Source organism: Paracoccus sp. J56 (genome assembly GCF_019633685.1).
Lineage (GTDB): Bacteria > Pseudomonadota > Alphaproteobacteria > Rhodobacterales > Rhodobacteraceae > Paracoccus > Paracoccus kondratievae.
Genome location: NZ_JAFL01000003.1, coordinates 168479 through 217182, shown reverse-complemented (window position 1 = coordinate 217182; position 48704 = coordinate 168479). Strand labels below are relative to the sequence as shown.

General features: G+C 64.8%; 55 protein-coding genes and 2 riboswitches (1 of these 57 cut by a window edge). Of the genes, 14 read left to right on the top strand and 41 right to left on the bottom strand.

Translation table 11 applies throughout. From position 1 onward, the window contains the following. The 4 genes from M511_RS03830 to M511_RS03815 form a co-directional block, all read right to left on the bottom strand. On the bottom strand, nt 1-376 hold a 376-nt coding region (locus M511_RS03830), incomplete at its 3' end, for an electron transfer flavoprotein subunit beta/FixA family protein (RefSeq protein ID WP_441339017.1). Between the two features lie 120 nt (nt 377-496). Continuing rightward, nucleotides 497-1069 carry a cob(I)yrinic acid a,c-diamide adenosyltransferase gene (locus M511_RS03825; RefSeq protein WP_085501403.1) on the bottom strand — a complete coding sequence of 191 codons (573 nt, stop codon included), beginning with the start codon at nt 1067-1069 and terminating at the stop codon, nt 497-499. Continuing rightward, on the bottom strand, nt 1069-1269 hold the full coding sequence (locus M511_RS03820; protein WP_029371488.1) for a twin transmembrane helix small protein: 201 nt from the start codon (nt 1267-1269) through the stop codon (nt 1069-1071). The genes M511_RS03825 and M511_RS03820 overlap by 1 nt, the downstream gene beginning before the upstream one ends. A gap of 23 nt (nt 1270-1292) precedes the next feature. Then, complete coding sequence (locus M511_RS03815; RefSeq protein ID WP_085501402.1) at nt 1293-2111, bottom strand: SDR family NAD(P)-dependent oxidoreductase; 819 nt, start codon at nt 2109-2111, stop codon at nt 1293-1295. A 101-nt stretch (nt 2112-2212) separates the two neighbouring features. Here M511_RS03815 and parC point away from each other — a divergent pair, with 101 nt between their 5' ends. After that, on the top strand, nt 2213-4441 hold the full coding sequence (parC, locus tag M511_RS03810; protein ID WP_085501411.1) for a DNA topoisomerase IV subunit A: 2229 nt from the start codon (nt 2213-2215) through the stop codon (nt 4439-4441). A 31-nt stretch (nt 4442-4472) separates the two neighbouring features. Here parC and M511_RS03805 read toward each other — a convergent pair whose 3' ends face one another. The 9 genes from M511_RS03805 to cbiE all read right to left on the bottom strand — a co-directional run bounded on the left by M511_RS03805 (nt 4473) and on the right by cbiE (nt 10761). Then, nucleotides 4473-4622, bottom strand: coding sequence for a hypothetical protein (locus M511_RS03805; protein ID WP_010393451.1), 150 nt, complete (start codon nt 4620-4622; stop codon nt 4473-4475). A 98-nt stretch (nt 4623-4720) separates the two neighbouring features. Next, entirely contained in the window at nt 4721-5308 is a 588-nt protein-coding gene (locus M511_RS03800; protein ID WP_010393450.1) for a cytochrome b/b6 domain-containing protein, read from the bottom strand. Then, a complete protein-coding gene (locus M511_RS03795) occupies nt 5308-5763 on the bottom strand; it encodes a c-type cytochrome (protein WP_085501401.1) in 456 nt (151 codons plus the stop codon). The genes M511_RS03800 and M511_RS03795 overlap by 1 nt, the downstream gene beginning before the upstream one ends. 383 nt (nt 5764-6146) lie before the next feature. Then, entirely contained in the window at nt 6147-6455 is a 309-nt protein-coding gene (locus M511_RS03790; protein WP_085501400.1) for a DUF1636 family protein, read from the bottom strand. Beyond that, entirely contained in the window at nt 6440-7189 is a 750-nt protein-coding gene (gene cobF / locus M511_RS03785) for a precorrin-6A synthase (deacetylating) (RefSeq protein ID WP_085501399.1), read from the bottom strand. Before cobF ends, M511_RS03790 begins: the two co-directional genes overlap by 16 nt. After that, nucleotides 7186-8475, bottom strand: a complete 1290-nt coding sequence (locus M511_RS03780) for a cobyrinic acid a,c-diamide synthase CobB (protein WP_085501398.1) — start codon at nt 8473-8475, stop codon at nt 7186-7188. The genes cobF and M511_RS03780 overlap by 4 nt, the downstream gene beginning before the upstream one ends. Continuing rightward, complete coding sequence (gene cobM / locus M511_RS03775) at nt 8472-9245, bottom strand: precorrin-4 C(11)-methyltransferase (RefSeq protein ID WP_085501397.1); 774 nt, start codon at nt 9243-9245, stop codon at nt 8472-8474. The genes M511_RS03780 and cobM overlap by 4 nt, the downstream gene beginning before the upstream one ends. Then, nucleotides 9242-9592 (bottom strand): cobalamin biosynthesis protein, encoded by a 351-nt coding sequence (locus M511_RS03770; RefSeq protein WP_085501410.1) that lies wholly within the window; start codon nt 9590-9592, stop codon nt 9242-9244. The genes cobM and M511_RS03770 overlap by 4 nt, the downstream gene beginning before the upstream one ends. Beyond that, the gene (cbiE, locus tag M511_RS03765) at nt 9589-10761 is read right to left on the bottom strand and encodes a precorrin-6y C5,15-methyltransferase (decarboxylating) subunit CbiE (protein ID WP_085501396.1); all 1173 of its coding nucleotides are present in this window, start codon (nt 10759-10761) and stop codon (nt 9589-9591) included. The genes M511_RS03770 and cbiE overlap by 4 nt, the downstream gene beginning before the upstream one ends. Between cbiE and M511_RS03760 the strand changes: the two genes are divergently transcribed. Continuing rightward, nucleotides 10760-11497: a cobalt-precorrin-6A reductase gene (locus M511_RS03760; protein WP_010393438.1), complete on the top strand. Its 738-nt coding sequence runs from the start codon at nt 10760-10762 to the stop codon at nt 11495-11497. The two genes, cbiE and M511_RS03760, sit on opposite strands and share 2 nt — an antisense overlap. Here the strand turns inward: M511_RS03760 and cobJ are convergent. Genes cobJ through M511_RS03725 form a run of 7 tightly spaced genes read right to left on the bottom strand, consistent with a single transcriptional unit; the run spans nt 11473 to nt 19315 of the window. Continuing rightward, nucleotides 11473-12201 carry a precorrin-3B C(17)-methyltransferase gene (gene cobJ / locus M511_RS03755; RefSeq protein ID WP_085501395.1) on the bottom strand — a complete coding sequence of 243 codons (729 nt, stop codon included), beginning with the start codon at nt 12199-12201 and terminating at the stop codon, nt 11473-11475. The genes M511_RS03760 and cobJ overlap by 25 nt on opposite strands. Next, a complete protein-coding gene (cobI, locus tag M511_RS03750; protein ID WP_010393429.1) occupies nt 12198-12935 on the bottom strand; it encodes a precorrin-2 C(20)-methyltransferase in 738 nt (245 codons plus the stop codon). The genes cobJ and cobI overlap by 4 nt, the downstream gene beginning before the upstream one ends. 2 nt (nt 12936-12937) lie before the next feature. Further along, nucleotides 12938-13567, bottom strand: coding sequence for a precorrin-8X methylmutase (locus M511_RS03745; protein ID WP_010393428.1), 630 nt, complete (start codon nt 13565-13567; stop codon nt 12938-12940). A gap of 29 nt (nt 13568-13596) precedes the next feature. Next, nucleotides 13597-14754, bottom strand: coding sequence for a precorrin-3B synthase (gene cobG, locus M511_RS03740; RefSeq protein WP_085501394.1), 1158 nt, complete (start codon nt 14752-14754; stop codon nt 13597-13599). Continuing rightward, nucleotides 14751-17909 carry a cobaltochelatase subunit CobN gene (gene cobN / locus M511_RS03735; protein WP_085501393.1) on the bottom strand — a complete coding sequence of 1053 codons (3159 nt, stop codon included), beginning with the start codon at nt 17907-17909 and terminating at the stop codon, nt 14751-14753. Before cobN ends, cobG begins: the two co-directional genes overlap by 4 nt. Nucleotides 17910-17923: 14 nt before the next feature. Continuing rightward, a complete protein-coding gene (gene cobW, locus M511_RS03730; RefSeq protein WP_010393415.1) occupies nt 17924-18958 on the bottom strand; it encodes a cobalamin biosynthesis protein CobW in 1035 nt (344 codons plus the stop codon). 3 nt (nt 18959-18961) lie between these two features. Continuing rightward, nucleotides 18962-19315 (bottom strand): DUF1636 family protein, encoded by a 354-nt coding sequence (locus M511_RS03725; RefSeq protein ID WP_029371486.1) that lies wholly within the window; start codon nt 19313-19315, stop codon nt 18962-18964. A gap of 79 nt (nt 19316-19394) precedes the next feature. Beyond that, nucleotides 19395-19599: riboswitch (cobalamin riboswitch) on the bottom strand. Between the two features lie 37 nt (nt 19600-19636). On the opposite strand from M511_RS03725, the gene cobO reads away from it, so the two are divergent. Together cobO and M511_RS03715 are read left to right on the top strand one after the other, a co-directional pair. After that, the gene (gene cobO / locus M511_RS03720) at nt 19637-20248 is read left to right on the top strand and encodes a cob(I)yrinic acid a,c-diamide adenosyltransferase (protein WP_085501392.1); all 612 of its coding nucleotides are present in this window, start codon (nt 19637-19639) and stop codon (nt 20246-20248) included. 4 nt (nt 20249-20252) lie between these two features. Continuing rightward, nucleotides 20253-20669, top strand: a complete 417-nt coding sequence (locus M511_RS03715; protein WP_010393412.1) for a DUF1801 domain-containing protein — start codon at nt 20253-20255, stop codon at nt 20667-20669. Nucleotides 20670-20673: 4 nt separating this feature from the next. Here M511_RS03715 and bluB read toward each other — a convergent pair whose 3' ends face one another. The 6 genes from bluB to leuD all read right to left on the bottom strand — a co-directional run bounded on the left by bluB (nt 20674) and on the right by leuD (nt 24725). Further along, nucleotides 20674-21297: a 5,6-dimethylbenzimidazole synthase gene (bluB, locus tag M511_RS03710; RefSeq protein WP_085501391.1), complete on the bottom strand. Its 624-nt coding sequence runs from the start codon at nt 21295-21297 to the stop codon at nt 20674-20676. Continuing rightward, entirely contained in the window at nt 21297-21830 is a 534-nt protein-coding gene (locus M511_RS03705; protein ID WP_085501390.1) for a hypothetical protein, read from the bottom strand. The genes bluB and M511_RS03705 overlap by 1 nt, the downstream gene beginning before the upstream one ends. A 66-nt stretch (nt 21831-21896) precedes the next feature. Further along, a complete protein-coding gene (locus M511_RS03700; protein WP_010393407.1) occupies nt 21897-22595 on the bottom strand; it encodes a CbtA family protein in 699 nt (232 codons plus the stop codon). A 1-nt stretch (nt 22596) separates the two neighbouring features. Further along, nucleotides 22597-22776: a CbtB domain-containing protein gene (locus tag M511_RS03695; protein ID WP_010393405.1), complete on the bottom strand. Its 180-nt coding sequence runs from the start codon at nt 22774-22776 to the stop codon at nt 22597-22599. Nucleotides 22777-22813: 37 nt separating this feature from the next. Further along, a riboswitch (cobalamin riboswitch) is annotated at nt 22814-23021 on the bottom strand. A 55-nt stretch (nt 23022-23076) separates the two neighbouring features. Beyond that, on the bottom strand, nt 23077-24129 hold the full coding sequence (locus M511_RS03690; RefSeq protein ID WP_085501389.1) for an endonuclease/exonuclease/phosphatase family protein: 1053 nt from the start codon (nt 24127-24129) through the stop codon (nt 23077-23079). Then, nucleotides 24120-24725, bottom strand: coding sequence for a 3-isopropylmalate dehydratase small subunit (gene leuD, locus M511_RS03685; RefSeq protein ID WP_085501388.1), 606 nt, complete (start codon nt 24723-24725; stop codon nt 24120-24122). The genes M511_RS03690 and leuD overlap by 10 nt, the downstream gene beginning before the upstream one ends. A gap of 91 nt (nt 24726-24816) precedes the next feature. On the opposite strand from leuD, the gene M511_RS03680 reads away from it, so the two are divergent. Continuing rightward, the gene (locus tag M511_RS03680; protein ID WP_085501387.1) at nt 24817-25398 is read left to right on the top strand and encodes a hypothetical protein; all 582 of its coding nucleotides are present in this window, start codon (nt 24817-24819) and stop codon (nt 25396-25398) included. A 17-nt stretch (nt 25399-25415) separates the two neighbouring features. On the opposite strand, the gene leuC is transcribed toward M511_RS03680, so the two are convergent. Then, on the bottom strand, nt 25416-26852 hold the full coding sequence (leuC, locus tag M511_RS03675) for a 3-isopropylmalate dehydratase large subunit (protein WP_010393387.1): 1437 nt from the start codon (nt 26850-26852) through the stop codon (nt 25416-25418). A gap of 307 nt (nt 26853-27159) precedes the next feature. On the opposite strand from leuC, the gene M511_RS03670 reads away from it, so the two are divergent. Genes M511_RS03670 through rlmH form a run of 3 tightly spaced genes read left to right on the top strand, consistent with a single transcriptional unit; the run spans nt 27160 to nt 28397 of the window. Further along, nucleotides 27160-27420, top strand: a complete 261-nt coding sequence (locus M511_RS03670; protein ID WP_010393386.1) for a hypothetical protein — start codon at nt 27160-27162, stop codon at nt 27418-27420. Nucleotides 27421-27470: 50 nt separating this feature from the next. Then, entirely contained in the window at nt 27471-27926 is a 456-nt protein-coding gene (rsfS, locus tag M511_RS03665) for a ribosome silencing factor (RefSeq protein WP_083825813.1), read from the top strand. 3 nt (nt 27927-27929) lie between these two features. Next, nucleotides 27930-28397 carry a 23S rRNA (pseudouridine(1915)-N(3))-methyltransferase RlmH gene (gene rlmH / locus M511_RS03660; protein ID WP_085501386.1) on the top strand — a complete coding sequence of 156 codons (468 nt, stop codon included), beginning with the start codon at nt 27930-27932 and terminating at the stop codon, nt 28395-28397. 39 nt (nt 28398-28436) lie between these two features. Here the strand turns inward: rlmH and M511_RS03655 are convergent, their stop codons facing one another. Then, on the bottom strand, nt 28437-29264 hold the full coding sequence (locus M511_RS03655; RefSeq protein WP_010393382.1) for an LOG family protein: 828 nt from the start codon (nt 29262-29264) through the stop codon (nt 28437-28439). Nucleotides 29265-29358: 94 nt separating this feature from the next. Between M511_RS03655 and dapD the strand changes: the two genes are divergently transcribed. Next, a complete protein-coding gene (dapD, locus tag M511_RS03650; protein ID WP_010393379.1) occupies nt 29359-30186 on the top strand; it encodes a 2,3,4,5-tetrahydropyridine-2,6-dicarboxylate N-succinyltransferase in 828 nt (275 codons plus the stop codon). A 106-nt stretch (nt 30187-30292) separates the two neighbouring features. Then, complete coding sequence (locus M511_RS03645; protein WP_010393376.1) at nt 30293-30544, top strand: GlsB/YeaQ/YmgE family stress response membrane protein; 252 nt, start codon at nt 30293-30295, stop codon at nt 30542-30544. A 56-nt stretch (nt 30545-30600) separates the two neighbouring features. Here the strand turns inward: M511_RS03645 and M511_RS03640 are convergent, their stop codons facing one another. Further along, a complete protein-coding gene (locus M511_RS03640; protein WP_085501385.1) occupies nt 30601-31071 on the bottom strand; it encodes a YbaK/EbsC family protein in 471 nt (156 codons plus the stop codon). A 56-nt stretch (nt 31072-31127) separates the two neighbouring features. Between M511_RS03640 and M511_RS03635 the strand changes: the two genes are divergently transcribed. Next, nucleotides 31128-31442 carry a hypothetical protein gene (locus M511_RS03635; RefSeq protein WP_010393367.1) on the top strand — a complete coding sequence of 105 codons (315 nt, stop codon included), beginning with the start codon at nt 31128-31130 and terminating at the stop codon, nt 31440-31442. Between the two features lie 76 nt (nt 31443-31518). Then, nucleotides 31519-32769: a lytic murein transglycosylase gene (locus M511_RS03630; RefSeq protein ID WP_085501384.1), complete on the top strand. Its 1251-nt coding sequence runs from the start codon at nt 31519-31521 to the stop codon at nt 32767-32769. Nucleotides 32770-33255: 486 nt separating this feature from the next. Here M511_RS03630 and M511_RS03625 read toward each other — a convergent pair whose 3' ends face one another. From M511_RS03625 to M511_RS03600, 6 genes are all read right to left on the bottom strand, one after another. Then, nucleotides 33256-33747, bottom strand: coding sequence for an RNA pyrophosphohydrolase (locus M511_RS03625; RefSeq protein WP_085501383.1), 492 nt, complete (start codon nt 33745-33747; stop codon nt 33256-33258). Next, complete coding sequence (locus M511_RS03620; protein WP_085501382.1) at nt 33744-35162, bottom strand: S41 family peptidase; 1419 nt, start codon at nt 35160-35162, stop codon at nt 33744-33746. The genes M511_RS03625 and M511_RS03620 overlap by 4 nt, the downstream gene beginning before the upstream one ends. Next, nucleotides 35159-36397 (bottom strand): murein hydrolase activator EnvC family protein, encoded by a 1239-nt coding sequence (locus tag M511_RS03615; RefSeq protein ID WP_085501381.1) that lies wholly within the window; start codon nt 36395-36397, stop codon nt 35159-35161. The genes M511_RS03620 and M511_RS03615 overlap by 4 nt, the downstream gene beginning before the upstream one ends. Then, entirely contained in the window at nt 36394-37926 is a 1533-nt protein-coding gene (gpmI, locus tag M511_RS03610) for a 2,3-bisphosphoglycerate-independent phosphoglycerate mutase (protein ID WP_010393351.1), read from the bottom strand. Before gpmI ends, M511_RS03615 begins: the two co-directional genes overlap by 4 nt. A gap of 156 nt (nt 37927-38082) precedes the next feature. Continuing rightward, a complete protein-coding gene (rlmN, locus tag M511_RS03605; RefSeq protein WP_085501380.1) occupies nt 38083-39273 on the bottom strand; it encodes a dual-specificity RNA methyltransferase RlmN in 1191 nt (396 codons plus the stop codon). A 114-nt stretch (nt 39274-39387) separates the two neighbouring features. After that, nucleotides 39388-39915, bottom strand: a complete 528-nt coding sequence (locus tag M511_RS03600) for an invasion associated locus B family protein (protein ID WP_010393345.1) — start codon at nt 39913-39915, stop codon at nt 39388-39390. Between the two features lie 152 nt (nt 39916-40067). Between M511_RS03600 and M511_RS03595 the strand changes: the two genes are divergently transcribed. Then, complete coding sequence (locus M511_RS03595; protein ID WP_010393344.1) at nt 40068-41054, top strand: asparaginase; 987 nt, start codon at nt 40068-40070, stop codon at nt 41052-41054. A gap of 6 nt (nt 41055-41060) precedes the next feature. On the opposite strand, the gene M511_RS03590 is transcribed toward M511_RS03595, so the two are convergent. The 4 genes from M511_RS03590 to fsa form a co-directional block, all read right to left on the bottom strand. After that, nucleotides 41061-41819 (bottom strand): TSUP family transporter, encoded by a 759-nt coding sequence (locus M511_RS03590; protein ID WP_085501409.1) that lies wholly within the window; start codon nt 41817-41819, stop codon nt 41061-41063. Nucleotides 41820-41883: 64 nt separating this feature from the next. Continuing rightward, a complete protein-coding gene (locus M511_RS03585) occupies nt 41884-42822 on the bottom strand; it encodes a tyrosine recombinase XerC (protein WP_010393335.1) in 939 nt (312 codons plus the stop codon). Then, nucleotides 42819-43532 (bottom strand): DUF484 family protein, encoded by a 714-nt coding sequence (locus tag M511_RS03580; protein WP_010393333.1) that lies wholly within the window; start codon nt 43530-43532, stop codon nt 42819-42821. The genes M511_RS03585 and M511_RS03580 overlap by 4 nt, the downstream gene beginning before the upstream one ends. Then, nucleotides 43532-44185, bottom strand: a complete 654-nt coding sequence (gene fsa / locus M511_RS03575) for a fructose-6-phosphate aldolase (RefSeq protein WP_010393331.1) — start codon at nt 44183-44185, stop codon at nt 43532-43534. Before fsa ends, M511_RS03580 begins: the two co-directional genes overlap by 1 nt. Nucleotides 44186-44469: 284 nt before the next feature. On the opposite strand from fsa, the gene M511_RS03570 reads away from it, so the two are divergent. After that, complete coding sequence (locus M511_RS03570) at nt 44470-46671, top strand: primosomal protein N' (protein WP_010393326.1); 2202 nt, start codon at nt 44470-44472, stop codon at nt 46669-46671. 127 nt (nt 46672-46798) lie between these two features. On the opposite strand, the gene M511_RS03565 is transcribed toward M511_RS03570, so the two are convergent. Continuing rightward, nucleotides 46799-48607, bottom strand: coding sequence for a glycosyltransferase family 2 protein (locus tag M511_RS03565; RefSeq protein WP_010393325.1), 1809 nt, complete (start codon nt 48605-48607; stop codon nt 46799-46801). A gap of 40 nt (nt 48608-48647) precedes the next feature. Further along, nucleotides 48648-48704 carry the final stretch of a polysaccharide pyruvyl transferase family protein gene (locus tag M511_RS03560; protein ID WP_085501379.1) on the bottom strand. 2595 nt of this gene lie beyond the right edge of the window, so 57 of the gene's 2652 nt are visible here — the last part of the coding sequence; the start codon falls outside the window, past its right edge — the gene reads right to left on this strand; it ends in the stop codon at nt 48648-48650.

Below are 48704 nucleotides of genomic sequence, written 5' to 3'. Positions count from 1 at the left end.
TGTCGATCGCCTGTTTGCCGGCGATGATCAGGCCCGCGCCCTCTTCCTGCGCCACTTTCGCCAGGATCCTGGCCACCGCCAGGGGCTCGATGTCCTGATGCACATCATCGGCAGCAACCACCAGGATCGCACGGTCCGCGCCCATCGCAAGCGCCGTCCGCAGCGTCTCGGCTGCCTGCTTCACACCGATCGAAACCGCGATCACCTCAGAGGCCTTCCCGGACTCCTTCAGGCGGATCGCCTCCTCAACCGCAATCTCGTCGAACGGGTTCATCGACATCTTGACGTTCGCAAGATCAACACCAGTGCCGTCAGACCTAACACGGGCCTTAACGTTGTAGTCAATCACACGCTTCAATGGCACGAGAACCTTCATCGGCCGCTCCCCTTTGGTTGTGTCACCTGTTCGGAAGGTTTGTTAGCTGGCCATCAGCGGCAATAACAGGGAAAAAACGACCGTAACGCGTCGTAACATTTCCATCCTGTCGTGTTCGCGCTAACGACTGGCTCCTGGCACCCACAGGATATCCTGCGCGCCGTTATCATTGGCCACGCGCCCCGCCACGAACAGCCAGTCCGACAGGCGGTTGAGATATTTCACAGCGGCCGGATTGGCCCCTTCGGCAGCCATCAGCGCAACGGCAGCACGTTCGGCCCGGCGGGCGACAGTGCGCGACAGGTGCAGATGCGCCGCCAGCGCCGAACCGCCCGGCAGGATAAAACTGCGCAAGGGTGAAAGCGCCGCGTTCATTGCGTCGATTTCGGTCTCAAGACGCTCGACCTGCGCGTCGATCATGCGCAGGACAGTATAGGGGGCATCGGCGTCCTCTTCCATGCGCGGCCGCGACAGATCCGCGCCAAGATCGAAAAGATCGTTCTGGATCACCGCGATACGGGTCGCGATCTCGCCCCCGGCATGCAGCCGGGCGAGGCCAAGCGTCGCGTTCAATTCATCTACGGTGCCATAGGCTTCGACCCGCAGCGAATGTTTGGGCACACGCTCGCCATTCGACAGCGCGGTTTCGCCCCTGTCGCCGGTGCGGGTGTAGATTTTGTTCAATACGACCATCAGCCGCTCCTGATCCAGAGATACAGCAGAAAGACCGCGATAGCGACCGCCTGGGCGATGATGCGCCAGCGCATCAGGCGATTGCCGTGTTTGCGGTTGAACTCGCCCCCGCGGGCAAAGCCGCCGATGCCGGTGGCAAGGATCACCAGGACCACAAGGCAGCAGATCACGAGGAGATAGAAGAGCGGTTTGTCGTGCATGAAAAGCCCTTTCGGCATGCAACCTAGCTGCGGCGCGCGAACCAGTCCAGTGCGCGTGTGGACAAGAGCCTGCGCCCAAAGCCTGCGATGCGGGTCGGCGTGGTAACGTAATAGCGCGGGCGCGGGTTCGTGCTTTCCAGTGCTTCGGCGATGCGGGCGCTGACCGCCGAGGGCGGCAGCTCGAACCGGTCCTTTTTCGCGGCAGGCTCATAAAGCCGCTTTAGCAGCGTGCGGCGGTATTGGTCGGCGCGCGGGCTTGCCTGCCAGTTGATCCAGCGTTCGAAATGCGGAATCGAGTTCTGGCGGATCAGCGTGCCGATGGGGCCGGGCTCGATCAGAACAAAGCGGACGCCGGTATCTGCCATTTCTACGCGCAGCACATCGGTCAGTCCCTCAAGCGCGAATTTCGTCGCCACATAGGCGCCGCGCCAGGGGATGCCGACAAGGCCAAGGACCGAACTGATATTGACCACCCGTCCGCCATGGGCGCGGAAATGCGGCAGCAGCCGGCGGGTCAGGTCATGGGTGCCGAACAGATTCGCCTCGAATATCGCGCGCAGCGCGCCGCGCGGCAGGTCCTCGGCCGCGCCGGGGATGGCGAAGGCGGCGTTGTTGACCAGCGCGTCGATGCGGCCAAGCGCCAGAGCGGCCTTGGCGCAGCGGGCGACGCTGTCTTCGTCGCCAAGCTCAAGCGGCAGGGTATCAAAGCCCTCGGCACGGCGGGCCTCGATATCCCCGGGCTTGCGACAGGTGGCGATGACGCGCCAGCCGCGTTCGCGCATGTGGCGCGCTGCGTCCAGCCCGATGCCCGAAGAACAGCCGGTGATCAGAACGGTTTTCATGCGCGCCTCCTTGCTACCCGGTTCTGCGCCAGGGCCCGCTCATGCGCAAGCCGCGCATTTCCGGCTGGACCGATGCGGTTCGCGGGCCTATTCAATCGACCATGTCCGACGATCCGAATACCCCCGATCCCAACGCGGATCAGACCACGTCCGAACCGCTGTCGCGCGCCATTGGCGAGCGGTATCTGACCTATGCGCTGTCCACGATCATGAACCGTGCGCTGCCGGATGCGCGTGACGGGTTAAAGCCGGTGCACCGCCGTATCCTGTTCGCGATGCGCGAATTGCGGCTGAGCCCGATCGGAGCTTTCCGTAAATCGGCCAAGATCAGCGGCGATGTGATGGGCAACTATCACCCCCACGGCGATGCCGCGATCTATGACGCGATGGCGCGTCTGGCCCAGCCGTTCGCCATGCGCTATCCGCTGGTGGACGGGCAGGGCAACTTTGGCAACATCGACGGCGACAACCCTGCCGCCAGCCGCTATACCGAGGCCCGCCTGACCGCAGCAGCCGAGGCGCTGATGGAGGGGCTGGCCGAGGATGCGGTCGATTTCCGCCCCAACTATGATGGCACGCTGCAAGAGCCGGTGGTGCTGCCTGCTGCATTCCCGAACCTGCTTTGCAATGGTGCCAGCGGGATCGCGGTGGGGATGGCGACGAACGTGCCTCCGCATAACCTGCATGAGGTCATCGACGCCTGTCTGCATCTGATCAAGGCACCCGATGCCCGCGACGACACGCTGATCTCGATCATGCCGGGGCCGGATTTCCCGACCGGGGGCGTGCTGGTCGAATCGCGCGAGACGATTGCCGAGGCCTATCGCACCGGCCGCGGCAGCCTGCGGCTGCGGGCGCGTTGGGTGGTCGAGGATATGGGCCGCGGCCAGTGGCAGATCGTCGTGACCGAGATCCCCTATCAGGTCCAGAAATCCAAGCTGATCGAGCGGCTGGCCGAGATCATCCAGACCAAGAAGGTGCCGATCCTTGCCGATGTGCGCGATGAATCGGCCGAAGATATCCGCATCGTGCTGGAACCGCGCACCCGCGCCGTCGATGCCGAACAGCTGATGGCCGCGCTGTTCCGGGTCAGCGACCTTGAGGTGCGCTTTGGCCTGAACATGAACGTGCTGATCGACGGGCGCGTGCCCAAGGTCTGTTCGCTGAAAGAGGTGCTGCGCGCATTCCTTGACCACCGGCGCGAGGTTCTGGTGCGGCGCTCGAACCACCGGCTGGACAAGATCGCGGCCCGGCTGGAAGTGCTGGAAGGCTATATGATCGCCTTCCTCAACCTCGACCGCGTGATCGAGATCATCCGTAATGAGGATGATCCGAAAGCCGTGATGATCGCCGAATTCAGGCTGACCGAGGTTCAGGTCGAGGCGATCCTGAACATGCGCCTGCGTGCCCTGCGCCGTCTCGAAGAGATGGAGCTGCGCACCGAGCATGAGAAGCTGACCCATGAGCGCGAGGGCCTGATGGCCATGCTGGCTGACGAGGGCGCGCAATGGGCCAGGATTGCCGAAGAGCTGCGCGAAACGCGTTCGAAGTTCGGCAAGTCCGCGCCCGGAGGCCAGCGCCGCACCGAGATCGGCGAAGCCAGCGAGGTGGCCGAAATCGACATGGAGGCGATGATCGAGCGCGAGCCGATCACCGTGATTCTGTCCAGGATGGGCTGGATTCGCGCGCTTAAGGGTCATCAGCCGCTGGATGCCGAGGTCAAGTTCAAGGACGGCGACGGCCCCTTCATGGCGCTGCATGCCGAAACCACCGACAAGCTGATGATCTTTGCCGCCAATGGCCGCTTTTACACACTGCCCGCCAATAACCTGCCCGGCGGGCGCGGCATGGGTGAGCCGCTGCGGCTGATGATCGACCTGCCGAATGATGCGGCGGTGATCGACATGTTCCCCTGGCGCGATGGCGAGCGTTACCTTGTTGCCTCAAAGGCCGGGGACGGGTTCATCGTTGGTGCGGCGGATATCCTTGCGCAGACCCGTGCCGGCAAACAGGTACTGAATGGCGAGCCGGCGCTTTGCCGCCGCGTCGCCGGTGACCATGTTGCCGTGGTCGGTCAGAACCGCAAGATGCTGGTCTTTCCGCTGGACGAGCTGCCCGAAATGGCGCGGGGCAAGGGCGTCCGGTTGCAAAAGTTCAAGGACGGCGGGCTGTCGGACGCGATCTGCATCACCCTGGCCGAAGGTCTGCGCTGGCAGGAAAGCGGTGGCCGCACCCGGACCGAGCCCGATCTGACCGAATGGCTGGGCAAACGGGCAACAGCGGGACGTATGGCGCCACGGGGCTTTCCCCGCGATAACAAGTTCAACTGAAAAAGGGCGGGGTTGATCCCGCCCTTTTCCTTTAGCTGTTCGTGCTCGGCGCTGGGGCCGGGCGCTCGATCTGTGTGGTCTGGTCGCTGGGGACTTTCTTGTGGCCGTTGCAATCCGCGAATGCGGGGATCGCCGCCATAGAGAAGGCCAGCGCAAGGGCGAAGGTCCTGCTGATCATCATCGGCTCCTTCATGCGGGTCAGCCATGCCGGGCTGTCAATAGGCGAGGCCCGGCATGAACCAGCCTCGCACGAAGGGGCGATTCGATCAAATGCGCCGCTTATTCCTCGCGGATCGCCTTGCGGCCGTTGATCATCGGGCTGACCAGATCCTCACGCTTCCAGAAGCGATAGAACAGCACCGCCGCGACATGCAGCAGCACCAGGATCAGGATGATGCTGGCACCCAGATTATGCCAGCCCACCGCTTTTGAGCGGGTGGCGCTGCTGACATAAGATGCCAGTGGGCCGACGTTGATATAGTCGTCGGGGTCCGAGATCAGCCCGGTCGTCACCTGCGCTGCCAGCACCGCCAGCATGACGATGACCGACAGTGCCCCCAAGGGGTTATGGCCGGGCCAGTGGCTGGGCTCGGGCAGGAACATGCTGCGCATGTACCGGGCCACGGCCCCCGGTCCCCGGACGAAATGCGTAAACCGCGCCGGGGGCGGGCCGACAAAGCCCCAGACCAGGCGAAAGATCAGCAGCCCCGCCACGACATAGCCGCACCAGAAATGCAGGGTCATCTTTGCCGGGCCGAACTGGCCAAGGCACCAGGCCGCAATCACGAAAAACGCCAAAAGCCAATGGAACCCGCGCAAAAGCGGGTCCCATAGCCGGACCTCACGGATGGGGCCGCGCCGCGACATCAGCTTTTTTCGCGATAGCTGTCGTGGCAGGCCTTGCAGGCAGCGCCCAGTTTCCCGACCACCGGGCCGATATTACCCTGACCGCCTTTGACGGCCTCGGACGCGCCCGAGGCGGCCTCGCCCAGACCGGCGAACTTGGCCTGGAAGTCCTCGGAGTTCGTCCAGATATCAGGCTTGGCAGCGGTGCCTTCGGTATCGGCCGAGCTGCTGCCTTCGATAAAGAGGGCGGGCATGTCATATTGCGTCAGCGCCTCGATATTGGCGGCGGCGCGGCTGGCGGCGGCTTCGTCATAGGCGATATCACCTTTGGCCATACCGGCAAGGGTGCCCATGTTGATGGCGAGCATCTGATAGAAACCCTGGCGTGCCTTGACGGCCTGCTTGGCCGGATCGTCCTGGGCAAAGCCTGCCAGAGGAACCGCGGCAAGGGCGGCGGCAATGAGAATCAGGCGCATGTCATCTTCCTTTTTGTGTGGCGTCTAGCTGCACTGGGGTTCGCGCAGGGGCAGGGTTGCACAACCAGGCCAAACTGCCAACGCGCCGACGATATCATTTTCGTGAAAACCCTTGGTCTTGGGCGGTTTTCCGGCGCTTTTGGGGATTTTGGACTGCTGCTTTTCGTCGCAGTCCGGGCCAGATCACCCATAAAACGGGCACATCCGTGCTTTCGGGTGGCGCTGTCGCGGCCTGTGCTTGCGCGATGCTGCGATGCAGCGCAGGCTGAAGGGGACGGGGTCCATGCACCTCCCGTCGCCCCGGGCCGCACGGGGCTCTCATGGCAGTGACCGCCGTTCATGCCGCGTTTCCTCCCTCCGCGCGGACATGAACGGCGGGTTTTTCATCCCGCCGGGATGCGCAGCTTGAGGCAATACCGCAGCCGTCCGCAGGGTCGGGCGTCGCTGATCCAGCCGTCGGGGGCGGCAAGATAGGCGCGGATTGTAGCGGCCACGTCACCGGCATCCTCGGGGCGCAGGTCGTGAAAAAGATATGAGCCGCGCCCCGGCGATTGCACAGCCATCAAGACCGGCCGTGCGTTTTTTGCCTGCAAGGCCGTACGGCGCAGGGTGACGGTCGGGTCAAGCGTGCCAAGCGCCATGGCCAGCGCATCGGCCTTGACCCCGGGCGGCAGGGTCAGGGTGACGGGCATCGGTCAAGCAGATAGATATCCATGATCCAGCCGTGCTCGGCCCTCGCCGTGGCGCGGGTCTCATGGATGCGGTCGGCGACTTCGGACAGGGGGCCGCTGATCAGGATCTGGTTTGGCATGCCCAGAAAGGCGCCCCACCAGATATGCACGCCCTGCGGGTCGAGATGGCGAAACGAGCATTCGCCGTCCAGCATGACGACCAGCCGCTCTGCGGTCCCGGGCCAGCCATGGTCACGGATCTGGCGGCCGGTGGTGATAAGCACCGGGGCGGCCACCGCGTTCAGCGGGATCGTATGGGCCGCGCAAAGCGCCTGAATTGCGGTGATGCCGGGGATGACCTTCACGCGCATGGGCAGCCGGTGCGCGACCCGCCCGGCGATGCGCAATGTGCTGTCGTAAAGCGAAGGATCACCCCAGACCAGCAGTGCCGGACGCATGGCGCCATGATCGCGGATCACCTGTTCCCACCGGGCCGCGATGGCGTCGTGCCATTCCTCGACGCCCTGACGATAGCCGTTTGCGGCGCCGCGCTGCGGCATGTCAAAGATCGCCAGCGGTGGCGGGCTCACCAGCGCATCGCGGCAAAGCGCAAGGCGCAACTCGGCCAGATCGGCCTTATCCTCACCTTTGGCGGGGATAAGGATCAGGTCAGCATTCGCCATTGCCGCAATGCCTTCGCGGGTCAGATGGCCGGGGCTGCCAGTGCCGATGCCGATCAACGCAAGCTCGATCATGGCGCCTCTCCGATCAGGTGAAAGAAGGTGCCGGTGGCATGGCCGCGGCGTGAGCCGGTCTCGGCCACCCTGTCGCCATTAGCGTCGGTGACCTGCGCCAAAGGCTCGTCCGGCTGCGCGAGAATCGTCGCATAGTGGAACTCATGCCCGGCCAGCGGCTGGCGGTATAGCCCGGCCAAAGGCTGAGCCCGGCGATAGCCCAGATGCATCCGGCGCTTTTCATAGCTGGTTTCAAGCCCCAGCAGGCCCGCCATCTGGTGCCGCACCCCCTGAGCATCGACCAGCCCCGCGCCCATGGCCATATAACCACCGCATTCGCCATGAACCGGACGCGTCTGGGAAAAACGCTGCAACCCGGCGCGAAAGCGTTCGGCCATGGCAAGCCTGCCTGCGTGCAATTCTGGATAGCCGCCGGGCAGCCAGCAGGCCCCGGCACTGTCGTCGGGGGGCTGATCCGCAAGGGGAGAAAAGGGCAGGATCTCAGCCCCGGCTGTCCTCCAGCCCTGAATAAGATGCGGATAGACAAAGGAAAACGCTTCATCCTGTGCCAGCGCGATACGTTGTGCGGGCGGAGGCAGTGGCGAAAATGGCCCGGCCACGACGCCGCCCCCAGCCGCCGCGATGATGGCGTCAAGGTCCAGATGCAGCCTTGCCGCTGCGGCAGCCGCGGCAAGCAAGGAGTCAAGGGCGGCGAGCTCCTGCGCCTGCACAAGGCCAAGGTGACGTTCGGGCAGTTCGATCCCGGCCTCGCGCGGCAGCACGCCCAGCACCGGGATGCCCAGCGGGTCCAGCGCGTGGCGCATCAGCATTTCGTGCCGGGACGAGGCGACGCGGTTCAGCACCACCCCGGCCAGTTCCACGTCGCGGCGCATCTCGCGGAACCCCAGTGCCACGGCCCCGGCGGATTGCGCCTGACCTTTGCAGTCAAGGACCAGAACCACCGGCCAGCCGGTCAGCGCGGCGATATCGGCGCTGGCGCCATTGCCGCAGCCTCCGCGCTGGGCCACGCCGTCAAATAGCCCCATCGAGCCCTCGGCGATTGCAAGATCGGCGTCCGATGTGCGCGCAATCAGATGTGCGATCTGTGCCCGTCCCATGGCCCAGCTGTCCAGATTGAACGAGTCACGCCCCGCCGCCCGGCGGTGAAAGGCGGGGTCGATATAATCAGGCCCGCTTTTAAAGGGCTGCACGGTCAGGCCGCGCGCCCGCAACGCGCCGATCAGTCCCAGCGTGACCGTGGTCTTGCCGCTGCCCGAGGCCGGGGCGCTGATGACAAGGCCCTTCATTCGGGGAACCGGGGTGTGGTGCCGACCGGCCGAAACCGGCGGTCGTAATCGCCGGCGTAAAGGCGGCTTTCCAGAAAATCCGTGGCTGCGAGGGCCCGACCGACAAGGATCAGCGCCGTGCGCTCTCCCTCGCCGATCGCCGGGTCAAGCGTGCCGAGCGTCGCCCTGACGATGCGCTGGTCAGGCCAGCTGGCGCGGAACACTACCGCGACCGGGCAATCGGCACCGTAATGGGGCAGCAGTTCGTCTTGTACCCGGTCGAGCACATGCACCGACAGGTGAATGGCAAGCGTCGCGCCAGTGGCCGCGAAATTTGCCAGCTGCTCGCCCTTTGGCATGGCCGAGGCCCGGCCCGAGGTGCGGGTCAGGACCACCGATTGCGCAATACCGGGCAGCGTGAGTTCAGCCCCAAGCGCGGCGGCGGCGGCGGCGAACGAAGGTACGCCCGGCGTCACGTCATAGGGAATGCCAAGTTCGCGCAGCCGCCGCAATTGTTCGCCCATGGCCGACCACACTGACAGATCGCCGGAATGAAGTCGCGCGACGTCATGACCGTCACGATGCGCGTTCAGGATCTCGCCAATGATCTGGTCAAGGTTCATGGGCGCGGTGTTCACGATACGCGCACCGGGCGGGCAATGGCTCAGCAGTTCCTGCGGCACCAGTGAGCCGGCATAAAGGCAGACCGGGCAAGAGGCGATCAGGTCGCGGCCGCGCAGGGTGATCAGATCGGCCGCGCCGGGGCCAGCGCCGATGAAATGGACGGTCATGCGGGGTCTCCTTCTGCGATGGCGGCGGTGGCGGTGCCATCCTGCGAGATGACGCGCGGGGCGATGATGCGCGCGCCGGGGCCAAGGGCGGCAAGGGCGGCTGCCTCGGCCAGCGAACCGGTGCCGTGGCGGGCAAGGATGCGTGGCGATTGGGTGGGCGTGGCGATGCCTGCGACCTCGACTGCGATCAGGGGCTGGCCGGTTTCGGCAGCAAGCGCACGTATTGGGGCGGCCTGCGCCTTGGCGGGCGTGGTCGCCAGCGCCTCGGCCGGGCCTGCACGGGTCAGCGCCTCGCGCAGCGCAGCCAGCGTGGCCGCTTTGCGAAAGCCGATGCCTGCCACCCTCATGGCCAGCTCCATTGCGTGACGTTGCGCGCCGGGGTCCAGCCGCGCATCCGGCCAAGAGGGGTGGCCTCTTGCAGGGCAACCCGGGTCAAATATCCGCCGCGCGCGGCATGCAAATCGATCAGCAGCGCCTCGGTTTCAAGCGTGACCGCGTTCACGACCAGTCGTGCAGGGGGCAGGGCGTCGATCAATGCCGCACTGGCCCCACCGCCGACAAAGATCGCGTCAGGCGGGGGCAGGCCAGCCAGTGCCGTGGGCGCGGCGCCGTGGATGGTGCGCATCTGTTCCGCAAGCCCAAAGGCGTCGATGTTTGCGGCGATATTGGCGATGCGGTCGGCGCGCGGCTCAATGGTCGCGGCCCGCCCGCCGTTCAGGCACCATTCAACGCTGATCGAGCCCGAGCCGCCGCCGATGTCCCACAGCATTTCACCCGAACGGGGGGCAAGCGCCGCCAGAGTCATCGCCCGGACAGCCCGGCGGGTGATCTGGCCGTCATGGGCAAAGACCTCGTCCGGCAGGCCGAAACCACGTGGCAGGCCCGCCCCCGGTGGCAGATCCGCCCCGTCCAGAGCGACCGCCACCGGGGCGACACAGTCAAGCGCAAACTCCTGCGCCCGCGCCTCGCGGATACGTTCGCGGGGGCCGCCAAGCGCCTCAAGCACGGCCATGCGCATCTGCCCGAACCCCTGTGCCACCAGCCATTCCGCCAGGGCGGCAGGGGCAGAGGCGTCGCGCATCAGGCAGATCGTCCGCGTTCCCCGTGCCATGACCGGGCGCAGCCGGGCAAAGGGTGCGGCGTGCAGGCCAAGACAGGTCACATCCTCCAGCCGCCAGCCCAGCCTTGCGGCGGCCAGCGAAAAGGTGCCGGGCGCGGGAAAAGCGCGCCATTCGCTATGGGGCAGAACAGCGGCAATACTGCCCCCCGCGCCATGCCAGAACGGATCGCCCGAGACAAGCGCGGCGACCTTTTGCCCGCGCAGGGCCAACAGGGGGCCAAGATCAAAGGGGACCGGCCAGGTTTTGCCGCGTGGCGCGGCAAGCCCTGCGAGTTCCAGGTGCCGGGGGGCACCAAAGACGATTTCGGCGCGATCCAGCGCTTCGCGGCTTGCAGGCGACAGGCCGGCAGGGCCATCCTCCTGAATACCGATGATGGAAAGCCAGGGATCAGCCATGACGCGCATCCTTTTGCTGGGCGGCACCACCGAAGCCGGAGCCATGGCCAGCGCGCTGGCCGCTGCCGGGCTGCAGGCGGTGTATTCTTACGCCGGCCGCACCGCGCGCCCGGTCAAACAACCCCTGCCGACGCGGATCGGCGGTTTTGGCGGTCCCGAGGGGCTGGCCGGGTATCTGCGCACCGAACGCATCAGCCATGTCATCGACGCCACCCACCCCTTTGCCAAGGGGATGAGCTGCAATGCCATTACTGCCTGCGCGGCGACGGGCACGGCGCTGATCGCGCTGGAACGCCCGCCCTGGGTGTCCGCGCCCGGTGACCGTTGGGTCAGGGTCAGCGATTATGAGGCTGCCGCCCGTGTTCTGCCGGGGGATGGCTCGGGGGTGTTTCTGGCCATCGGGCGACAGAACCTGCAACCCTTTGTCGGGATCAATCACATCTGGATGCTGCGCTTTGCCGAGGTGGCGGCCCATCCCCTGCGGGATGCGACGCTGATCGTTTCGCGCGGCCCCTTCACCGTGGCAGGTGATGTGGCGCTGATGCGCCGCCATGACATCGCCCATGTCGTTGCCAAGAATGCCGGAGGCCAGGCGGCCGAGGCCAAGATCGCGGCTGCGCGCGAACTGGGCCTGCCAGTGGTGATGATCGACCGCCCTGAGCTGCCGCCGCGCCGCGTCGTCGCAACCCCGGCCGAGGTGATGGTCTGGCTTCATGGCACGGATCGCGGCGTATAGACCCAGCTGCCAGCCCGGCGGGTGGCGCTGTTGCCAAGGATGACGACGGTGCGCATGTCCGCCATCTCGGGCAATGCCTTGCTCAGCGTCGTGGTCTGGATCACCTCATCCGGGGTCGAGACGGCCCGCGCGAATGAGATCAGCCGGTCAGGCCCGCAGCATTCGCGCAGGATGTTAAGCGCGCGGGCAAAGCCTTCGGGTCGTGCCTTTGAGCGGGGGTTATAAAAGGCCATGGCAAAATCGGCCTCGGCCGCCAGCCGCAAGCGCCGCTCGATCAGGGCCCATGGTTTAAGATTGTCCGACAGGTTGATCGCGCAGAAATCATGGCCAAGCGGTGCGCCGATCCGTGCTGCGGCGGCGAGCATGGCGGTGATGCCGGGCAGGATGCGGATTTCGGGCATGACGGTGCGGTCCTCAAGCGCCTCAAACAGCGCCGAGGCCATCGCAAAGACCCCCGGATCCCCCGATGAGACCACCACGACCCGCCGCCCGCTTTCGGCCAGATCAAGGGCCAGGCGCGCGCGCTCGACCTCGACCCGGTTGTCCGAAGGGTGCAGCGTCAGCCCTTTGCGCGGAGCGACACGGGCGACATAGGGGATATAGCCGACAACATCGGTGGCCTCGTCCAGTGCCGCGCACACCTCGGGGGTGACGAGGTGATCGGCCCCGGGCCCAAGACCCGCCACCACGACCCAGCCGCTCATTCCGCTGCGTCCGCCAGGGGACGGCGGCCATTGCCATGCACCAGAACGGTGGCGAAATACGGGCAATTCTGCAGATCGGCGTCCGCAAGTGGGGTCACGCGCTGGTTCGGCATCGTTCCACGCTCGACCAGCCAGGCATCGGTCATCCGTCCGGCAAGGTTCAGCGCGCGGGCGATCTTGGGCAGGTTGCGGCCGGTTTTCATCACGACCACCGCATCAGCGGCGCGCATGTGGCGGGCAAGCTCGGCCTCGGGCAGGGTGCCCATCAGCACGGTCATCGCATCATCGCCCCAGGTCATCGGACGGCCGATGGCGTTCCAGCAACCGGTCATGCCGGGGATGCCGGGGATGATCTCGACCGGCGCCAGATCCTGCAGCCGGGCGTGCAGATGCATGAACGAGCCGTAAAACAGCGGATCGCCCTCGCACAGCACGACCACGTCGCCGTCAGCAGCCAGCCCTGCAAGCCGCCCCGTCCAGTCGTCGTAAAAGGCCGAAAGCAACCGGTTGTATTCGGGGCTGTCAAAGGGGATTTCGGTCGTGACCGGATATTCCATCGCATGTTCGATCACATCCGGCGCCAGCAGGTCCGAGACGATCCGGCGGGCCTGTCCGGCGCGGCCCTTTTTGCGGAAATAGGCGATCTGGCGTGCCCCGCGGATGGCGCGGTCGGCACGGACCGAGATCAGGTCGGGATCGCCGGGGCCAAGACCCGCGCAGATGATCTTGCCCATGGCTATTCCTTTCGGCTGGCAAGTGCGTTGACGGCGGCAACCGTGATGGCCGAGCCGCCAAGCCGCCCGCGCACGATCAGTGCCGGAGCGGGCAGGTCCTTGATCAGCGCCGCCTTGGATTCAGCGGCACCGACAAAGCCAACCGGACAGCCGATAATCGCGGCGGGACGCGGGCAGGCCGGATCGCGCAGCATGTTCAACAGATGAAACAGCGCGGTCGGAGCATTGCCGATGGCGACCACCGCCCCGGCCAGATCCTCGCGCCATAGTTCAAGCGCGGCGGCGCTGCGTGTGTTGCCCATCTGCGCCGCCAGCTCCGGTACGCGGGGGTCTTGCAGGGTACAGATGATACGGTTTTTTGCGGGCAGCCGGGCGCGGGTGATCCCTTCGCTGACCATGCGCGCGTCGCACAGGATTGGTGCGCCGTCCTCTAGTGCTTTGCGCGTGGCCAGGGCCATCCCGGGCGAGAATTCCACGTCGCGTTCAAGCCCGACCAGCCCGGCGGCGTGGATCATGCGAACGACGACCGGCTCTTCTTCGGGGGAAAAGCGGGCGAGGTCGGCCTCGGCGCGGATAGTGGCAAAGGACTGCGCATAGATGCGGGCGCCGTCGGTTTCATATTGGTGCAGCATCGGGCGGCTCCACTGGGTTTGAGGCGATTTCATTGGGGACACGCTTTGGCAAGTGCGGCAGGCAGGTCATGCACGGCCAGCCCCGCCCGCGTGACAGGATCGCGCGCGCTGCCATCCCGGATCAGGTCAAAGCGGTCGCGCCCGGTCGCAATCAGCGTCGCCGAGGCCGGTCCCTGATGAGCGCATGCCTTGGCGCAGCCGGTGACATGCAGCGTCTGATCCGGCGCGAGGCGAGGCGCAAGATGCCGCGCCAGCGCCCGTACATCGGCCTGCGCCTGCGGGCAGCCGGGCGCGCCCGTGCAGGCATGGACGCGCGTAAGCGGGTCGCACGGATCAAGGATCGCACCGGGGATGCGGGGCAAGGTAGCACCCTCGATCAGCAAGGCGCGCCACGGTGTCAGGCGCAGCGGACCCAAAGCTGCTGCTGCCTCAAGCTGGTCGGGCGTGATCTGACCAAAGGCAAAGCCGACGATCCAGCCATTCGTTGCCGGTCCGGGACCTGGCGTGGCAGAGGCACCGGGGCGGGTGGTCCCTGCGACCGATCCCCCGGGTTTTGGCGCCCCCTGGCGCAGATGGTCGCGCATCCGCCCACGACCCTCGGTCACGCCGCCCGTCTGCACGAACCAATGTGCCAGTGCGACGGCGCGGCGGGCAGCCTCGGCGGGGTTTGCGGCCTCAAGTGCCCAATCCGCACCATCAGGCAGGATCAACCAGCCCGTGCCATGTGGGCGCAACCGGATATCCGCGGGAACATCGGTCAGCACCGCAGTTCCCGCATCGACTGCAAATCCGAACTTGGCGGGCACTTTTGGCGCATCCGGTGCTGTCATTGCGCGGGCGATCGCCTCGGCCACCTGCCACGCCGGTCCGCCGACCGGGGCAAATGGCGACAGGATGACATTGCGCCGCGCCTCGGTCCCGGCATCGCGGTCGGTCAGGCCGAAAGGCTGAAGCGCCGCGATGGTCGCCGCATGGCCCAAGGAGGTCAGCCCGCGCAATTGCAGGTTTGCGCGACTGGTCAGGTCGATCAGCCCGTTGCCGTGGCGCGAAGAAAGACCGGCGATCAGCCGCGCCTCGTCGGGTGTCAGCCGTCCATTTCGCGCCCGGATACGCAGCACCAGCCCGTCGCCCGATTCCATCGGGCGCAGCGCGCCGGGACACCAGCCCTTGATCTCAAAACCGCTCATGGTGCCACCCCGGCAAGGACAGAGTTGCGCCGCGTGACCCACAGACCCGAGGCGATCAGCCGTGCAAACAGCGCCCGCATTGCGGCCAGAGCGGCGGGGTTTTCGCGCTGCATGAAATCCACCACCTCGGGTCGACCCAGCGTCGCCTCGTGATAAAGGTCGAACAGATGGCCCGGCACCACGCCGGCCAGATTGGCAAAGGCGGCCATGTGATCCAGCGTTGCCGCAATCTCGGCCGCGCCGCGAAAGCCGTGCCGCATCATGCCGTCCGCCCAGGCGGGATTGGCAGCGCGGGCACGGGTGACGCGGGCGATTTCCTCGGTCAGGGTGCGGGCGCGCGGCTGGTCCGGGCGCGTGGCGTCAAGGTGGTAAAGCGCCGGATGCGCAGCCCCGATCCGCGCCATGGCGGCGGCAAAGCCCGCCTCATGTGCGGCGTAATCGCTGGCCAGCAGCAGATCGGATTCCGGCAGGTCCTGCGCATGGACAAAGGCGTCAGCCCCCGAAAGCCGCTCACGGATCGCCTGTGGCTGATGGCTGATGCGCCCATCGGCCCCGATGGCATGAGAGGACGCGGCAAGCCATGCCTCGCCCGCCGCGTGCCGCGCCTCATCGCTGAACGTTTCGGCAAGATCGGCAAGGCCGAGGCCGTAAAGCCCGGGCTTGGGGCCAAAGACGCGCGGGATGCGGTGACGATAGGGGTTGTCATCCGGGCTTTCGTCACGAGTCGCCAGCGCCGCGGCCCCGGTCTCGAACAATTGCGCCAGACCGGGGAAAACGTCCCTAAACAACCCCGAGACCCGCAGCGTCACGTCAATTCGCGGCCGGCCCAGTTCGGCCAGCGTAAGGATATCGACCCCCGATACCCGGCCCGAGGCGGCGTCCCAGCGCGGGCGCAGCCCGGCCAGATGCAGCGCCATGGCAAATTCCTCGCCTGCCGTGCGCATGGTTGCGCTGCCCCACAGGTCCACGACCAGCCCACGCGGCCAGTCGCCATGATCCTGAAGATGGCGGCGCAGCAGCTCTTCGGCCAGCCTTACCCCCTGTGCATAGGCATTGCGCGAAGGCACGGCGCGGGGATCGACGGTAAAAAGATTGCGCCCCGTCGGCAGCACATCCTGCCGCCCGCGCGCCGGAGAGCCCGAGGGGCCGGGCGCGACCCTTTGCCCCGAAAGGGCGCGGGTCAGCCCCTCACGCTCGGCCTTGCCACAGGCGCCAGAGCCATAGACATGCAGCCCGTCGCCAAAGCGGCTGTCCTTGAGATCGCAAAGGAAACGGTCGATCAGCGGGATCGCCTCGGCCGGGGCGGCGTCGGGGGGCAGGCCCAGATCCGCCTCGACCCCGGCGGCACGTGCCTCGTCTCGGATGGCAAGGATCAGCCGGTCGCGGCGGCGTGGGTCCAGCCCGTCGGCGGTGGAATATTCGTCAAGCAGCCGCTCAAGATGCGTCAGGCGCTCCGGCAGGGCGGCATCGACAAGGGGCGGCGGCAGATGGCCCAGCGTTACGGCTGAAAGCCGCCGTTTCGCCTGCGCCGCCTCGCCCGGATCGTTGGCGATGAAGGGATAGACGACGGGCAGATCGCCAAGCAGTGCCTCGGGCCAGCATTCATCTGACAGTGCCACCGATTTGCCCGGCAGCCACTCAAGCGTGCCATGTGCGCCCATGTGGATCAGCGCGTCCGCCTGTGTCCTGAGCCACAGGTAAAAGGCAACATATTCGTGGCATGGGGTGCGGGTCAGGTCGTGATAATCCTCGGCCCTTGTCGCGACCTCTCCGCGTTCGGGTTGCAGCGCGATCAGGTCGGCGCCATGGCGCAGGGCGGCAAAGTGAAAGCCACCAGCGGGAGGCGCGCCCCATGCGGCGGCAAGGTCGTCACGCAGACGCGCCGGCAGGCGGGCCAGCGTGGCAAGGTAATCCGCCTGCGGCCAGTGCAGACGCCCGGCCTTAAGCCTGCGGCCCAGATCGTCATGTGGAATGCCAAGCATCGCCCCGGCTGATGCAAGGGCGTCAAGCCCAACCGCATGGGCCAGCTGATAGGTCTTGCCGGGATAGGTCGACAGCACCACTGCGCGGCGTTTTGCGGGCAGGTTCAGCCAAGCCCGCACCCGTGCCGCCGCCGCATTGATGCGCTGATCATCCGGGACGTGGATCATGCGAGAAAATTGCAGATCCGGGTCGCGCTCTTGCGCCTGTTTGAAGCTGATCGCGCCCAGAAAAATGCGGCCATCAACCTCGGGCAGGACCACGTGCATCGCCAGATCTGCGGCGGAAAGGCCGCGTTCTTCTGCGGCCCATAGCTCGCGCGGGGCAGTGGAAAGCGCCACCTGAAAGACCGGGCCGTCGGCCCCGTCAAAGGGCGTCGCGCCAGCATCGTCACGGGCAGAAAAGGCGGTCAGGTTTACCACCGCCGCAACCCCCGGCAGATGTGGCGCCAGCCATTCTGCAAAGCCCGGTGCCTTGAGCGAGGGCGCGAATACTCCGGTTGCGTCCAGTCCCGCGGCGCGCAGGGCGCGGATCATCGCATCGACTGGCGCCAGATCGGCAGAGGTCAGATAGCTGCGGTAAAAGCTGACGAGCAGCCCGGGCTTTGGCCGCTGAATAACGCCGTGATCGGGGTCGTAAAATCCGAACTCGGGGATCGCAGCCTCGCCCTGAACCGGCGCGGTGTGCAGGCCCGCAGCATGCGCCAGCTCTGCCAAGGCCATCTGCGCGGCGACCGCGCCGCCCTGATCGCATAGCGTGGTCAGCCGGCGCAGCACCGGCAACGGCAGCGTCGAATAACGGTCAAGCGTCGGGTCAGGCCGCCCGTCGGCGGGCAGAAAGGCCAGCGCGATACCCCGTCTGCGCGCCAGATCCTGAAGGCTGGCGACTCCATAGGACCAATAGGGTTCACCCCCGATCAGCCGCACCAGAATCGCCCGCGCCCCGGCAAGCGTCGTCTCGCAGTACTGATCGACCGAAACCGGGTGCCGCAGCGCCGAAAGATTGCACAGCCGCAGCGAGGGCAGCCCCCCTGACGCACGGTGCCAGCCTGCAGCGAAAGCGCCGAGATCGCTGTCCGAATAGGACAGTGCGATCAGCTCGGCGGGGCTTTGGCCGGGGTCGGTCGGAACCTCGGTTTCTTCCAGCCCACGGCTTTCGCGAAAGACGACATGCATGGCTTATTCGGCGCTTATGCGGCCAGAACCGCCCTGATCGCGGCCTCGTCGATATCGTCATGCTCGGCAATGACGACGAGGCGCGAGTTGCGGGGGGCATCGCCCCAGGGCCGGTCGTATTGGTGGCGCACCCGTTCGCCCACCGCCTGCACCAGCAACCGCATGGGCTTGCCCAGGACGGCGACATGGCCCTTGACCCGCAGGATGTTCTGTTCCCGCGCCAGCCGTTCGATGCGGGTGGCCAGATCAGCCGGGTCCGCGATCTCGGCCAGTTCGATCACCACCGAGTCGAAATCGTCATGCTCATGATCCTCGGCCCCGTCATGATGGCTGGGGCGGGCGGCAAGGTCATCCTCGGCCGCGGCATTGAGGCCCAGGATGACGCGCGGGTCGATCACCCCGTCAACCAGCGGCAGGATCGGCAGCTTGCGCGGGGCCTCGGCCTCGATGACCGCGCGGGCGGCGGCCAGCCCCTGTTCGCCCGCCAGATCAGCCTTGGAGAGCAGGACGATATCGGCACAGGCGATCTGGTCCTCGAACACCTCGGAAAGCGGCGTTTCGTGGTCAAGGCTGTCATCAGCGGCGCGCTGGGCCTCGACTGCCGCCACGTCGGGGGCAAAACGGCCTGCCGCAACCGCCTCGGCATCGGCCAGTGCAATCACCCCGTCCACGGTGATGCGCGAACGGATCGCCGGCCAGTCGAACGCCTTAAGCAGCGGTTTCGGCAGGGCAAGGCCCGAGGTCTCGATCAGGATGTGGTCGGGCCTGACCGGCATTGCCATCAGCCGTTCAAGCGTCGGGATGAAGTCATCGGCGACGGTGCAACAGATGCAGCCGTTCGACAGCTCCATGATGTTTTCGGCCGGGCAGTTTTCGTCTGCGCAGGATTTCAGGATCTCTCCGTCCACGCCCATTGTGCCGAATTCGTTGACCAGAACTGCCAGCCGCTTGCCCTGCGGGTTCTGCATCAGGTGGCGGATCAGCGTGGTCTTGCCGGCGCCCAGAAAGCCGGTGATGACAGTCACTGGGGTCTTGGTCAGGTCGGTCATGTGCTACCCAATCGGAGGAATGCGCGCGAGGCTGCGCTTGCGGAAAATCGTGACGCGTTCACGCCAGGGGACGATGCCGTCAGATGCGTCGGCATAGGCGGCGGCGCCCTGCATGATCTCGGGGGCGTCATCAGCCGACATGCTGCCATAGACATAGGTCCACCGGCCCGGGCCCGACAGCGCGATCGCCGCGCCATTGGCGCAGGCTGACAGGCATTCGACGGGAACGATACGCACGCCTTGGGGCAGAGTTTCGGCGGTCAGCGCCTGCAACAGACGCAGGCCGGGCACGGGCTCGCCGTCGGGGACGGGCAGGCCGGCGCGGCAGGTGATGCAGACATGCAAGGTGACTGTCATGCGCCCTTCATCCGTTATGGCGGCAGGGCGCGGGGGCGCGACATATGCCCCAAGCCCCAGCAGGAACACCCCGTCCGCCGGTCAATCCTTTGCGCGGGCAGGTCTCCCGGCTTGCGGATTCGGGCCTGTGGAGCCCACGGTCGTCCCGCCTTCCCGGCTTTTGGCCAGTGGCTTATGGGCGACCTTTCCGGTCACGGTCGCGGGGGCGGCTGCTTCCAGGCGGTTGCCTGTCGCATTCCCTCTTAGCCTGTCGTAGGACAGGAACCAGCGCCCCTTGTCTGTGCGCGCCCGGTCCCGACTTGTCAAGCAAAGGAGTGCCCGATGCCGACCGAAGACAACCTTCGCCATGCCGAGAAGATGGCCAGGATCAAAGCTGCGCGTGACCGGATGATGGCTGGAAAGCAGGGCGAAAAGGGACTGATCATCGTCCATACCGGCAAGGGCAAGGGCAAGTCCTCGTCCGGGTTTGGCATGATCCTGCGCTGCATCGCCCATGAGATGCCCTGCGCCGTGGTGCAGTTCATCAAGGGCTCATGGGACACGGGCGAGCGTCGGGTTTTGACCGGACATTTCGGCGATCTGTGCCAGTTTTATGCCATGGGCGAGGGGTTTACCTGGGAAACGCAGGACCGTGAGCGTGACATCGCCGCCGCCCGCGCCGGCTGGGAAAAGGCCAAAGAGCTGATCCGCGATCCCCGCATCCGTATGGTACTGCTTGATGAGATCAACATCGCCCTGCGCTATGATTATCTGGATCTGGACGAGGTGCTGGTCTTTCTGCGCAGCGAAAAGCAGCCGATGACCCATGTCGTGCTGACCGGGCGCAACGCCAGGCCGGAACTGATCGAGCTTGCCGATCTTGTAACAGAGATGGAACAGGTCAAGCATCCGTTCCGCGACGGTATCAAGGCCCAGCCGGGGGTAGAGTTCTAGGACGATGACCGAACCGCAGGACAAGCCAAAACTGCTTTCGGGCGGCAATCCGCAGATCCCAAAGGGATATGGCGAAGCCCCCGTTCGCGCCTATATCGACGCGCTGCCGGGATGGAAGCATCAGGTTGGCGAAAAGCTGGATCAGATCGTCACCCGCACCGTGCCGGGTGTGAAAAAGGCGGTAAAGTGGAATTCGCCTTTTTACGGGGTCGAGGAAGGGGTCTGGTTCCTCAGCTTTCACTGCATGACTAAATATATCAAAGTCGGCTTTTTTCGCGGCGCAGAGCTGGATCCGCTGCCGCCTGTCGCCTCGAAACAGCCCGACGTGCGCTATGTCCATATTCCCGAAGGCCCGTTCGACGAAAAGCAATTCGCCGATTGGGTGCTGCAGGCCAGCCGTCTGCCGGGGCTGAAGATGTAAGGCCCTAGCGCCGCTGCCATTCGGGGGCGGTATTTTCCTGCCAGCCCCTGCGATGCAGCAATGGCGTGTCATCCTCAAACTCAGGCCAGCCGAGGCAGAGAAGGGCCGAGAACTCCCATTCAGGCGACACCTGCAAAAGCGCGGTGATCCGCTGGGGGTCGATGATCGAGACCATCCCCATCCCCAGATTGCGCGCCCGTGCCGCCAGCCATAGCGCCATGATTGCCATGGCGGTCGATTGTTGCAGCGTTTGCGGCATGGTTGCCCGGCCAAGGCCGTGCCCCTCAGAGGGGTCGAGACGGGTAAAGACGGCCAGCCACACCGGTGCGCGATCAAGACCTGCCAGTTTCAATGCATCATATTCCTGTCGCTGCTGGCCCCGATAGTGGCTGGCGGCCTCGGTATTGCAGCGTTGGAACTCGGCCCGGATCCGGTCGCGCAGAGCCGGGGTTTCGACGCGAACCACCCGCCAGGGACGAGAGTTGCCGACGGATGGCGCAAGCTCCATCGCGGCACGCAGCTCATCCAGCAGGGGTTCGGGCACAGGATCGGGGCGGAAATGGCGTATATCGCGGCGCCAGCGTAGGATGCGGTCCAGCGTGGCGCGATCTTCGGGGCCGAACTCCATCACGGTGTAGCGCAGATTGCGTTGTCGGGCAGGCCCTCGGCCCCGGCGCGGATGGCGACCGGGCGTTCGGGGACTGTCAGTTCGATAGCAAGCGGCTGGCCGCCGACGGTCAGGGGGCTGTGATCGTTGGCATTCAGTTCGACCCGCAGCTGATCGCCGGGCGCCAGCGACCCAAGGTGATGGGCGGGGCCATAAAGACGGGCGATCTTGGTGCCGTTCAGGTAAAGATGGGCGTGACCTTCACCCGCGCGGTGGGCCAGACCTGCGTGTTCGGGCGCAAAGCAAAAGCCCTGCGCCTGCACGAACAGGTTCCAGCCGGTGACGCTGTCGGGTTCAAGCCGCGCCGAGGCAGTTGCGCTGCCAGCGGGCAGGTCGATGGCCGTGCCGTGGTGATGCGTCCCGGTCTGTGCGCCATGGCCATTGGCACCGTGGTCGTGGCCGTCCAGCGTGACACCATTCGCGGCGGCGATGACAAAGCCCATGCCGCCGCCGAAGATCAGACCGATCAGCAGCATCGGGATCGAGCGATCCATGTCACTATCCTTGTTCATAGGAACAGCCGGACGATGGCCGCCCGGCTGCGAATGCTTCATTCCCGATCAGGCCGCCTGCGGCACTGGGGCGCCCTGCGCCTCGCGCTGCCAGAGCCAGCCCGAAAGCAGCCCAAGCAGGGTCCATGCCATGGCGCCTACGCCTAGCGAGCGGCCGGCGAATTCGGCTGCCAGTTCGGGCGGGACGGGGCCGGCGTAACTGTCGGGCTGCGGTGCTCCGATCAGATGCGGCGCGATGATCAGGATGATTGCCGCGCCCCATGCCGCCCAGCCTTTGCCAAAGACGATCAGCCACAGGGCAAGCCCGGTCGCAACCGCCGTGCCAAGCCACCAGATCGCGCGAAGCTGCACATCAGCGGCGGCAACGCCCGGCACCTCGGGTGCAAGGCCAAAGGCCGGGGCAAGCTGCATGGTGACAAAACCTGCAAGCCCCCACAGCAGCCCCTGCCGGGCTGATACCGTATTTCCCTGCACCTCGGTCACCGCCATCAGTGCCACCAGCATCAGCCCGTAGCCTGCATAGACCATCATGGTGAACAGAACCGACAGCATGTTGCGGCTCCATTCAAACGGACCGAGGTCCTGATGGGCGCTGACGGTCTCGGCCCCGAAATGGGTCAGTTGGCCCGATTCATACAGTTCGGCATGCAGCAGCACCGGCTGCACGAACCAAAGCTGCAACAGGGCGGCAATCAGCCCTGCTGCAGCGCCAGCGATCAATCCGCTGGTCACTATGCGCGAAAACATCTCAGTGGCAGGGGAAGCCGACGGCGTGACGCGTGTCATGCGCGGCATCATGCAGGGTTTCGGCCTGCACCAGCCCCGACACAAAGATCAGCCCAAAGCCGATGGCAAACGCTGCAATGGCGGGAAGCAGGACCGAGCGCGCGCCTGCGGCGCTGCTGGTCGTCATGGTCTTTGCGGTCATTCTTGACCCTTTCCTGTAGTCGTCCAACCCGACGACGTTACGGTTTCATGCACCGGCAGGTCTCCTGGCTTGCGGGTCACAGCTGACGCCCGCCTTCCCGGCCATGACGGGCCAGTGGCGTGATGGGCGTCCGCTCTCCGCTCACAGTCGCGGGGGCGGCTGCGGATTTGGCACCGGATGTTCCGGGCCGCACCGCATTCCCTTTTGGGCCCCGATCAAGGGGCACCGATACGCGGGCATGTTAGCTGCGAGATCGCGCCGGCGGCAAGCGGAATCGGGTGCCGTCTCGTTGCAGGCCGGTCAGGGCGCGGGTGGCCAATCCACATCGACCCAGACCAGCCGATGCGCCGAGGCTTTCAGCGCGGCCTCGGCCAGTGGCCCCTCGGCAGGCCAGAAGACCCCAGAGCCCAGCACCTCTAACCCCTTGGCGGGCAGGACGTAATCGACGCGCAGGTTGCCCGGCGGACGGTCGTCGCGCCAGTCGCCGGTATCCAGCGCGGGGTCGCCCTTATGGTTGTCGTTCACGCCCCCCCTGGCCGCCGTCCCTCCGGAGCTGCGGGGCAGGGGGTCGGTGACATGGGCCATGATCCGGGCCAAAGCCTCGGGTCGGCCGTCGCCGTCCATCGGATCAAGGTTCAGATTTCCGGCAAGCACGAAGGGACCTTTGGGCAGATGATGCACCCAGAAGGCCAGTTCGTCGTGATTGCGCCGCCCGTTCAAATCTTCGGGGCCGTCAAAGACCGGAGGGGTTGCTGACATAGCCAGCAGGTGCAGCGGCTGACCCGCAATGGTGATTTCAGCATCCCAATGCGCGGTCGAGGACAGGCGCCGCGCCGCCTCGACCTCGGGCGGCAGGGGCGGCATCAGGTTGCCGGGCAGATCGCGCCACAGGAAACCACTGTAATCCCGGACTGAGCCTATCGGGTGGCGTGACAGGATCGCCATACCGCCCTGACCGGTGAAATTGCCAAACCCCTGCGCATCATCTGCTGTGCCAAGCCGTCCGTCGGCGTTCAGATCCAGCCCGGTCGCCATGCCGGAATTTGGGCGTGCTGCAAGACGGTGGGGATAATCCAGCCCCGCCTTGGCCAGCCTTGCGGCGAATGCATCCAACGCCTTGCTGTCGTAGTCCCAGTCGAAATCGGTCAGCAAAAGGATATCGGGCCGTGTCTCGGCGATGACGCGGATTACGGCGTCAATCTGGCTGTCCTTGCGGGTCAGATCGCGCAGCAATAACCCCGGCCCGTCGCGTGACAGGCCGGGGCTATAGGTGGCGATCCGCAAAGGCTCTGCCAGCGTGCCCTGGGCCAGCGCGAGGATCAGCGCCAGCCCGGCGAAAGCATTCAGACCCAAGGCCGGCTCTGTTGCATCTGCGCCTCGAACGTGTCGATCGACGTGGACTTTTCCATGGTCAGGCCGATATCGTCCAGCCCGTTCAGCAGGCAATGTTTGCGGAAGGGGTCGATGTCGAAGCCAAAGCTTTGCCCGTCCGAAGTGGTGACGGTCTGGTTTTCAAGGTCGATGGTCATGCGGGCGTTGGCGCCTTTGCGGGCGTCCTCCATCAGCACGTCCACCGCCTCTTGCGGCATGACGATGGGCAGGATGCCGTTCTTGAAGCAGTTATTGTAAAAGATGTCGGCAAAGCTGGTCGAGATGACCGCGCGGATGCCAAAGTCCAGGAGTGCCCAGGGCGCATGCTCGCGCGACGAGCCGCAGCCAAAGTTATCCCCGGCGACGATGATTTCCGCGCTGCGATAGGCGGGCTGGTTCAGCACGAAATCGGCGATCTCGGTGCCGTCGGGATTGTAGCGCATCTCGTCAAACAGGTTCTTGCCCAGACCCGAACGATGGATCGTCTTGAGGAACTGTTTGGGGATGATCATGTCGGTGTCGATATTGACCAGCGGCATGGGGGCCGCGATGCCGGTCAGGGTGGTGAACTTGTCCATGTGTTGATCCTCGCGAATTGACTGGGGGAGTGCGTCCCCGTTAACCCAAGCCGGCTGGGCGCATAGCACCACGACGAATCGGGTCCTTCAGATGTTTTTTGGATTTTCGAGCTTTCACGACCTGCGTGCCTGCATCGCCCGCGACTGGACCCCAAAGATCGGGGACCCCGGGTTCACCGGTTGGCTGACGGTTCTGTCCTATCTTGTCTGCCTGTGGCTGGCGGTGCTGGTACTGCGCCGTCGTCCGGCGGGTGCCGCACGCAAACTGTGGCTGGTCATTGCCGGGTTGATGGCCTTTCTGGCCCTGAACAAACAGCTGGATCTGCAAACTGCGCTGACCGCTGCGGGGCGGTGCGTGGCGCGGGCGCAGGGCTGGTATGACAGCCGCTATATCGTGCAGCTGGCCTTTATCGCCGGGCTGGTTCTGGGGGCCGTTCTGGCGCTGATCTGGGCGACGAAAGCCTTGCGCGGACACATGAGCCACAACCGCCTGGCCCTGCTGGGTCTGGCGGTGCTGTGCTGTTTTGTGCTGGTGCGCGCGGCTGGCTTTCATCATGTGGACAGGCTGATCAGTGCCGATTTTGCGGACATCAAGTTCAATTTCTGGCTCGAAAACGCGGGGCTTGTGCTGATTGCCCTTAACGCGCTGATGCTGTTGCGGCGGGGCCGCTAAGGACCCCGCCCAAGCGATCAGACCGTCTCGGTCAGAAACTCGCGCACATCGGTCAGATGACCGCGAATGCCCGCCGCTGCCGCCATGACCGGCGACATCAGGTGGGTGCGGCCACCACGGCCCATGCGGCCCTCAAAGTTGCGGTTCGAGGTCGCGGCGCAGCGTTCGCCGGGGGCAAGCTGGTCGGGGTTCATGCCCAGACACATCGAACAGCCGGCCAGACGCCATTCAAAGCCGGCGTCGATAAAGATCTTGTCCAGCCCCTCTTCCTCAGCCTGCATCCGCACCAGACCCGAGCCGGGCACGACCATGCCGCGCACACCCGGCGCCAGTTTCTGTCCCCTGAGGATCGAGGCCGCGGCGCGCAGATCCTCGATCCGGCCATTGGTGCAGGACCCGATAAAGACCGCGTCGATCTTGATTTCGTTCAGCGGGGTGCCCGGTTTCAGACCCATGTAGTCAAGGCTGCGGCGCACGGCCTCGACCTTGCCGCCTTCGAAATCCTCGGGCGCGGGGACGTTGGCGGAGATCGGCAGAACGTCCTCGGGCGAGGTGCCCCAGGTCACGACCGGGGCGATGTCCTCGGCGCGGATGGTGATGACTTTATCCCAATGCGCGCCTTCGTCGGAATACAGGGTTTTCCACCAGGCCAGCGCGGCCTCCCACGCGGCGCCTTTCGGCGCGTGCGGGCGGCCCTTGACGTATTCAAAGGTCTTTTCGTCAGGGGCGATCAGGCCGGCGCGGGCGCCACCTTCGATCGCCATGTTGCAGACGGTCATCCGGCCTTCCATCGACAGGTCGCGGATCGCTTCGCCGCAATATTCGATGACATAGCCGGTGCCACCAGCCGTGCCGGTGTGGCCGATGATCGACAGCGTAATGTCCTTGGCGGTCACACCGGGGCGCAGCTTGCCGGTGATCTCGACCTTCATGTTCCTGGACTTTTTCTGGATCAGCGTCTGGGTGGCCAGAACATGCTCGACCTCAGAGGTCCCGATGCCGTGGGCAAGCGCACCAAAAGCGCCATGGGTCGCGGTATGGCTGTCGCCGCAAACCACGGTCATGCCGGGCAGGGTCCAGCCCTGTTCGGGGCCGACGATGTGAACGATGCCCTGACGGATGTCGTTCATCGGGTAGTAGTTCAGCCCGAATTCGCGGGCGTTCTTGTCCAGTTCAGCGACCTGGATACGGCCCTCGGGGTTTTCGATGCCGTTCACGCGGTCGGCGGTGGTCGGGACGTTGTGGTCCGGCACGGCGATGGTCTGGTCGGGGCGGCGCACCTTGCGCCCGGCCATGCGCAGGCCCTCGAATGCCTGGGGCGAGGTCACCTCATGCACGAGGTGGCGGTCAATATAGAGGATGCAGGTCCCGTCATCAGAACGCTCGACCACATGGGCGTCAAAGATTTTGTCGTACAGGGTGCGGGGCGCGCCCGCGTTGGTGTTGCCGGTCATGGCTGTCTCTTTTCTGGAAGACTAGCTGGGAAAAGGCGAAATTCGGGCCGCAGCAGGCGGCAGGGCGCGCGCAGGCGCCCGCGCCCGTCAAAGTCGGGCGGTGACGGACAGGGTTTCCCCGTAGAACCGACCCGGCAGGCGGGCACGGTCATGGATGTCGAAATAGACGAATCCTCGCATGCGCCCAGTAATAGGTTCATTTGCCCGTGTGTTCAATCATGTTCAACCGCTCTACACGGGGCTGTTAATTCCATCTCAGCAGTTTGGCCCTATCTTCCACGGCAAATGAGTCGGGAAGGGACCGGTCATGCTGATTCGCTTTGTCCTGCGGGCGATCCCGCTGATCTGCGTGGCGATTTTCGCGCTGGCGGTGCATGTCACCCACACACCGGCGGAACGTGCGCGGGAAATGGCACATCTGGCAAACAGGCCGCTGACCTGGGCGGCGGGGCAGGTGCGCTGCGCCGATCCCTGGGGCAATCTGCCAGTTTCTGCCTGTCCCGGCGGTATTGAGGCCCAGAAAACCGACGTCCCCTCATTGAGCGGACGGAATTCCGTGCTAAATTAATAAAACCCCGGCGCCGGGGGAGATCGGCGTGATGACCGGAGGATGAACCCCTGTCCAATACCGTCTCGCCGGCTACCACGCCGGCTGCGACCACCGCGGATTCCCAGCTGACGAGCGATCAGCTACTAAGCCGCATTCTTGCTTCGCTTGACGACGACAAGGCCGAGGATGTCGTGACCATCGACCTGCGCGGTCGCTCGGCCATGGCTGATCACATGGTGATCGCTTCGGGCCGGAACGCGCGCCAGGTAGCCTCGATCGCTGAAAAGCTGGTCGATCGGCTAAAGCAGCAATCCGGCCGCTCTGCCCGAATCGAGGGGAAAGAGACCGGCGATTGGGTGCTGATCGACACCGATGACGTGATCGTGCACGTATTCCGCCCCGAGGTCCGGGAATTCTATCAGCTGGAAAAGATGTGGATGCCGGCTGATGCGCTGCGTTCGGCCACGCTGGACCGGATGCGTGCCGAACACGCCGCCGGACAGGCAGGCAAGCCCGAGAACTGACATATGCGCATGGTCATTGCCGCGGTCGGGCGGCTGCGGCAGGGCCCCGAGGCGAAGCTTGTCGCCGATTATCTTGAACGTCACGCCAAGGCGGGCCGCGCCTTGGGTTTGCCGCCCGTCACCCTGGCCGAGGTCGAGGACAAGTGCGGCGGCGGCATGGCCGCCGAGGCGGCGCTGCTTTCCAAAGTCATCCCCGAAGGTGCCGCGCTGGTGGTGCTGGATGAGCGCGGGCAGATGCTCAGCTCTCCTGAGTTAGCCAGCCGAATCGCCGGCTGGCGCGATCAGGCGCGGGATGTGGCCTTTGTGATCGGCGGGGCAGATGGCATCGACCCCATGTTGCGCGACCGTGCTGATCTGGCGATCAGCTTTGGCCGGATGGTCTGGCCGCATATGCTGGTCCGGGTGATGCTGACCGAACAGATCTATCGCGCCACCACCATCCTTGCAGGCAGTCCCTATCACCGGGAATGATCTGTCCCCCCCACCTGATGGGGACAACCGCCCGCCCCGTCAGGAGCAGGGCTCGACCCAGTTGTCGATGATCTCGACCGCCTCGTCGGCGCTTTCGACAAAGCTGATCAACTCCAGATCCTCGGGGCTGATGGTACCCGCCTTGGCCAGCGCCTCCCAGTTGATGACCTCGTTCCAGAACTCGGACCCGAACAGGATGAAGGGCACGCGTTTCATGCGCCCGGTCTGGATCAGGGTCAGCGCCTCGAACATCTCGTCCATGGTGCCAAAGCCGCCGGGGAAGATCGTCACCGCCTTGGCCCGCATCAGAAAGTGCATCTTGCGGATCGCGAAATAATGGAAGTTGAAGCACAGATCCGGCGTCACATAAGCGTTCGGAGCCTGCTCATGCGGCAGCACGATTGACAGGCCGATCGAGGTGCCACCGGCCTCATGTGCGCCAAGGTTGCCGGCCTCCATCACCCCAGGACCGCCACCGGTGCAGATCACATTCTCGGCGCCATAGCTTTTCAGGCTGCGCTCGGTCATCAGCCGGGCAAAGCGCCGCGCCTCGTCATAGTAATGCGACAGGGCGGCCAGCGTCGGCGTGCGGGCCGTCTCGCGCTGATCGGGTGCCGGGATCCGGGCACCGCCGAACATCACCACGGTCGAGCGGATGCCGCGCGCATCCATGATCATCTGCGGTTTCAGCAGCTCAAGCTGCAGCCGGACCGGACGCAGCTCTTCGCGCAGCAGGAACTCGGTATCAGTAAAGGCCAGCCGATAAGCCGGTGCGCGCGTCTGCGGCGTATCGGGGGTGGTCCTGGTTACCTGGACATCCTGATGGCTGTCACGGAACGGATTGCTGCGCTCTTCAAACTCTGTCATCCAAACCTCTGGCACGGACTGCCGCACATTGCGCGGCCGCAGCCCTCGGCTTATAGCCCTTGGTCAGGAGTTTCCACCGTTGAGAGGCCAGACCATGTCGAATGACGCCCTTGAAGCCGCCATCGAAGCCGCCTGGGAGAACCGTGACCAGATCACCCCGGCCACCAGGGGCGAGGTCCGCGACGCCATCGAGGCGACGCTGGAGGCACTGGACAAGGGCGTGCTGCGCGTCGCCGAAAAACGTGAAAATAACGACTGGCATGTCAATCAATGGGCGAAAAAGGCGGTGCTGCTGGGCTTTCGCCTGAAGGATATGGAGATCCACAGCGGCGGCCCGCAGGGCGGTACCTGGTGGGACAAGGTAGACAGCAAATTCGCCAGCTGGGGCGAAGCCCAGTGGAAAGAGGCGGGCTTTCGCGCCGTGCCGAACTGTGTCGTCCGCCGCTCGGCCTATATTGCCAGGGGCGCGGTGCTGATGCCCAGCTTTGTGAACCTGGGCGCCTATGTCGATGAAGGTACCATGGTTGATACCTGGGTCACCGTCGGCTCTTGCGCGCAGATCGGCAAGAACGTGCACCTGTCGGGCGGCGTCGGCATTGGCGGCGTGCTGGAGCCCATGCAGGCCGGTCCGACCATCATCGAGGACAACTGCTTTATCGGCGCCCGCTCCGAGGTGGTCGAAGGCGTGATCGTGCGCGAAGGTTCTGTCCTCGGCATGGGCGTGTTTATCGGCAAATCGACCAAGATCGTGGACCGCGAAACCGGCGAGGTCACCTATGGCGAGGTTCCGGCGGGTTCAGTCGTCGTCTCGGGTTCGCTGCCGTCCAGGAATGGCGTGAACCTGTATTGCGCGGTGATCGTCAAGCGCGTCGATGCGCAGACCCGTTCAAAAACCTCGATCAACGAGCTTTTGCGCGATTGATCCGCCAATCCGGCCGCGTCGCATACACCAAGTTGCGAGGCGGCCGTGAACCGAAGCCGGGTTTGTGCGTTCTGTCCGCATGACATCTTGAAAGCGGAGGTATCACATGCAGGGTTTGGGTTGGCTGGCGGCGATCATCGTCGGTGGTCTGGCGGGCTGGATCGCCAGCAGCATCATGAAGGCCGATACGGGGATCATCCTCAACGTCATCCTTGGCATCGTCGGCGCGGTGGTCGGCAATGCGCTTCTGGGCCTTGTCGGGCTGAATGCGCAGGCGGGCAGCTGGCTTGCCCAGGGCGTGGCGGGACTGGTCGGCGCGGTGCTGCTGATCTGGCTTTATCGCGCGGTCGCGGGTTAGGGCGCCCGCACGAAAACAGGAAAGGGGGTGGATTTTCCGCCCCCTTTTCTCTGGGGTCAGGCGGTGAAATCCGCCGTCTGTGCGCCGGTCACGCGGATCAGGTCCTGTGGCGTAATGGAGAACACATGGCGTGGTGTGCCAGCCGCCGCCCATACGGTCGAAAACTCCAGCAGGCGCGGGTCTATCCATGCCTCAAGCGGGCGCAGATGCCCGACCGGCGCCACACCGCCGATGGCAAAGCCGGTCTCGGCGCGGATCAGCTCGGCATCGGCCTTGCCCAGCTTCTGTCCCGCGACCGCAGTTGCCTTGGCCGGATCGACCCGGTTGCCGCCTGCAGTCAGGAACAGCACGACATGGCCGCTGTCCTCGCCCCGGAAAATGATGGATTTGGCAATCTGATCGACCTCGCAGCCGATTGCTGCAGCCGCACCTTCGGCGGTGCGGGCGCTGTCGTCGGTCTCGCGGATCTCGGCGGTCAGGCCCGCCTCTTGCAGTGCGGTGCGCACCCGCCGCAAGCTCTTGCTCATTGCCTCCTCCATCTGTTTCGGGCGATATGACCGCAAGTTGGCGCAAAGGAAAAGCCATGCAACAGGTTTATACGCTTCTGGTCGAGGTCGGGCGCGCTGCAGAGGACGGGCTGCCCGAAGGTGCGACCGGCGCGGCGCTGGTCTGCTACGCATCGGGCAAGGACGAAGATGAGGCGGTGCGCGAGACCGTCGCCATCCTGAAACAGGCCGGCCTTGCACCGCTGGAGGTCACCGGCCACGGCACGATCGAAGAGCGTCTGGCCGAGGGGCATGAGATCTCCGACGAAGAACGCGCCCTGATGGAGCGTGCCCGCCAAGAGAATGCCGTCATCGTCGCGCAGATGGAGACGCTCTATGACCACGAGGACTGATCCGCCCCTATCCAGCCGGCCCATGCTGGGTTAGACTGACCGAAACCAGAACAAAAGCACGGAACGGACAGGCAGAATGACCAGACGCATCATGCGCATTGCGACCGCCGCCCTGCTGATCGGCACGCTGGCCGGTTGTGGCGTTTCGCTGAACAGGACCCCCGGCGCGGTTGGCGGCAATTTCAGCGGGTTGCCTACTGCGGGAGGGCAGGGTTCTGAGGCAGGTTTCCGGAACTGGGTGCAAAGCTTCCGCCCGCGCGCGCTGGCTGCCGGGATCTCGCCCACGGTCTTTGACAGCGCCATGGCGGATGCCCATTATCAGCCCAGCCTTGTCGCTCTTGATCGCAAGCAGAGCGAATTTACCAAGCCGATCTGGGAATATCTCGACGGTGCCATCGGGACGCGCGGCGCGACCGGTCGCAGCAAGGCCGCGCAATATGCAAGCACACTGTCGGCAATTGAATCCCGCTATGGCGTCCCACGTGAAATCGTGCTGGCGGTCTGGGGGATGGAATCGAACTTTGGCGTCAATCGTGGCAATACCCGCATCGTGCCGGCACTGGCAACGCTGGCCTATGACGGCCGCCGGGGTGAGTTCTTTGCGGGTGAGCTGGTCGCCGCGCTGCGCATCATCCAGTCCGGCGATGTCGACAGCGCCCATATGGTCGGCAGCTGGGCGGGGGCCATGGGCCATACGCAGTTCATGCCGTCATCCTTCCTTGCCCATGCGGTAGACTTTAACGGGGACGGCCGCCGCGACATCTGGTCGAACGATCCGACCGACGCGCTGGCCTCGACCGCAAGCTATCTGCGCCAGAACGGCTGGCGTTCGGGTCAAAGCTGGGGCGCTGAGGTGATCCTGCCTCCGGGCTTTGACTTCAACCAGACCGGTAAATCGGTGCAGCATTCCGGCAGCCAATGGGCGTCTATGGGTGTGCGCACGGTCAGCGGCGCGCCGGTGCCTTCGGGTTCGATCCTGGCCCCGGCGGGTGCGCGCGGTCCGGCCTTCCTGATCACCGGGAATTTCCGCGCCATCCTGAAATACAATGCCTCGGACAGCTATGCGCTGGCCGTTGCCTATCTGGGTGAGGCCATCGCCGGCCGTCCCGGCATTCAGGGCAACTGGCCGCGCGGAGACCGCACCCTGTCAAACACCGAAAAGGCCGAGATCCAGCGCCTGCTGATGGCCAAGGGCTTTGACACCGGCGGGGTGGACGGCAAACTGGGGAGCCAGTCGACCGAGGCCATCAAGGCCTTCCAACGCTCGCGCGGTGTGACGCCTGACGGCTATGCCGATACCCGCTTGCTGGCGATGCTGCGAGGCTGAGAGCGCGGAACCAGCGGTCATTACCTGCGGTGTGGCCTTGGTGCGGGGGCGGCAGGACCGCCCCTTGGCGAATCAGGGGCTATGCAATCCGCAGGTGGCGTTTCTCTATGCCAGAACATCCGAAAGAATCGGGCGCCTGTGACCCTGGCCTGACATGATGGCGCCGGGATGACGGCAAGGTCATGTATATACGCGGCATATCCGGTGTGTGCGCTATCGCAGCGAACGCGGCTTATCCCCATTGGCACAGGGAATACGGCGATCACTTCGCCGACGATCCCGAACCGGCCCGCTTATCCCGGCGTATGCCGGGAACACTATGAAAACGGGCAGGCCGGTCCCGGGCTGGCGGATTATCCCCGCACATCGGGGACGCGCTTTCTTGATGCGGGCCTGAAGGTTGTGACCAGTCCATCCCCGTGCAGGCGGGGAAACCCTTCCCGATCCGACCCAAAGCAAGCCCGCCCGGCCCCGGACGGACTGCCTTCAAGCCAGAATTTCGCGGAAATCGGCGAGGACGCGGGCATAGACCTCGCGCTTGAAAGGTACGATGTTCACGATCAGGTCCGAGGCCCGCATCCACTGCCACCGGTCGAACTCCGGGTGTTCGGTCTCAATACGGATGGCGTCGTCGGCACCGTGAAAGCGCATGGCAAACCATTTCTGCTTTTGCCCGCCGTATTTGCCCTTCCAGACCTTGCCCAAAAGCTCGGGCGGCAGGTCATAGGTCACCCAGTCCGGGGTTTCGGATACCACCTCGACCAGATCGGGGGTGACGCCGGTTTCCTCGACCAGCTCGCGCAACGCGGCCTCGCGCGGGGTTTCGCCCTTGTCGATGCCGCCCTGAGGCATCTGCCAGGCGGGGCCGGGATTGTCGATGCGCTGCCCGGCAAAAATCAGCCCGGCGGGGTTGATCAGCACCACCCCCGCACAGGGACGATAGGGCAGGCCCGACGGGCCGAGCAGCTCTGTGCTCATTCGGCCTTCGCCCCCTCCTGACCCGAATCCTCGCCTGTATTGGCGGGTTTCGCGGCCTCGGGCACCGCCTGGGCATGGTAATCCACAGCAGCGAGCCCCTTGAGGATGTCGACGGCATAGGCCAGCTGGTAGTCCTCTTCCCGCAGTTTTGCGGTGGCGGCGACCTGCTTGGCCTCTTCCTCGATCTGCTTGCGCTCTTCGTCGCTGATCGAATCGTTGTTCAGCGCCCCGCGCAGATCGGCTTCGGAGCTGAGGAATTTCGACTCGGTCAGCGGCTTGTTGGCCTCATCCTCGTCCTTGGGCTTGGGTGCCGGCTGCTCGACGATGATGTCGGGCTGGATGCCAAGGGCCTGAATCGAACGGCCCGAGGGCGTATAATAGCGTGCCGTCGTCAGCCGGATGGCGCTGTCCGAAGTGACCGGCATCACCGTCTGGACCGAGCCTTTGCCAAAGCTCTTGGTGCCCACGACGATGGCACGGCGGTGATCCTGCAGCGCGCCGGTGACAATTTCCGAGGCCGAGGCCGAGCCGCCGTTGATCAGCACGACCATCGGTTTGCCCTGCGCCAGGTCGCCGGTCTTGGCATTCCATCGCTCGCTGTCCTCGGTTTTGCGGCCGCGGGTCGAGACGATCTCGCCGCGGTCAAGGAATGCGTCCGAAACCTCGATCGCCTGGTTCAGCAGACCGCCGGGGTTGTTGCGCAGGTCCAGCACAAAGCCCGTGACCTTCTCGATGCCGCCCGCATCCTCGATAGCCTTTGCCATCTCGGTCTTGAGCGTCGAGAAGGTTTCGTCGTTGAAGGTGGTGACGCGCAGGACGACGGCATGGCCCTCGATGCGGGTTTTGACCACCGTCAGCTTGATGACGTCGCGGGTGATGGTCAGATCAAAGGGCTCTTTTTCGCCCTCGCGCAGAATGGTGATCTTGATTTCCGATCCAACCGGGCCGCGCATCTTTTCGACCGCCTCGTCCAGGTTCAGGCCCATCAGCGATTCGCCGTTCACATGGGTGATGTAATCACCGGCCTTGACGCCGGCCTCGGCTGCCGGGGTGTCGTCGATGGGCGAGATGACCTTGACCAGCCCGTCCTCTTGCCCGACCTCGATCCCAAGGCCGCCAAAGCTGCCACGGGTCTGGGTCTGCATGTCGTCGTAATCCTTGGCCGACAGGAACGAGCTGTGCGGATCAAGCGAGGTCAGCATACCGTTGATCGCTGCCTCGATCAGCTTCTTGTCGTCCACCTGTTCGACGTAATCGGCACGGACGCGCTCGAACACATTGCCGAACAGGTCAAGCTGTTCATAGACCGAGGCGTTCTTGCCGGATTCCTGCGCGACCAGGGGACCCGCGAATTGGGTGGCGACGGTGATGCCCGCAAGCGTGCCGATCGCCCCTGCCAGAAGATAATGTCTCATTCGGTTCCGTCCTGCCCGGTTGCGTTGCTGCGGTCCATGCCGTTCGTGGCTTCTCCGACGATTGGATTCATCATGAACCACTCGGCCGGGTCCAGTGTTTCCTTGCCGTTGCGAAGTTCAACATAGAGTGTCTCGCTCTGTCCAGCGCCACCTCCGGCTGCGGCATTGGCGACAAACTCGGCGCCGAACTCTTGCGCGGGGGGTTCCTGTCCGCCCATCAGACCAACCGGTTCGCCCGCCGCCAGCACGTCGCCCGTCTCGCCAAAGACCTGCGCCAGACCGGCAAATATCATCAGATACCCGCGTGCGGGCTCAACGATCATCACATTGCCGTAATCAAGCAAAGGTCCGCGATAGCGGATGGTGGCGGGCCAGGGGGTCGTGACAAGCGCGGCGGGGGCGGTCGCGATGACCAGTCCCGGCCTGCGTACACCGGCGGCATCGGGTTCATCATAGCGATGCAGTACCCTGCCCAGCACCGGCAGGGGCAGGCTGCCCTGTGCACCCTCGAAATCGGCCATGGGCGCGCCGACGTCCTGTTCCATGCCGACGATGCCCGAGGCAAAGGCCTCCAGCGTGTCGGCCGATTGCACCAGTGCCGTCAGCTCCTTGGGGTCCTCGCCAAAGCGCACCGGCAGGTTTGAACGGTCGGTAACCGCCGAGGCAAGCAGCCGCCGCGCCTCTTGCACCTGCCCAAGCCCCTGCGCCAGCGTGTTCGCGGCGCTAAGCTGGATGGCGCGCACGGTGCGGATTTCCTCAAGCTTTTGCTGCATGCTGCGGGCCTCGGCCTCAAGTCCCGGTGCAACCGAGGACAGGATCATTCCTGCCCGGGCCGAGGATTCCGGTCCGGCGGGATGCAAAAGCAGCATGGTTTCGGGTGATTTCTGCATCGACGTCATCACGCCCAGCACCCGGCCCAGCCGTTCGCGGCGCGAATCGAATTCGGTGCGGATCTCTTGTTCGCGGATACCGGCACGACGCAGCCCCTCGCGCAGCGCCGAGAGGCCCTGCTCATAGGCGCGGATCATGCGGGTCAAAGAGGCAACCTGATCGTCCTCGGTCAGGGCCTCGTCCAGCTGGCTGACCGCCTCGCGCAGCATGTTGGCTGCCTCGGCGGCCTGCTCTGCCGCATCATTCAGTTGCGAATCGCCCTGTCCCGGAGTTGCCGGCTGAGCCGGGGCGATCGAGCCGATGGCCAAAGCCATCAGCACCGGCAGGAACAGCCATGGTTTCATGCGCGCTCGATCAGTGATGTGCCGGTCATTTCGGGCGGCAGGTCCAGACCCATCAGGTCAAGCACCGTGGGCGCGACTTCGGCCAGCCGGCCATTGCGCAGCCTTGCCCCCTTTGGGCCGCCAAAGACGATCACCGGTACCGGGTTGGTGGTATGGGCGGTGTGCGGGCCGCCGGTTTCGGGGTCGATCATCGTTTCGCAATTGCCGTGATCGGCGATGACCACCGCCGCGCCGCCAGCTTTCTCCAACGCCGCCAGCATCATGCCCAGCCCCTGGTCCACCGCCTCGCAGGCGCGGATTGCGGCGGGCAGGCTGCCGGTATGGCCGACCATGTCAGGGTTGGCATAGTTCACGACGATCAGATCATAGCCCGCGCCAATCGCCTCGACCAGTTTGGCGCTGACCTCGGGTGCGGCCATCTCGGGGGCAAGATCATAGGTCGCGACCTTGGGGCTGTTCGGCATAAAGCGGTCCTCGCCCGGTTCGGGCGTTTCCTTGCCGCCGTTCAGAAAGAAGGTGACATGGGGGTATTTCTCGGTCTCGGCCAGACGGAACTGCCGCAGACCCTTTTGCGCCACCCAGGCGCCCAGCGTGTTCACAACCGGCCGCTTGGGATAGGCGGCAGTCATATATTCGTCATGTCTGGCCGAATAATCGACCATGCCAAGCAACGCCGCCCATTCTGGCCGCCGTCCGGTGTCAAAGGCCGAGAAATCCGGCTGGCCGATGGCGGCAAGGATTTCTCGCGCGCGGTCAGCGCGGAAGTTGAGGCAGAAGAACCCGTCATTGTCCCGCGCCCCGGCGTAATCCCCGATCACGGTCGGTTCGATGAATTCGTCGGTTTCGCCGCGGGCATAAGCCTCGGCCACGGCGTCGGCCGCATTTGCGGCGTGCAGCCCCTCGCCGCGGATCATGGCGGCATAGGCGCGCGAGACGCGTTCCCACCGATTATCGCGGTCCATGGCGTAATAACGACCGATGACAGTGCCGATACGCGCTGCCTGGGGCATCCGGCCCAGCAGGTCAGCCATAAAGCCCGAGGCCGATTCAGGCGCCACGTCGCGGCCATCTGTCACCGCGTGGATGACGACCGGCACCCCTTTGTCAGCGATGGCCCGCGCTGCGGCAAGCACATGCTCAAGATGGCCATGCACCCCGCCGTCCGAGATGACACCCATCAGATGGGCAGTGCCACCCGAGGCCTTGAGCTTGCGGATGAACTCGCCAATCGCCGGGTTTTCGTAAAAGCTGCCATCCTCGATTGCGAGGTCGATCTGACCCAGATCCATGGCTACGACCCGGCCCGCGCCGATATTGGTATGCCCGACCTCAGAGTTACCCATCTGGCCTTTCGGCAGACCGACATCCGGGCCAAAGGTCACCAGCCGCGCATGCGGGCAGTCGTGCATCAGCCGGTCGAAATTCGGCGTCCTCGCCTGATCGGGTGCGCTCTGCTCGGGCCGGTCGGAAATGCCCCAGCCATCGAGGATGCACAGGACGACGGGTTTCGGACGGTTCGGCTGGGTCATGCGGCACCTCTTACGCGGGTCGTCACGCTTCTACGACCGCAGGCGGCGGGGGGCAAGCTTGGGCTGGGTCGTGGCGGAATCGTGATGAGAGCCAAGCCCGGTGCGAGTCATTGCCGCAACGGTTCTGCGGGATGAAAAGGCACGGACCGGACAGTTTCAGGCCCCGGCCCCGGCTTCGGCAGCGATCTGGGCGGCAGATTTCCGGCCCCGTTCAGTTGCGGATTTCAGCTGGCCGCAGGCGGCCATGATATCCTCGCCTCTGGGCGTGCGGATGGGCGAGGCATAGCCTGCCTTGTGCACAATATCGGCAAACGCCTCGATCCGGTCCCAACTGGAACGACGATAGGGCGAACCGGGCCATTCGTTGAACGGGATCAGGTTCACCTTGGCCGGGATGCCGCGGATCAGCTTGACCAGCCGGCGTGCGTCGTCGTCGCTGTCGTTCACGCCGTCCAGCATCACATATTCAAAGGTGATGCGTTCCGAATTCGACAGGCGGGGGTATTCGCGCAACGCGTTCAACAGCACCTCGATGTTCCACTTGCGGTTCACCGGGACCAGCCGGTTGCGCACATCGTCCGTGGTGGCGTGGAAACTGACGGCCAGAAGGCAGCCGATCTCTTCTGCGGTGCGGGCAATCTCGGGCACGATGCCGCTGGTCGACAGAGTGATGCGGCGGCGCGACAGGCTGATGCCTTCGCCGTCCATCACCACCTTCATCGCGTCGCGCACGTTTTCAAAGTTATACAGCGGCTCACCCATGCCCATCAGCACGACGTTCGACACCAGCCGCGTTTCATCCTTGGGGGCGCCGGGTTGGGGCCATTCGTCCAGATCGTCGCGGGCGACCATGACCTGACCGACGATTTCGCCCGCCGTCAGGTTGCGCACCAGTTTCTGCGTGCCGGTGTGGCAGAAAGAACATGTCAGCGTGCAGCCTACCTGGCTTGAGATGCACAGCGTGCCGCGCCCTTCCTCGGGGATATAGACCGTTTCGACCTCATGCCCGCCAGCGATGCGCAGCAGGTATTTGCGCGTGCCATCAGCGCTGACCTGGCGGGTGACGATCTCGGGCACCGCGATTTCGAATTTCCCGGCAAGCAGGGCGCGATAATCCTTGGCCAGATTGGTCATCAAGGCAAAGTCACGCACGCCCCAGTGATAGACCCATTGCCAGATCTGGCCAACGCGCATGCGGGCCTGACGCTCGGGCGTGCCAGCCTCGATCAGGGCATCGTGCAGCTGGTCGCGGGTCAGCCCGACGATATTGACACGACCCGTCTCGGGCAGCTTGCGCGGGATGGTCAGCAGGTCCTGAGTGATCGGGGCGGCAGTCGGGGCGTTCATAGGCTGGGGTGTCCGGGCGGGGAAAGGCGATAGGCCTATATAGTGCAAGGCGGCCCAAAAGAAAACAGGGGCCCGGGCCCCTGTCTTGTCTTTGTCCGCTACTGTGGCCGCTGCTTACTTGCAGGCGGCCTGCGCCTTGTTCGTCGCAGCGGTGATGCCCGACAGGCTGAACGTGTCCTTGGTGACCGTCCCGCGCGAGGAACGTCCGGTCACGACCGCCGAAGAACCGGCGCGCAGGGCGCTGATCAGTTTGCTGTCATCGGCGGGAGAGCCGGTCCACGCGCTTTCCCCTTCGGTGAACAGCTTGAAGACCTGACCACCGATATTCAGCTCGACCGCCGAATCCGGGGCGAAGGGATAGCCGCCCGAAAAGGACACTTCGCCCGACTGGCCGGGACGATAGGCGACGTAAAGGCGGATATCGCCGCGTGTCACCTCTTTGGGATTGCCGCTTGAGTCGAGGTTCTGGGTCGATTTCGGTGCCGACACGGCCCAGCATTCCTTGGGGCTGCTCGCCGAAAAGACGGTCCAGTCGCCCTCGGTCCCGATCACATTCGTCGAGTCCTGGGCCAGGACCGGCGAAGACGCGGCGATTGCGAGTGCGGCGGCTGCCGCTGCGGCGCGCGGCGCGAATTTCAACATGCTCTGGCCTCCTGCCATGGTCCGGTTCAATCCGGCTTGTTGCCGATGATGGTGGCGTTTTCAACCATCTGGGGGCAAGATAATGCGAAAAGGAAGCCGTGAAAAACCCCCGTTTGCGGAAAATCGCGCGATTGTCAGAGGAAAATGCACCCATGACCGCAGCCAGACTGATCGAATTGTGGCGAGGCGGCATGTGCGAAAGCAGCCATATGGGCCATGTGGTGATCGCTGATGGCGATGGTATCGTCGAAGCCTGGGGCAATCCCGGCACCGTGATCTACCCCCGTTCTTCCTGCAAAATGATCCAGGCGCTGCCCCTTGTCGAAAGCGGTGCAGCCGATGCGGCACGGCTGAACTCTGAACAACTTGCGCTGGCCTGCGCCAGTCATAATGGCGCGCGTCAGCATGTCGAGCGGGTCGAAAGCTGGCTTGCCGCGCTGGGGCTTGAGGACAGCGATCTGCGCTGTGGCGCGCATTTGCCCCGCGACCCGGATGAGCGTAAGCGGCTGATCTGTGCCGATGACAGCCCCTGCCAGATCCATAACAACTGCTCGGGCAAACATGCGGGCTTTCTGACGCTGTCCCGGCACGTGAACGCCGGCCCGGAATATGTCGAGATTGATCACCCCGTGCAGCGTGCTGTCCGCCGCGCCTTTGAAGAAGTGACGGGCGAGACCGTGGCGCGCTGGGGGATCGACGGCTGTTCTGCCCCGAACTTTGCCTGCACGATCGAGGGGCTTGCCCATGCCATGGCCGGGTTTGCGCGTCCCAAGGGCGGTGCACGCGGGCAGGCTCAGACGCGGCTGGTCGAGGCGATGCGTTTGCATCCCGAACTGGTCGCGGGCGAGGGGCGCGCCTGCACTGAGCTGATGCGTGCGACCAAAGGCCGTGCCGTCGTCAAGACCGGGGCCGAGGCGGTGTTCACCGGCATTATTCCCGAACGGGGTCTTGGCATCGCGATCAAGATACTGGACGGAGGCACCCGCGCGGCCGAGGCGGCGATAACCGCGCTGCTTGTGCATCTGGGCCTGCTCGAAGAAGGGGACCCGGTGGTGCAGAAATACCTGAGCGGCCCCCACCGCAACTGGCGTGGCCTTGCGACGGGCGAGCTGCGCCGGGCACGGGGTTTTCCGGTCTGACCGGCCCTAGAGCAGCTGCCAGATCAGCCGCAGTGCCAGCAAGGTCGAGGTGACGACCAGCAGCGGCTTGATGACCTTGGCGCCGATTCGCATGGCCAGCCGCGCGCCAAGCATCGCGCCGGCGATCTGCGCCACAGCCATGATGGCGCCAAGCAGCCACAGTGGTTTGCCCACCACGGCAAAGGCGATCAGCCCGCCAAGGTTCGAGGCAAAGTTCAACAGTTTGGTATGTGCCGTTGCTTTGAGGATGCCGTAACCCGCCAGCATGACAAAGCCGAGCATGAAGAACGATCCGGTCCCCGGTCCAAGCAGCCCGTCATAAAAGGCGATGACCGGCACCACCGTTGCCGTGAACAGCGCCGGAGAGATGCGGCGAACGCGATCTGTATCATCCAGCCCCGGCTTTAGCGCGAAAAAGGCAGCAATGCCGATCAGCACCACCGGAAGGCCATAGCGCAGCGCCTGCGTCGGAATCCAGGTCACCAAAAGCGCGCCGATCAGACCGCCCAGAAAGGCGACCGCCGCCGCTCTGATCTGATGGCGCAGATCGACAAGTCCACGCCGCGCATAAGAGATCGCCGCCGTTGCCGCCCCGAACACGCCCTGCACCTTGTTCGTGGCCAGCGCCTGCGCAGGAGGCAGGCCCGCAAGCAGCAGCGCAGGCACGGTGATCAGCCCGCCCCCGCCAGCGATGGCATCGACGAAACCAGCCGCAAAGGCGGCTCCGGCCAAAAGCAGAACGAGATCAAGGGAAAGGTCCAGCAGCATTCCGCCGCTTTGGGCTTAACCGCGGGAAATGTAAAGCGGGCGCGATCAGGGACGGCAGGGCTCAGGCGCGGGGATGGGCGGCGCGATAGACGGCCAGCATATGGGCATCATCCACACCGGTATAAACCTGCGTGGTGGACAGGCTTGCATGGCCCAAAAGCTCTTGGATCGTGCGCAGATCGCCGCCGGCTGCCAGCAGATGTGTGGCGAATGAATGGCGCAGCGCATGGGGTGTGGCCGTCGGCGGCAGGCCAAGCACCTGACGCGCCTGACGCATCACTCCGGCGACCAGTGTCTGGCTAAGCCGTCCGCCGCGCGCACCGCGAAACAGCGGGCCGTCGGCCTCCAGCGGGTAGGGGCAGAGGCGCAGATAATCGGCAATCGCGTCGCGTGCGGTGGGCAGGACCGGCACCTGCCGCTCTTTGCCACCCTTGCCGCGTATGGTCAGGGCTTCGCGCAGCGGCCAATCGTTGCCGTTCAGCCCCAGCGCCTCGGATATCCGCAGCCCGCAGCCCCACAGCAGCGTCAGCACCGCGACGTCGCGGGCCGAGATCCATGCCTCGGGGTGGGTGTCGGCGGTGATGTCCAACAGCGCCTCGGCCTGTTCGGGGGCAAGGGGGCGGGGCAGGGACCGAGTGTACTTTGGTCCGCGTGACGCCAGCGCCTTTGACGCATCGAAACCGTGGCGGTCCGACATCCAGCGGATAAAGCTGCGCGTCGCCGACAGCCGCCGGGCCAGCGACCGCGCCGAAAGCCCGCGCCCACGTTCGGCGGCGGCAAAGGCGCGCATATCGGTCTGGGTCAGCCCCGCCAGGGTTGCGGGCAAGGCGGGCGCGCCGTGATAGCTGCCCAGAAAGGCCAGGAACGCCAAAAGGTCGCCCTGATAGGCGCGGATCGTGTGGTCCGAGCGGCCCCGGGTCGCGCGCTCGCTATCCAGCCAGCGCGCAAGCGCATCGGCCATGACCGGGGCCAGAGCAAGGGGCTCCGGCGCGCCGTTCATTTCCTCAACCACGAAATCAGGACCAGCCGGAATACCTGCCCGAAAAAGCGCAGCAGATCGGTGCCCTGAGCAGGCGTGAACCGTCCCGCCTCGGCCGAGCCCATCAGCAAAAGCGCCGGGAACCGCCCGATACCAAGGTCGATCGGCAACAGCGCCTCGGACCGGATCGGCGCGCGGGCAGGGCCGTGAAAGGGCAGGGTCGCATCAGCGACGCTGCGCAGCACGATATCATCCCCGCGTGGCATCCGCCGCCCGCCCGAGATCAGCTGCGCCACCGTGCCCGCAGGGGCGATCAACAGGGGGCCGCTGCCCTCGGGTTCGGGAATGGTACCGCCCGATTCCATGATCAGGCGCAGCGTCTCGACCCGCAGGATCGGTGCGACCGCCATGTCGAGATTTTCCAGAAACTCCTGAAAATCCGTCGGCTCAAGCAATGACAGCACAGCGCGGTGAACGGTGTTCATCCCCGACTGGTTGTCATAGGCGGCAGAGATCACCGATTCATGCGCCGCCTCCAGCCGGTCCAGCCGCGACTCAAGCGCCTGCATGGCCCGGCCCCTGATGTCGACGACATTATCGCCCAGCTCGGCCTCGCGCGCGCCGATCAGCGCGCGCATCAGGTCACGATCGGACAGGATCAGCTCGGGCTGGGCAAGCAGCCGGGCGCGTGTCTCTTCGGTCAGTCCGGTCGCAGAGGCCCCGATGGTCATCAGACGATCTTTTGTCCGGTCTTGGCCCAGTCAGCGTTGAACTGTTCCAGCCCCTTGTCGGTCAGGATGTGATTCGCCATCGCCTTGATGACGGCGGGCGGGGCGGTGATCACGTCGGCGCCGATACGGGCGGCATCGGTGATGTGGTTCACAGTGCGGATCGACGCGGCAAGGATCTCGGTCTGGAAGTCGTAATTGTCATAGATCTCGCGGATCTGGGCGATCAGGTCCAGGCCGTCAAAGTTGTTGTCGTCCAGACGGCCGATGAAGGGGCTGATGAAGGTCGCGCCGGCCTTGGCGGCCAGAATCGCCTGCGCGGGCGAGAAGCACAGCGTCACGTTGACCTTGTGACCGGCCGAGGACAGCGCCTTGCAAGCCTTGAGCCCGTCCCAGGTCAGCGGCACCTTGACGGTGATATTCGGCGCGATCTTGGCCAGATGCTCGCCCTCGCGGATCATGTCTTCGGCTTTTTGGGCGACGACTTCGGCGCTGACGGGGCCTTCGACGATGTCGCAGATCTCCTTGGTGACTTCCAGGATATTGCGGCCCGACTTCAGGATCAGCGACGGGTTGGTGGTGACGCCATCCACCATGCCCAGATCGTTCAGTTCGCGGATGGCGGCGACATCGGCGGTATCGACAAAGAATTTCATGTGGAGGAGCCCTTCTTGCGGTTTTGCCGTGGGTTTAGCGCATAACAGTCCCCGCGTGAAGTCCGGCGCGCGACTTGCGGGCCGGGGCGCTGCCGTGTCACTAGTGACGCGCATCCGGCCGCATGGTCTGGGTCAGATTCCGTCCGCCATCGCTGCAGGAGAACACCCGTGGAAGTCTTTCAGCCCAATCTTGCCGATCTGTTGCCGTTCCTGCCCGCCGGGCCGCTGCTGCTGGCGAACTGGCCGCTTCTTCTGATGTTTGTCTGACCGTCGATCTCGGTGTGATGTCTCAGCCGCTTTTCTACCCTCATGGCGCGCGGATCGCGGTGCTGACGCAAGAGGTGGTCGGCGTGCTCGACTATCTTGCGCCCGAGGGGGGCGTGCGGCTGGGACAGCTGGTCATCGTGCCGTTGGGGCCGCGCCGGGTGATGGGCGCCGTCTGGGGGCCGGGTGTCGGCGATTTCGACGCAGCACGGCTGCGACCTGTCGCGCGGCTGATCGACGCCCCGCCGCTGGGGCCGGGGATGATCGAGTTCCTGACGCGCATGGCGGAATACACGCTGACGCCGTTGCCCCTTGCGCTGCGGATGGCGACGCGGGCACCCGATCTGGACCAGCCGCCGTCGGCGCGGCGCATCATCCATCGTGCCGGACCCGAGCCTGAGCGTATGACAGACGCCCGCGCCGCCGTCCTGCGGGTGATCGAGGATCACGGCGGGGCAGGCTTTGCCCCCTCTGAGCTGGCGCAGCTTGCCGGGGTCAGCTCTTCGGTCGTCCAGGGGCTGGTCAAAGCCGGGACGCTGGCCGAGGTGCTGGCCCCGCGCGACACCCCCTATCCCCGACTTGACCCTGATTTGCCGGGCAAGCCTCTGGCCCCCGATCAGGCCGAGGCTGCCGAAAGCCTGCGCGCGACGCTGAAGGCGCGCGGCTATGGCACGACGCTTTTGCGCGGCGTTACCGGTTCGGGCAAAACCGAGGTCTATCTTGAGGCGGTGGCCGAATGTCTGCGTCAGGGCCGGCAGGCGCTGGTGCTGCTGCCCGAGATCGCGCTTTCGGCCGAATTTCTTGACCGTGTCGAGGCACGTTTCGGTGCCCGGCCCGGGGAATGGCATTCCGGCATCACCCGGGGTGAACGGCGTCGGCTATGGACCATGGCCGCGACGCATCATGTCGGGCTGGTGGTCGGCGCCCGCTCGGCCCTGTTCCTGCCCTTTGCCGATCTGGGCCTGATCGTCGTCGATGAAGAGCACGACCCGAGCTATAAGCAAGAGGATACGGTCTATTACAGCGCCCGCGACATGGCCGTGCTGCGCGCCAGCATCGAGGCGGCGCAGGTGGTGCTGGCCTCGGCCACGCCCTCGGTCGAAAGCTGGGTGAACGCGGGGCTGGGGAAATACCGCCGCCTTGATCTGCGCGCCCGCTACGGCAGCGCCGAACTGCCCGAGATGGCCGCAATCGACCTGCGCCAGCAGGAGATGGACAAGGGCCGCTGGATCAGCCCGCGCCTTGCGGCCGAGATCCGCGCCCGGCACGAACGGGGTGAGCAATCGCTGCTGTTTCTGAACCGGCGCGGTTACGCCCCTATCACCGCCTGCCGTGCCTGCGGCCAGCAGATTGGCTGCGACCATTGCGATGCGCGCATGGTCGAGCATCGCTTTCAGAACCGGCTTGTCTGTCACCAATGCGGAGCCACCAAACCCATTCCGACCGCCTGTCCCAGTTGCGGGGTCGAGGGCAAGATGACCGCAATCGGCCCGGGCGTCGAACGGCTGGCCGAAGAGGTGGCCGAGCGTTTTCCCGAGGCGCGGGCGACAGTCCTGTCCTCGGACCTGTTCCACTCGGCCCGGGCGCTGAAAGAGGCGATTGCCGATATCGGCTCAGGCGGCACGGATATCATTATCGGCACCCAGATTGTCGCCAAGGGCCACAACTTTCCCCGGCTGACGCTGGTGGGCGTGATCGACGCGGATCTTGGACTGCAAGGTGCGGATCTGCGCGCGGCCGAGCGGTCGTTCCAGCTGATGCGTCAGGTTGCTGGCAGGGCGGGGCGTGAGGGCGGCGATGCGCGCGGGCTGGCGCTGTTACAGACCTATCAGCCTGACCACCCTGTCATTCGCGCGATCCTGTCGGGCGAGGATGAGACATTCTGGGACGCCGAGGCAGCGGCGCGGCAGGGGGCGGGTATGCCGCCCTTTGGCCGGTTGGCGGGGATTATCCTGTCCCATCCCGATCAGCCCGTGGTCGAGGATTACGCCCGCGAGCTGGCCCGCCGGACAGAGCCCCTGCGCGCGGTCGGTGCTGAGCTTTTTGGTCCCGCGCCTGCGCCGATCGCGCGGGTGCGCGGGCGCTACCGGGTGCGCATGCTGATCCGTGCCCCGCGTCAGGCGCCGGTGCAGGGCGCTATTGCGCAGTGGCTGAACAGCGCACCAAAGGCGCCGACAAACCTGCGGCTGTCGGTGGATATCGACCCGCAAAGCTTTTTGTGATGGAATCACTGGTCCAAGCAATCAGAACCGGACGCCGTGCCCTTATGGGATACAAAACAAAAACGAAAAGGCTGTGAGGGCCCGCCCGTTGCAAGCAACGTTGCGTGCCGTTCAACAGGCAGGACAGTCAGGAATCCTTGATCAGCTTTTCCTGCCAAAAATCTTCAGAGGTATAGGTGTCGTATTTTCCCTGCCAATCAGCGCGGAGCTTTGCATAGCTTGACCGCACCTTCAGGCTGTTGCGGATCATTCGTACGCTTTCACGCCAAAAAGCCTTTCTGTCGCGCTGCACGGTGTAGTTTTTCGTTCTCTGCGTGTTCAGAAAAGTGATTTCCTTTGCGCCATACATCTCGCGGAAGTTGTCACGATTTGCGGCTGACATGACCAAACGGCTGCCCAGCGTATTGGCAAAAGGCAGAAGGTGTCCGTTGAGTGTCAGCAACAGCAATGCACGAAGTGGGCGCGAGCAGCGGCCGTTCCGTGGTTGCGGGGGGATCTCGACAGATTTCCACGCTTCGGATTTAGTCATCTCCTGCAACACTTTTCGGCGTTGGGTCATGTCCGCGTTATCCGAAAAGAACTGCGGCCCCTTCAACACGTCCTCGATCGCAAGATTGACGGCAGCCAGGCTTTCATAATGGAACCGCACGATTGTACGCAGGTAAAAGCTGAAAAACATGCGCTGCAATTTGAACCAGCTGACATGCTTTGAAGGCAGGCTCAGGTGGTGGGCCAGATGACTGCGCATGTCGAGATACCAGGTCATCGGTGATGCCTTGTCGGTAAAGCCTTCCTGAATGGAAGCGACACCCGGCAGGGTGACGATCCTAAAATCATTGGCAAGCGCAAAGCTGACGTCATCCCCCCGTACGAAGAAGGGGAATGGCATGTGCGTCGCCTGATCGACGGGGAAGGCAAAGAACCACCAGCCCGCGTAGAACCCGCGTGGAGCAGGAAACGTGGTTTCAAACTCCATCTTGAAAACGTCGCCTGTAGATCTGGCATCAAGACCAAAATATTGCGGTTTGCAGCCCCGATCAAAGATCGCGCCGTTTTCCCATATCTGCCAGCGGTGATCGGCATTGATCATTGCGCCCGCAACTGCGGTCCGTGGGTCGGTACTATAGGCGAGGAACCACCAGGTCCGGGTGATTGCCTCCATATGGATCGAGGCATCATCGTCCATGAACAAGCAGTGGGTGGCACCTGCCTTGCGAGCCTCAAGCAAGCCGCGGGCAAACCCACCGGCGCCGCCCAGATTCTCGTTCGGGATGACCGTAATGCCCGCAACCGAGCTTTCCGGGATCGAGCGGCCGTTATCGACGATATTCATCCGGATATGGTCGCGCAGCTCCGAGGCTTCGCGGAAACGGGCAAAGCGTTCGATGGTCGAGGTTACCGCCTCTTCGCGCCGGAAGGTGGTAACAGAGAGCATCAGCTCGGGATACTGGCGCGGCGGGGCCGAGGTGGTCCAGGCAAAGTCCTGCAATTCCCCATCACCAAGCGCAACCAGTTCGAAAAACAGAACGATGCAAGGATCATCAAACCCCGTCAGGTCAAGCGGCAGTGACAGGCTGCCGTTGATGGAAACTGCCTCGCTGTAGAGCTGATTCCACGACTTGTCCTGCGCCGCCAGCCAGACGGTCAGCTGGAATTGACCTTTGCCCAGCAGCCATAGCGAGATGGGTAGATCTCCGCACAGAGCACGCCATTTGCCAAGGTTGAAGAGGTTGTAATAGCAGTCGGTGGACGCCCTTCCTCCGGGAGCAAAGTGGATGCCACCCTGTTTCAGCGAAATACCTGCAGGACCGGACAGGTGCACATAGGTAGGCACTTCCGTAGATATTCCATGCTCAGGCCAGATTGCGGACTGAATCGGATACTGTCCTTTGCTCAGGCTGGGACGTCCCAACGCCTCTTTCGGCATGCTGTTCATTGGCGAAGCTCTTTCCACAGTTGCTCTCCGGGGCCCACAGTCAGGCCTTTTCGTGCGATGCCAGTACTTCCTGGACCGGTATGCGCTTCGAACGCGG

What these genes read in the sequence shown, in the direction of transcription:
- M511_RS03680 (WP_085501387.1), top strand. Translation starts at nt 24,817, where the DNA reads ATGTTTTTTGGATTTTCGAGCTTTCACGACCTGCGTGCCTGCATCGCC.
- cbiE (WP_085501396.1), bottom strand. Translation starts at nt 10,761, where the DNA reads ATGGCTGATCCCTGGCTTTCCATCATCGGTATTCAGGAGGATGGCCCT.
- M511_RS03580 (WP_010393333.1), bottom strand. Translation starts at nt 43,532, where the DNA reads ATGACCATCGGGGCCTCTGCGACCGGACTGACCGAAGAGACACGCGCC.
- M511_RS03595 (WP_010393344.1), top strand. Translation starts at nt 40,068, where the DNA reads ATGACCGCAGCCAGACTGATCGAATTGTGGCGAGGCGGCATGTGCGAA.
- M511_RS03570 (WP_010393326.1), top strand. Translation starts at nt 44,470, where the DNA reads ATGTCTCAGCCGCTTTTCTACCCTCATGGCGCGCGGATCGCGGTGCTG.
- leuC (WP_010393387.1), bottom strand. Translation starts at nt 26,852, where the DNA reads ATGACCGGCAACACCAACGCGGGCGCGCCCCGCACCCTGTACGACAAA.
- cobO (WP_085501392.1), top strand. Translation starts at nt 19,637, where the DNA reads ATGCCGACCGAAGACAACCTTCGCCATGCCGAGAAGATGGCCAGGATC.
- M511_RS03825 (WP_085501403.1), bottom strand. Translation starts at nt 1,069, where the DNA reads ATGGTCGTATTGAACAAAATCTACACCCGCACCGGCGACAGGGGCGAA.
- M511_RS03600 (WP_010393345.1), bottom strand. Translation starts at nt 39,915, where the DNA reads ATGTTGAAATTCGCGCCGCGCGCCGCAGCGGCAGCCGCCGCACTCGCA.
- M511_RS03770 (WP_085501410.1), bottom strand. Translation starts at nt 9,592, where the DNA reads ATGAGGGTGGCAGGCATCGGCTTTCGCAAAGCGGCCACGCTGGCTGCG.
- cobJ (WP_085501395.1), bottom strand. Translation starts at nt 12,201, where the DNA reads ATGAGCGGCTGGGTCGTGGTGGCGGGTCTTGGGCCCGGGGCCGATCAC.
- M511_RS03625 (WP_085501383.1), bottom strand. Translation starts at nt 33,747, where the DNA reads ATGAGCACAGAGCTGCTCGGCCCGTCGGGCCTGCCCTATCGTCCCTGT.
- M511_RS03815 (WP_085501402.1), bottom strand. Translation starts at nt 2,111, where the DNA reads ATGAAAACCGTTCTGATCACCGGCTGTTCTTCGGGCATCGGGCTGGAC.
- M511_RS03695 (WP_010393405.1), bottom strand. Translation starts at nt 22,776, where the DNA reads ATGACCGCAAAGACCATGACGACCAGCAGCGCCGCAGGCGCGCGCTCG.
- M511_RS03790 (WP_085501400.1), bottom strand. Translation starts at nt 6,455, where the DNA reads ATGCCCGTCACCCTGACCCTGCCGCCCGGGGTCAAGGCCGATGCGCTG.
- cobI (WP_010393429.1), bottom strand. Translation starts at nt 12,935, where the DNA reads ATGGGCAAGATCATCTGCGCGGGTCTTGGCCCCGGCGATCCCGACCTG.
- cobG (WP_085501394.1), bottom strand. Translation starts at nt 14,754, where the DNA reads ATGAGCGGTTTTGAGATCAAGGGCTGGTGTCCCGGCGCGCTGCGCCCG.
- M511_RS03635 (WP_010393367.1), top strand. Translation starts at nt 31,128, where the DNA reads ATGCAACAGGTTTATACGCTTCTGGTCGAGGTCGGGCGCGCTGCAGAG.
- M511_RS03715 (WP_010393412.1), top strand. Translation starts at nt 20,253, where the DNA reads ATGACCGAACCGCAGGACAAGCCAAAACTGCTTTCGGGCGGCAATCCG.
- M511_RS03585 (WP_010393335.1), bottom strand. Translation starts at nt 42,822, where the DNA reads ATGAACGGCGCGCCGGAGCCCCTTGCTCTGGCCCCGGTCATGGCCGAT.
- M511_RS03630 (WP_085501384.1), top strand. Translation starts at nt 31,519, where the DNA reads ATGACCAGACGCATCATGCGCATTGCGACCGCCGCCCTGCTGATCGGC.
- M511_RS03640 (WP_085501385.1), bottom strand. Translation starts at nt 31,071, where the DNA reads ATGAGCAAGAGCTTGCGGCGGGTGCGCACCGCACTGCAAGAGGCGGGC.
- M511_RS03655 (WP_010393382.1), bottom strand. Translation starts at nt 29,264, where the DNA reads ATGACAGAGTTTGAAGAGCGCAGCAATCCGTTCCGTGACAGCCATCAG.
- M511_RS03705 (WP_085501390.1), bottom strand. Translation starts at nt 21,830, where the DNA reads ATGGATCGCTCGATCCCGATGCTGCTGATCGGTCTGATCTTCGGCGGC.
- cobW (WP_010393415.1), bottom strand. Translation starts at nt 18,958, where the DNA reads ATGACCGACCTGACCAAGACCCCAGTGACTGTCATCACCGGCTTTCTG.
- M511_RS03565 (WP_010393325.1), bottom strand. Translation starts at nt 48,607, where the DNA reads ATGAACAGCATGCCGAAAGAGGCGTTGGGACGTCCCAGCCTGAGCAAA.
- cobN (WP_085501393.1), bottom strand. Translation starts at nt 17,909, where the DNA reads ATGCATGTCGTCTTTCGCGAAAGCCGTGGGCTGGAAGAAACCGAGGTT.
- M511_RS03780 (WP_085501398.1), bottom strand. Translation starts at nt 8,475, where the DNA reads ATGAAGGGCCTTGTCATCAGCGCCCCGGCCTCGGGCAGCGGCAAGACC.
- M511_RS03645 (WP_010393376.1), top strand. Translation starts at nt 30,293, where the DNA reads ATGCAGGGTTTGGGTTGGCTGGCGGCGATCATCGTCGGTGGTCTGGCG.
- M511_RS03725 (WP_029371486.1), bottom strand. Translation starts at nt 19,315, where the DNA reads ATGACAGTCACCTTGCATGTCTGCATCACCTGCCGCGCCGGCCTGCCC.
- cobM (WP_085501397.1), bottom strand. Translation starts at nt 9,245, where the DNA reads ATGACCGTCCATTTCATCGGCGCTGGCCCCGGCGCGGCCGATCTGATC.
- rlmN (WP_085501380.1), bottom strand. Translation starts at nt 39,273, where the DNA reads ATGAACGCCCCGACTGCCGCCCCGATCACTCAGGACCTGCTGACCATC.
- cobF (WP_085501399.1), bottom strand. Translation starts at nt 7,189, where the DNA reads ATGATCGAGCTTGCGTTGATCGGCATCGGCACTGGCAGCCCCGGCCAT.
- M511_RS03620 (WP_085501382.1), bottom strand. Translation starts at nt 35,162, where the DNA reads ATGAGACATTATCTTCTGGCAGGGGCGATCGGCACGCTTGCGGGCATC.
- M511_RS03700 (WP_010393407.1), bottom strand. Translation starts at nt 22,595, where the DNA reads ATGTTTTCGCGCATAGTGACCAGCGGATTGATCGCTGGCGCTGCAGCA.
- fsa (WP_010393331.1), bottom strand. Translation starts at nt 44,185, where the DNA reads ATGAAATTCTTTGTCGATACCGCCGATGTCGCCGCCATCCGCGAACTG.
- leuD (WP_085501388.1), bottom strand. Translation starts at nt 24,725, where the DNA reads ATGGACAAGTTCACCACCCTGACCGGCATCGCGGCCCCCATGCCGCTG.
- M511_RS03795 (WP_085501401.1), bottom strand. Translation starts at nt 5,763, where the DNA reads ATGCGCCTGATTCTCATTGCCGCCGCCCTTGCCGCGGTTCCTCTGGCA.
- M511_RS03670 (WP_010393386.1), top strand. Translation starts at nt 27,160, where the DNA reads ATGCTGATTCGCTTTGTCCTGCGGGCGATCCCGCTGATCTGCGTGGCG.
- M511_RS03805 (WP_010393451.1), bottom strand. Translation starts at nt 4,622, where the DNA reads ATGATGATCAGCAGGACCTTCGCCCTTGCGCTGGCCTTCTCTATGGCG.
- rlmH (WP_085501386.1), top strand. Translation starts at nt 27,930, where the DNA reads ATGCGCATGGTCATTGCCGCGGTCGGGCGGCTGCGGCAGGGCCCCGAG.
- bluB (WP_085501391.1), bottom strand. Translation starts at nt 21,297, where the DNA reads ATGGAGTTCGGCCCCGAAGATCGCGCCACGCTGGACCGCATCCTACGC.
- M511_RS03615 (WP_085501381.1), bottom strand. Translation starts at nt 36,397, where the DNA reads ATGAAACCATGGCTGTTCCTGCCGGTGCTGATGGCTTTGGCCATCGGC.
- M511_RS03760 (WP_010393438.1), top strand. Translation starts at nt 10,760, where the DNA reads ATGACGCGCATCCTTTTGCTGGGCGGCACCACCGAAGCCGGAGCCATG.
- parC (WP_085501411.1), top strand. Translation starts at nt 2,213, where the DNA reads ATGTCCGACGATCCGAATACCCCCGATCCCAACGCGGATCAGACCACG.
- M511_RS03820 (WP_029371488.1), bottom strand. Translation starts at nt 1,269, where the DNA reads ATGCACGACAAACCGCTCTTCTATCTCCTCGTGATCTGCTGCCTTGTG.
- dapD (WP_010393379.1), top strand. Translation starts at nt 29,359, where the DNA reads ATGTCGAATGACGCCCTTGAAGCCGCCATCGAAGCCGCCTGGGAGAAC.
- gpmI (WP_010393351.1), bottom strand. Translation starts at nt 37,926, where the DNA reads ATGACCCAGCCGAACCGTCCGAAACCCGTCGTCCTGTGCATCCTCGAT.
- M511_RS03745 (WP_010393428.1), bottom strand. Translation starts at nt 13,567, where the DNA reads ATGCTGCACCAATATGAAACCGACGGCGCCCGCATCTATGCGCAGTCC.
- M511_RS03800 (WP_010393450.1), bottom strand. Translation starts at nt 5,308, where the DNA reads ATGTCGCGGCGCGGCCCCATCCGTGAGGTCCGGCTATGGGACCCGCTT.